The organism is Microbacterium sp. NPDC055502 (assembly GCF_053643635.1).
In genome coordinates this window covers 1897831-1953375 of the sequence record NZ_JBSHKJ010000001.1, presented here as the reverse complement: position 1 = coordinate 1953375, position 55545 = coordinate 1897831, and the positions used below count along the sequence as shown (strand labels likewise).

Here is a 55545-nt window from a genome sequence, read left to right as displayed (position 1 = left end):
CCCGTCGCCTCCACCCGCATCTCCCCCGCCGCCCGCGACGCCTACTTCGGCCGGATCGCCGAGGCCGCCGGCGCCCGCATCGGCGATGTGTTCCGCACCGCGGCCCCCGCCTGACCACGCCGCATCCCTAACGCGCGCGCCTCCTCCGCCGATAGGTGTGAGCGGGAGACCACGGACGGTCCCCCGTACAACACATCACGGAGGAAACCCTCATGGGTATGCAGATCAACACCAACGTGTCGGCGCTCAACGCCTACCGCAACCTGTCCAACACGCAGAACGACGTGTCGAAGTCGCTCGAGAAGCTCTCGAGCGGTTTCCGCATCAACCGCGCAGCGGACGACGCCGCCGGCCTCGCGATCTCCGAGGGCCTGCGCTCGCAGGTCAACGGCCTGAACGTCGCGGCCCGCAACGCCCAGGACGGCATCTCGGTCATCCAGACCGCAGAAGGCGCCCTGACCGAAGTGCACTCCATCCTGCAGCGCGTTCGCGACCTGACCAACCAGGGCGCGAACGACTCGAACAACGCGAAGTCGCGCAACGCCATCCAGACCGAGATCTCCGCCCTGGGCGACGAGCTCACCCGGATCGCGGCGAGCACCAACTTCAACGGCATCAAGCTGCTCTCGGGCGGCACGACGCTGACGTTCCAGGTGGGCGCGGGAGCGGTCGCCGCCGAGGACCAGATCTCGGTGAACCTGACCAACTTCGCCACGCTCGGTGCCGACATCAAGACGCTCGCGACGGGCATGACGGACGCGGCATCGTACGGCGCTGCTCTGGCGGGCATCGACACGCAGATCCAGGCGGTCTCGACCGCACGTGCCGGCTACGGTGCGCTGCAGAACCGCTTCGAGTCGACCATCAACAGCCTCAACGTGTCGGCCGAGAACCTCGCCGCCGCCGAGAGCCGCATCCGCGACACCGACATGGCGTCCGAGATGGTCAAGTTCACGTCGGCGAACATCCTGTCGCAGGCGGGAACGGCGATGCTCGCGCAGGCCAACCAGGCCAACCAGGGCGTGCTCCAGCTGCTGCGCTGATCCGCACCGCAGCACTGAATCGCACCGGGGGTCCGGGTGACGGCGCCGTCCGTCACCCGGACCCTCCCCCACACGGAAGGGATCGCGCATGTCGCTCTCGCTCGACGGCCTCGTGTCCGGCCTGAAGACCACCGACATCATCAAGGCGCTGATGGACGTGCACGCGATCCCGCGCACGCTGCTCAAGGCGAAGATCGACGACAAGAACGCCGTCATGACGCAGCTGCGCACCCTCAACACCGCCGTGCAGAACCTCGCGACCGCCGCCGAGAAGGCCGCAGCCCCCGGTGGTCTCGACCGCTTCACCGGCACCTCGTCGTCCGACACCGTGAAGGTCGCGCTGCGGGCCGGAGCCGTCCCGCTCACCACCGACATCGTCGTCGACCGCGTCGCCCAGACCCACACCGTCGTCACCGCCGCCTCGCGCGGCTGGCCCGTCGACCCGCCCGTGCTCACCCTGGAGAACGCCGCGGGCGAGCGCGTGCAGGTGCAGGCCGACTCCGCGTCGATCCAGGACATCGCGCAGGCGATCAACGACGCCGACACGGGGATCGTGGCCACCGCCGTGCCCGCCGGGCGCGACGCCGACGGCAACCCGCTGCACCGCCTGCAGCTGCGCGCCGAGGACTCCGGTGAGGCCGGGCGCTTCCGCGTGTACCGCGGCGATATCGCCGCCGTGCAGAACGGAACCGCGACCGACGTCGCCACCGAGACCGGCGCGGCCGTGATCGCCACCGGCACCGACGCGCAGGTGCGCCTGTGGGCAGGAACCGGCGCCGAGCAGGTGCTCACCTCGACCAGCAACACCTTCACCGACCTGTTCGAGGGCGTCGACGTCACCGTCTCCACCCCCTCCACCACCCCGGTCACCGTGACCGTCGCCGTCGACACGGCCGCCCGCACCAAGGCCTCCGGCGAGTTCATCGCCCTCGTGACCGACATCTTCACCCGTATCGACAACGGCTCGAAGGCGACCGTCCCCACCGGTCAGGGCGGCAAGACGACCCTCGGCGTGTTCACCGGCGACAGCACCATCCGCGGCATGCGCACCGCGCTCGCCGACGCCGTGCAGCACCCGGTCGACGGCGTCTCGCCCTCCACCATCGGCATCTCGACCGACATGTACGGCAAGCTCACGTTCGACGAGGACAAGTTCGCCGAGGAGCTCGCGAAGGACCCGGATGCGGTCGGCGCGCTCTTCTCCGCGGTCGCCGCGCGCATCGAGGAGACCGCGACGTCGTTCTCCGACAAGTACGACGGTCTGCTCACCACCCGCATCACCGGGCAGGAGAGCGAGGTCAAGAGCCTCGGCGAGCAGATGGAGCGCTGGGACGTGCGCCTCGCGCAGCGCAAGGCCACCCTCGAGCGCACCTACGCCCGGCTCGAGGTGATGCTGTCGCAGATGCAGTCGCAATCGTCGTACCTGGCGTCGCAGATCAACTCGCTGCCGAGCAGCCGCTCCGGATCGGACTCGTGAGCATGAACGCCGCCCTGCGCGCCCAGCAGCGCTACCGCGAGGACGCCATCCTCTCCGCGCCGCCGGAGCGACTGGTCACCATGCTCTACGACCGCCTGCTGCTCGACATCGAACGCGGCGAGACCGCCCAGCGCGCGGGCGACTGGGCCGAGGCGAACGCGCAGCTGCAGCACGCGCAGGCCATCGTCGCCGAACTGTCGTCGTCGCTCACCGACGAGTGGAACGGCAGCGCCGGCCTCCGCTCGCTCTACGTCTTCCTCAGTCAGACGCTCATCGGCGCGAACATCGGCCGCGACCCCGAACGCACCAGGGCCTGCCACGGCATCGTCGCCCCGCTGCGCGACGCCTGGCACGAGGCGTCCCGGTCGCTCGCGGAGAGCCGCGCGTGAGCGCCGACGCCTGGGAGGAGCTGCTGGACCGGCTGGAGCAGGAGGCCGAGCGCATCCTCGCCGCACCCGACGGAGCCGTCGAGACGCACGAGCTGCCGCCCTGGACGCCGCCGCCCGCGCCGCTGCCCGCGCACCTCGCCGACCGCGCCCGCCGCGTGATCGACCGCCAGCGCGCGGCCATGGACCGCGTACGCCACGAGATCGACGGCGTCCGCCAGCACCTCGGCGCCGTGGGGCGCGTACCGGCACCGCGCGAACCCGACGCACCGGCCTACCTCGACGTGGACGGCTGACGGCCGCCTAACGCACCCGGCCTGCCTGCCGACAGTGCACCGTGAGCACGGATGGCTCGCAAGACTCGGCCAGGGATCGGCCATTTCCACCACACACGGGGAGCCGGTTCGTGTTCGACTCTGTCACCATCACCGCACTCACGAGTGCGCTCGATGGGCTCTCGCTGCGCCAGCGGGCCATCGCCGACAACATCGCCAACATCAACACCCCCGACTACCACGCCAAGCGCGTGCGGTTCGAGGAGGCCCTCGCGGACTCGATCGCCCGCGGCGACGGACGCGTGTCGGCGACGGTCGGCACCTCGCTGGAGCCGACCAGGCTCAACGGGAACAACGTCAACCTCGACACCGAGACCCTCTCCAGCATCGACACCATGCTGCGCTACCAGTTCGCGACGCAGGCCGTGAACGGCTCGTTCTCCTCCATGCGCACCGCGATGAGGACCTCATGACCTTCGACGCGATCGGCATCGCCGGCACCGGGCTGACCGTGCACCGCAAGTGGCTCGACGCCATCAGCGACAACATCTCCAACATCAACACGGTGCGCTCGACCGACGGCGCCGCGTTCCGTGCGCGCTACGTGCTCGCGCAGACCAGCGCCCAGTCGCCGGGCGTCTACGTCGCCGGCACCGTGCAGGGCAGCGCCGAGGGCCGCCTCGTGCACCAGCCCGACCACCCCCTCGCCGACGCGAACGGCTACGTGCGCTACCCCGACATCGACCTCGGCGACCAGATGAGCCAGCTCATCCTCGCGCAGCGCGGCTACCAGGCCAGCGCGGCGATCGTCGACCGAGCCCGCACGACCTACGAGTCGGCCCTGCAGATCGGACGCAACGCATGAGCGCGGTCTCCGGAATCGAGGCCGTCGCCTCGTCCCTCGGTCTCACCACCTCCCCCGTCACCGGGGCGAAGACGACCGACGGCTCCGCCTTCGCGAACAGCGTCACGGGCGCGATCGACGAGCTGCGCTCGCTGCAGTCCGACTCCGACGCGCTCAAGGTCACCGCGGTCACGGGCGACCTCGACGACATCCACGCGGCCATGATCGCGTCGTCGCGCGCGGCCGTGACGCTCGAGCTCGTCGCCGCCGTGCGCAACAAGGGCGTCGACGCGTTCAACGAGATCATGCGGATGCAGGCCTGATGCCCCCGGCCGTCGCCGGTGCGTTCCGGCGCATCCGCCGTGTCATCGCGGGGTTCTCGCTCGCCCAGCGCACCATCGCCATCATCGGTGTCGCCGTGCTCGCCCTCGGCATCATCGCCCTGTCGAGCTGGCTCACCCGCCCCACCTACACCCCGCTGTTCTCCGGGCTGAGCGCGACCGACGCCAACGCCGTGGTCGAGCAGCTCCGCTCCGCGTCGGTGCCGTACGAGCTCGCCGACGGCGGCGCCACCGTCCTCGTGCCGGAGAAGGACGTGTACGACCAGCGCCTCGCCGCCGCATCCGCCGGACTGCCCAGCGCCAACAGCGCCGGCTACTCACTGCTCGACGACATGGGCGTCACCACCTCCGAGTTCCAGCAGTCGGTGACGTACAAGCGCGCCATCGAGGGCGAGCTCGCCGCCACGATCTCCGCGATCGACGGGGTCTCCGCCGCCTCCGTGCAGCTCGCGATCCCCGAGGAGAGCGTGTTCGTGTCGGAGACCGTCGACGCGACCGCCTCCGTGTTCGTGGAGACCGCGGGCAACAGCACCCTCGACCAGAAGCAGGTCGAGGCGATCGTGCACCTCACCTCCGCGGCGGTCAGCGGCATGAAGCCGGAGAACGTCGCCGTGGTCGACCAGACCGGGCGCACGCTGTCGGCCGTCGGCGTCGGCTCGACGGGCGGCCTCGACCAGCAGGCGGGCGACTACGAGGCGCGCGTCACGGCGAGCGTGCAGCAGATGCTCGACACGGTGGTCGGCCCCGGCAACGCGACCGTCACGGTGGTCGCCGAGATCGACCGGTCGGTGAACGAGCGCATCGAGGAGACCTACACCCCGGCCGAGGGCGCCCCGCCGTTGACCGAGGAGACCCGCAGCCAGACGCAGAACGGCGCGAGCTCGGAGGCCGGCGTGCTCGGCCCCGACAACATCGCCGTGCCCAGCGAGAACGGCGGCACGTCGTCGGCGACCGAGCAGAGCCGCACCAACGCGGTCAACAAGGCCACCGAGAGCACCTCGACCCCGGCCGGCACGCTGCTGCGGCAGTCGGTGTCGGTCGCCGTCGACGCCGGGGCGGGCGGCGACCTCAGCTCCGCACAGCTCAGCGACCTGGTGTCCACGGCCGCCGGCATCGACCGCGCCCGCGGTGACGACCTCACCGTCGAGCTGGTCGCGTTCAGCAAGACCGACGCCGAGTCCGCGCAGGCGGCGCTGCAGGCCGCGAAGGACGCCGAGAACGCGGAACGACAGGCCGCCCTGCTCAACACCGTCATCATCGCCGCGGCCATCGCGATCCCCCTGATCGCCGCGATCGCCGCGTTCATCATCCGCGCCCGCCGTCGGGCCGGACGCGTGGAGGAGTTCGACCAGCTGTTCGGCGACCGGCCGCCCGCCCTGTCGGCGCTGTCGGCCGACGCACCCACCGCCGTGCTGGAGGCCCCCACCACCCCGCTGGCGTTCCTGGAGCCGGCGCCCGACCTCGACCCGGAGCCCGAGCCCGACCCGGAGCCGGCCCAGGTCAGCCTCGAGCGCCGCCGCGCCGAGATCGGCGCCCTCACCCGGCAGGACCCGCAGCGCACGGCCGAGCTGCTGCGCACCCTCATCGACGATCGGTCGCACGCGTGACCGGGCTGACCGACCGGCAGACCGCCGCGGTCGTGCTCATGAACCTCGACCGCGCCCAGGCGGTGGAGGTGATGAAGCACCTGTCCGAGGCCGAGGCGGAGGCGGTGGCCGCGGAGATCATCGGGCTGCAGGACCTCGACGCCGCCACGACGGCGCAGGCACTCGGACAGTTCCACCGCATCGCCGCCGGGCACCTGCCGCCCGCACGCGGCGGACGCGACATCGCGGCCGGACTGCTGGAGGCGTCGTTCGGCGCCGAACGGGCGGCGGCCGTGCTGGGCCGCGTCGGCTCGACCTCGATGAGCGCCTCGTTCGAGTTCCTCGCCTCGGCCGACCCCGCGCAACTGGCCACCCTGCTGGACGGCGAGCTGCCGCAGACCGTCGCGCTCGTGCTCGCCCACCTCTCCGCGGATCAGGCCGCCGCGGTGCTCGCCGCGTTCCCCGACCCCGCCCGCACCGACGTCGCCCAGGCCATCGCGACCATGGGCACCGCGTCGCAGGAGGCCATCGCGATCGTCGCCGACGCCCTCAAGTCGCGCACCGGCAGCTTCGCGTCGCGCGACGCCCCGGAGGTGCTGGGCGGTGTCGAGCCGCTCGTGGAGATCATCGGCCGCTCCGGGGCGACGATCGAGAAGGCGCTGCTGGCGAGCATCGAAGACCGCGACAGCGCCCTCGCGGAGGACATCCGCTCGCGCATGTTCACGTTCGTCGACATCGTCAAGCTCGACGACCGGGACACGCAGCGCGTGCTGCGCGGCATGGACATCCGCTCGCTCGCGCTGGCCCTCAAGGGAGCCCCGCAGCCCATCGTCGACCTCATCCGCCGCAACGTCTCCGAGCGCAACAGGGAGAACCTCGACGAGGAGGCCCGCACGCTCGGCCCCGTCCGCATGTCGCAGGTCGAGGAGGCACGCGCCGAGATCGTCCGCACGATCCGAGCCCTGGAGGCGGCGGGCGACATCACGGTGCAGCGCGCCGACGAGGACGAATATGTCTACTGACGCCTTCGCCCCCGCGGCCTTCCCGCGGCTCGGCGGCCCCGACCACCGCGCCGAGCAGGAGCGTGCACGCCGTCGCGGCTACGCGGAGGGCCACGCGGAGGGCTACCGCGCGGGTGCCGCCCAGGCGGAGACCGAGGCCAGGGCGGCCGAGGAGCAGCGGGCGCAGCGTGAGGCCGCCAGGGCGCACGAGACCGCCGCCGCGGTGGCCGCCCTCCACGCGGCCACCGCATCGATCGCAGCGCGCGAGCAGGAGCTCGCCGCGGTCGCCCACGAGCAGGTGCTGCGTCATGCGATCGAGCTGGCCGAGCTGATCCTCGCCGCCGAGCTGAGCGAACCGGGGGCCTCCGCCGCCGCCGCACTGCGCCGCGTGCTCGCCGCCCCGGAGGCCGCGGCCGCCCGCACCGTCCGGGTGCACCCCGACGACCTGCGCGTGCTGGAGCGCGACCCCGAGACGGCCGGCCACGGCTTCACCCTCGTGGCCGACGCCACGCTCGACCGCGGAGACGCCGTCGCGGTGCCGGAGCACGGGGTGGTCGACGCCCGGGTCTCCGCCGCGCTCGACCGTGCCCGCCGCGCGCTCGACGGGAGCGCGACATGACGGCCTGGGGCGCGGTGCGCGACGCCGTACGACCCGAGCGCATCGGCGAGGTCACCCGAGTGCGCGGGCTCAGCGTGCACGTGCGCGGACTCGACGGCGCGGTGGGTGACGTCGTGACGCTCGACGGCATCGACGCGGAGGTCGCGGCCACGGGTGAGGACGGGCTGCGGTGCATGCCGCTCGCCCCGGTCGCCGGGCTCACCGTCGGCGCGCCCGTCCGCGGCAGCGGCGGTCCGGTGCGGGTGCCCACCGGACGAGCGCTCCTCGGGCGGATCCTCGACGGGCTCGGCCGCCCGATCGACGGCAAGGGCCCGCTCGGCGCCCCCACCGTGAGCCTCGACCACGCCACGCCCTCCCTCCTGGAGCGCGACCGCATCACCGCCCCGCTCCCCCTGGGCGTGCGCGCCCTGGACACGCTCGTGAGCGTCGGCCGCGGTCAGCGCGTCGGCCTGTTCGCGGGCTCCGGGGTGGGCAAGTCGTCGCTGCTGTCGATGATCGCGCGCGGCACGGAGGCCGAGGTCACCGTGATCGCGCTGGTCGGCGAGCGCGGACGCGAGGTGCGCGAGTTCATCGAGGACGACCTCGGACCTGCCGGCCTCGCCCGGTCGGTCGTGGTGGTGTCGACCTCGGACCAGCCGGCCATGGCCCGCATCCGGGCGGCGTTCACGGCCACGCGCATCGCCGAGGCGTTCCGCGACGACGGCGCCCACGCGATCCTCATGATGGACTCGCTCACGCGCGTGGCGATGGCCCAGCGCGAGATCGGGCTGTCGGCGGGCGAGCCCCCGGCCACGCGCGGCTACCCGCCGTCGACGTTCTCGATCCTCGCCGGGCTGCTGGAGCGCGCCGGCACCGACCGCACCGGGTCGATCACCGGCATCTACACCGTGCTCGTCGACGGCGACGACCACAACGAGCCGATCGCCGATGCCGTGCGCTCGATCCTCGACGGCCACGTCGTGCTCGACCGTGCCCTGGCGCTGTCCGGCCACCACCCCGCGATCGACGTGCTCGGCTCGGTGTCGCGCGTCGCGGGCAAGATCACCGGGGCCGAGCGCCGGGCGCACGCCGCGACGCTGCGGGCCGTGCTCGCCGCGCGCCGTCGCGCCACCGACCTGATCGACATCGGCGCGTATCACGCGGGAGCGGATCCGCGGATCGACGCCGCCATCGCGCACGAGCGGGAGATCTCCGCCTTCCTCACGCAGTCGCTCGACGAGACCTGCGACATCGAGGAGTCGTGGCGCCGGCTGGACGCCCTGGTCGGCGCCTTCGAGGGGGTCGCATGAGTCGTTCGTTCTCGCTGGCCGGTCTCCTGCGCGTGCGGGAGATCCAGGAGCGTGCCGCGGCGCAGCGGCTGTCGCGGGCCGTGATCGACGCGCAGCACACCGAGGCGCGCGACCGGGCCCTGCGCGCGCACCTGTCCGGCGCCGACACCGAGGCCGTCGACGTGCGCTCGCTCGCCGCGCTCGCCGCCGCCCGGGTGGCCGGCCGCGCGCTGCTCGCCGACCTGCGCACGCTGTCGGAACTGCAGCACGAGACCGTCGCCGAGGCGCGCGCGGAGCACGCGGACGCCCGCCGCACGCTGCGCGGCCTGGAGCGCCTGGCCGACGCCCACGCGGCCGAGCTCCGTGCCGCCGACCTGCACGCGGAGCAGGCGGAGCTCGACGAGATCGGCACGCGCACGCGGACGGAGGAGCCCCGGTGACCCCGATCGACCTCCTCGGCGCGCTCGGCGCGCGCGCACCCCGCCCCTCCGGCGGCCCGGCGGCCGCGCCGTCGGCGGGGGCCGCGGCGTTCGCCGACGCGGTGCGCGATGCCGAGCGCTCGGCCCAGCGCCGCAACGCCGCCGAGGATCGCGGTCGCAGCGCGACGGCATCCGCGGATGCCGCCGAGACCCCGGTTCCGTCCGCGGAGTCCGCCCCCGGGACGGCCGCCCCGACCGAGCCGCGCCCGGCGCCGGCCGACCCCGCCGGCGCCGGCGCCGGAGACCTCGACCCCGCCCCCGCCGCGGCGCCGCCCGCACCCCCCGCTGCGGCGACCCCCGCTGCCCCGGCCGACGGCACGCTCGCGGGTGGCACCGGCCCCGCGGCACCCGGGGTGCCCGAGGTCGCGACGCCCGCGGGTGACACCGCCTCCGGTGGGATGGCCCCGGGCGGCGACACGCCACGCGCACTCCGCGCCGACGCCGACGCCCTCCCCGTCCGCGCGGCGCCCGCACCCTCCGCGACCGCGGCGACAGCCCTCGCTCCGGCGACTGCTCCCGCGCCGCTCCCGGGTGCCGTCGGTTCCGCGCTCGGGGCGACCGCGGCGGACGGGGCGGACTCCCCGGTGGGGGCTACGACCGCCTCCCCCGCAGCCGCCTCCCCCGCAGCCGCCTCCCCCGCAGCCGCCTCCCCCGCAGCCGCTTCCCCCGCAGCTGCCTCCCCCGCAGCTGCCTCCCCCGCGCACGCGCCCGCCGCCGCGCCCTCCCCCGCGGCCGCAGCAGCCACCCCCGCGCCCGGCGCAGCTGCGACTCCCGTGCCCTCCACCACGTCGTCCGTCCCCGCGCCCGTCGCCGCGACGACCGAGACCGCACCGCCCCTGCGCCTCGTGCCGGGCGACACCGGCTCCGCCCCCGACGCCGCCACCGACTCCGCGACGACCCCCGCATCCGCACCCGCCACCGCCGCGACCGCGAGCCCCGCCGCCGGTCCGTCCCCCGCGTCGGAGGGCGCAGCCCCCGTGGCCGCGGTCGCCCCGAGCAGCCCCGCCTCCGCCGCCGCTCCACCCGCCGCCGCGCCCGCCGCCGCGGCACGGACCCCGCTCCTGCCGCAGCTGTCGGCGCCCGTGGTCTCGCTCGCCCGCGCGTCCGACGGCGACCACCGGATCACGCTCACGGTGTCGCCCGAGAACCTGGGACCGGTGACCGTGCGCGCCCACATCTCCGGCGCCGCGATCCGCATCGAGCTACAGGCGCCCGGTGAGCTCGGCCGCGAGGCGCTGCGGGCGATCCTCGCCGACCTCCGCCGCGACCTCGCCGTCGCCGCGCCCCAGGCCACCCTGAGTCTCGCCTCGTCGTCGGACGGCCCCGGCTCGTCCACCCCGCAGGGCCCCTCCGCCGGAGGCCAGGGCACCACCGGAGGCCAGGGCGCCGCCGGGGGCCAGGGCACCGACCGGCAGCCCGCGGCCGCGCGGCCCCTGCCGTCGACCTCGCCCGCACCACCGACGCCCGTCCCGACCGCCCCGCCGCACGGCGGCATCGACGTCTACGCCTGATCAGAGAGGACCCCATGACCACGGTCGACTCCATCCCCGGCACGATCCCCCCGGGCAGCACACCCGCGTCCGGCGTGCAGACGGGCAGCACCACCCCCGCATCCGAGCGCAAGAAGACCCTCGACTCCGAGGTGTTCCTGAAGCTGCTCGTGACACAGCTGACCAATCAGGACCCCAGCTCGCCCATGAACACCAACGAGATGATCTCGCAGACCACGCAGCTGGCCTCGATGGAGCAGCTCACCGCGCTGTCGACGACCACCACCGAGAACTTCGCGCTCAGCATGCGCCAGACCGCCGCCGCGCTGATCGGGCGCGAGGCGCAGTACGTCGACGCCGACGGCACCACCAAGAAGGGCATCGTCACCGCGGTGTCCTACAAGGGGGCGGTGCCGCTCGTCATGATCGGCGACGTCTCCATCCCCCTCGACGCCGTCTCCGGCGTCTCCCTCGCTCCCGGCTCCGCTGCCTGACCCCTCTCCCCAGAAAGGCATCACCATGCTCCGCTCGCTCTTCTCCGGAATCTCCGGCCTCCGCTCGCACCAGACCATGCTCGACGTGACGGGCAACAACATCGCCAACGTCAACACGACCGGCTTCAAGGCGTCGTCCGTGCAGTTCCAGGACTCGCTGTCGCAGCTGCTGCGCAACTCGATGCTGCCGCAGCAGGCCCAGGGCGGTCAGAACCCCGCCCAGGTGGGCCTCGGCGTGCAGGTCGCCGGCATCAGCACCAACTTCGCCGGCGGCGCCCCGCAGCCGACCGGTGTGCCCACCGACCTGATGATCTCGGGCGACGGCTTCTTCGTGGTGCGGTCGGGCGGCGAGACCCTGTACACCCGCAACGGCGGCTTCACGTTCGACGCGACCGGTCGCCTGGTCGGCGCGGGCGGCGCGCTCGTGCAGGGCTGGACGGCGCAGAACGGCGCGATCGTTCCCGGCCAGGGCATCGGCGACATCACCCTCCCGGTCGGAGCGCTGAGCCCCGCCGCGGCCACCACGACCGCCCGCGCCACCGGGAACCTGCCCTCGGGCGCCGCCGTGGGTGAGACCCTCGTCCGCGACATCAAGACCTACGACGCCGACGGCGCCGCCACCACGCTGCGCCTCACGTTCACCCGCACCGCGACCGGGTGGGACGTGGCCGACGGCGCCGGTGCCACGACCTCGCTCACCTTCACCGACGGGAAGCAGAACGGCGCGGGCAGCATCGTGTCGGGCGGCATCACGGTCGACCTGTCCGCCGTGACCGGCTTCGCCGACGTGAGCGACCTCGCCCTCAAGGAGCAGAACGGCAAGCCGGCCGGCACGCTCGCCTCCTACGCGCTGACCAACGACGGCAGCCTGGTCGGCACGTTCAGCAACGGCGACACCCAGGTGCTCGCCCGCATCGCGCTCGCCGGCTTCGTCAACCCCGGCGGACTCGAGAAGGTCGGCTCCTCGCAGTTCCGCCCGAGCGGCAACTCGGGTCAGCCCGAGCTCGGTCAGGCCGGGACCGCGGGCCTGGGCGGCATCATCAGCGGCGCGCTGGAGATGTCGAACGTCGACCTGTCGCAGGAGTTCACGAACCTCATCGTGGCCCAGCGCGGCTTCCAGGCGAACGCACGCATCATCACCACGAGCGACGAGGTGCTGCAGGAGCTGACCAACCTCAAGCGCTGATCCCGCGGGGTCGCACGGGAGGGTCCACCGCGCGTCGGGGGCCCTCCCGTCTCGTACGGCTTTGTGGAGCGGGCGGAGCGTCAGGCCGGGCGGAGCGCGTCGGCGGCGGCGCGGAGCACCTCGTCGTTCACCGCGAAGTACGCCCACCGCCCGCGCTGCTCACGCGTGACCAGTCCCGCCTCGGCGAGCAGCTTCATGTGGTGCGACACGGTCGCCTGCGACAGTCCGACGGGCTCGGTGAGGTCGCAGATGCACGCCTCCCCCTCCGGGCTGCCCGCGATGAGCGACAGCAGCAGGACCCGGGTCGGATCGCCCATCGCCTTGAACACGCGCGCCGCCCGCTCGGCGTCGTGCGGCGTGAGCGCGGAGGTCACCCGCGGCACGCCGCACGCGGTCTGGTCGATCACGGTGGGGAGACTCACCTGTCCAGTCTCTCACGTATTGACATTCTTCGATAGATCCGTGATGCTCCTCGTATTGATATTCATCGATACGAGGAGCATCGCATGTCCGCACTACCCGTCGTCGTCATCGGAGCCGGCCCGCAGGGCCTCGCCGCCGCCGCCCACCTGACCGAGCGCGGTCTCGACGCGATCGTCGTGGAGCGCGGCGACGCCGCCGGGGCCGCCGTGGCGGAATGGGGGCACGTGCGCCTGTTCTCCGCGTGGCCCGAGCTGACCGACGCGGCGGCGCGCCGCCTGCTCGAACCCACCGGCTGGGTCGCGCCGAGCCGCGGGTACCCCACCGGCGCCGAATGGGTCGAGGGCTACCTCGCGCCCCTCGCCGCGAGCCTGGGCGAGCGGGTGCGCTACGAGACCACCGTCACCGGGATCGCCCGACAGGGACGAGACCGGGTCGTGGACAGCGGCCGGGCGGCGCAGCCGTTCGTCGTCCACACGCGAGACCGCCAGGGCGTGGAAGGCCGCATCGTCGCCCGAGCGGTCATCGACGCGAGCGGCACCTGGGGCCTTCCCAACCCCGCGGGCGCCGACGGTTTCCCCGCCCTGGGCGAGACCGCAGCCGCCGACCGGGTCTCGTACCGGATCCCCGACGACGTGTCCGCGTTCGCCGGGCGGCACGTCGTGGTCGTGGGGGCCGGGCACTCTGCGACGCACACCGCGCTCCGCCTCGCCGACCTGGCCCGCCGCGAACCGGGCACCCGCGTCACCTGGCTCCTGCGGCGCGGCAGCACAGGGCACACCTTCGGCGGAGGTGACGCCGACGACCTCGCCGAGCGCGCCGCCCTCGGCCGCCGCGCGCGCGAGGTGGTCGACGCCGGGACGGTCGAGCTCGTCACCGGGTTCCGCGTCGCCGAGCTCGCCTCCCGCGGCGACACGCTCTCGGTGCACGCGGAGGACGGCCGCGAGATCGCCGGAGTCGCCCAGGTGTTCGCGCTCACCGGGTTCCGGCCCGACACGAGCTTCCTGCGCGAGGTGCGCATCGCCCTCGACCCCACCCTCGACGCCGTCGCCGGCATCGCCGCCGACATCGACCCCAACATCCACTCGTGCGGCTCCGTGCCCGCCACCGGTGCGCGACAGCTCGCCCAGCCCGAACAGGACCTGTTCGTCGTCGGCGCCAAGTCGTACGGCCGGGCGCCGACGTTCCTCGCACTGACCGGCTTCGAACAGGTCCGGAGCGTGGTCGCGCACCTCGCGGGCGACCACGAGGCCGCCGCGCGCGATGAGCTCGCGCTCCCCGCCACCGGGGTGTGCGGCGGTGCGGGCGGGTTCGACGCCGAGGCCGGAGGCGGCTGCTGCGGCGCGCCGACCGTGCTCCAGCTCGGCTCGCGCCCGGTCAGCGTGGGCTGACGCGGGGCGTTACTGGGTCACCCCCGCATTGCCCGCTGGATCCGACGATCCAGGTCGTCGAGCTCGGCCAGGAGCTCGGCGGCCACCCAGACGCGGTCTCGCTTGCGGCCGGTGATCTCCTGGATGAACCCCGCCTGCTCGAGCTGGGTGATGGCCTTGTACGTCTGCGTCTCGGAGGCACCCGCGCGCTGCTCGATCTCGCCGGCCGCCATGACCGGGTGATCATAGAACGCCGCGATCAGAACCGCGACGGCGGATCCCGCACGAGGGCGCAGCTCCGCCTCCCACTCCGCGGGAAGTGCGGTCATCCGCGCGATGGACTCCCGCGAGCAGACGGCCGCGGCACGGGCTGACCGCGCGAAGAGCACGATGAGCGGAGTGGGATCGCCCTTCCGGTAGGTCCCGAGGGCTTCGAAATAGGCGTCCCGTCGCGCCAGGAGTCCGCTGGCCAGGGGCACGACGGCGTAGCGGGTGACGCCCCGTCGACGGAACACCGCCGAGACCAGAGCACGACCGATCCGGCCGTTGCCGTCCGTGAAAGCGTGGATGGACTCGAACTGCGCGTGCCCGATCGCCGCCTGCACCATCACCGGGATGTCGTCGCGATTGAGGAAGCGGATGAGATCCTCCATCAACGCGGGGACCCGCTCGGGCGCGGGCGGTACATACAGCGCGTCACGCGGCGAGTGATCGCTCCCCCCGATCCAGTTCTGCATGTCGCGGAGCCGCCCGGCGAAGCTCGCTTCGAGCGGGTCGTCCTCCATCAGCGCCGTATGCGCGGTGAGGAGGTCGTCAAGGGAGAACGCCCCGCGTTCACCGACGACCTCCACCAGGGTGTGCAACGCGGTGCTCGCCGCGACCATGCTCGTGGCGGACGTGTTCGAGCGGTTGCCGACGAGCGCCTTGGCGTAGTCCGTCGCGCTTGCCGTGATCCGTTCGATCTTCGACGATGCAACCGACTCGGTACGGATCATGAATCGACTCATCGCCGCCGAGTGCCCCTCGGCGTCGGCATCGGCGAGGACCACAGCCAGCAGAGCGGCCTCGGATTCGACCGCCGTCGAAGTGGCCGTGCGGAATTCGAGCTCAGCGATCAGCGGCGGGATGGACGCCTCGACCGAGGTCAGCATCCGATCCGCTCGGGTGCCGCCGCGAACCTGCTGGCGCCACGTCAACGTCTCGCTGCCGTGCGGCGGCCACGCGGTGGGGGCGGAGGCAGATTCGCTCATAACCCTCATTATCGCACTCGTTACTGAGGTTTAGCATCCATAAACCTCAGTAACGCGGCCGCTGCTCCGCCTTCGTATCCGAGTGGCAGGCGGGCTGCGCAGAGGGCCCGCCACCGGGTGGATCGCCGCGCCTCCGCGGGGTCAGACGTAGACGCCGCGGTCCTCCATGAAGCGGACGGGGTTCGTGTACCCGCCGTTGATGTACACCTCGAAGTGCAGGTGGCAGCCGAACGAACGGCCGGTGTCTCCGGCGTACGCGATGACCTGGCCCGCGTTGACCCACTGGCCGCGGCGCACGATGATGCCGCCGTTCTTGATGTGCGCGTAGCCCGTGCTCACGCCGCCGCCGTGCTGGATGCGCACGTAGTTGCCGTAGTTGCCGTTCGATCCGGCGTAGTCCACGGTGCCGGAGTTCGCGGCGTAGATCGCGGCACCGCAGCCGTTCGCCAGGTCGGCGCCGTAGTGGAAGCTCGACGAGCAGCCCCGAGGGCCGCAGATCGACGTGCGGGGTCCGTAGCTGGAGCTGCGGGCCCCGCCGTGCGGCCGCACCCAGCCGCCCGAACCGGCCGAGCCTCCCCCGCCGCCGTTGCCGCCGCCCGCCGCGGCCGCCGCCGCGGCCTCACGCTCCCGTCGGGCTTTCTCCTCGGCCTCGCGCGCCGCGACACCCGCCTGGTACTGCGCGACCGTGGTGGCCGTGGTGTCCTTGAGGGCCGCGAGCTGCGCCTGCATGGTCGCCAGGTTCGCCGACTGCTCGTCGAGCGCGGCCTGCGCGGCCTCCGCGGCCTGCTGTGCCGCCTCCATCTTCTGCTCGGCGACCTGCTGCAGCCGGTCGCGCTCATCGCGGGCGACCGCGGCCTGGTCGCTCAGCGACTGGGCGGCGTTGCGCGCCGCGACGGCGTTGTCGTACACCGACTGGTTGTACTGCAGGAACTTGTCCATCGTCCCGAGCCGCGACAGCAGCTGGTCGGCGCTCGCACCGGAGCCGGCGAAGAACAGCTGCAGCGACGTGTCGTCTCCGCCGCTGCGGTACAGCTGCGCCGCGATCTGTCCGGCCTTCTTCGCGGAGGACTCGGCGAGCGCGGACTGCTCATCGGCCTCCGCCTGGAGGTTGTCCGCCTCGGTGATCGCCGCGAAGTAGGCCTGCTGGGCGGCGTAGAACTCGTCCGACGCGACCTGCGCCGCCGCCTGCGTCTCCGCGACCTTGCGGGTGAGCGACTGGATCAGCCCCTCGATGCGCGAGACCTCGGCCGCTTTGGCCGCCTCGTTGTTCTTGGCCCGCTGCACGTCGTCCCAGCTCGGATAGGTCGCGGCGTACGCGGCCGACACCCCGGTGCCCACGCCGAACGCGGCGAGCGCGACCACGCCGAGCGCCCCGAGCCCGAAGGCGCCGCGGCGGCTGACGTTCACCCGCCACAGCGACTCGCGCTCGGCGGGGGTCGGGGCGCACCCGCAGTCCTCCGCCGCCGTCTCGGCCGCCGTCTGCGGGGTTCGCTGCTTCACGGGGTGCGTCTCCTTCTCTTCCTGGCCGCCTCCGGCGCCGCGCGCACGTCGATGCGCTCTCGGTCGGGTCCGGTCCCGTCCATGCTGACCCCGGTCGACGCGCCCGGCCGCCTGCGACACGGCGCACGCGCCAGGTCGGGGCGTCGTCGGCGCGTCGCGCCCCCCGCGCCCTAACGCGTCGCGCCGCACGGCCGACAGTCCCTCCCGACAGCCCAGGACGGGCCGTCTGTTCTCCGTCTCCGGACGGAGAACAGCCTTCCAGGATGGAGCCCATGATCGTCCTCACGCGCCTGAACCGCACCCGGTTCGCGGTGAACCCCGACCTGATCGAACGTGTGCAGGCCACGCCCGACACGACACTGATCATGGTCGACGGCGCGACCTTCGTCGTCACGGAGACGATGGACGACGTGATCGCCCGCATCACGCGCTTCCGCGCGGGAGTGCTCGCCACCGCCGCCGCCCTCGTCGCCACGGACACCGTCGACACGGACACCGTCGACACGGCCACCGCCGGGGCGGAGGCCTGATGGATCCGTCGCTCATCCTCGGTCTGGTCCTCGCGTTCGGGGCCCTGATCGCCATGATCAACCTCGAGGGCGCGACCATCGGCTCGCTGCTCCTGCCCGCCCCGATGGTGCTCGTGTTCGGCGCGACCATCGCCGTGGGTCTCGCCAGCGGCACGCTGCGCGACGCCCTGCACGCGGTGAAGTCGCTCCCCCGGGCGTTCCGCGGCGAGCGCCGCACCGCGCAGAGCATGATCGACACGGTCGTCGGCTACGCCGAGAAGGCCAGGTCGGAGGGGCTGCTCGCCCTGGAGCAGGGCCTCGACGAGGAGAAGGACCCGTTCCTCCGGCAGGCACTGCAGAGCATCGCCGACGGCACGGACGCGGAAGACCTGCGGGTGCTGCTGGAGGACGAGCTGACCTCGACCGCCGCCCGCAACCGCACGGCCTCGCGCTTCTACATGACGCTGGGCGGCTTCGCCCCCACGGTCGGCATCATCGGCACGGTCGTGTCGCTGACGCACGTGCTGGAGAAGCTCGACAAGCCCGACACGCTCGGCCCGATGATCGCGGCCGCGTTCGTCGCGACGCTGTGGGGCCTGCTGTCGGCCAACTTCATCTGGCTCCCGATCGGCGGACGCCTGCAGCGCCTGGGCGAGCTGGAGCTGGAGCGCATGACCGTGCTGATGGAGGGCATGCTGGCGATCCAGGCGGGCGCCGCACCGCAGCTGGTGCGGGAGCGCCTCGGCGCGCTGGTGTCCGACCGGTCCGGCGGACGCTCGCGCCGCACCGAGCAGCCCGCACCCGCGGAGGACGCCGAGGACCTGTTCTCATGAGCGTGCGCGCACGCCGCCGCGTGACCGAGTCCGAGCACAGCGGACCGGACGAGCGCTGGATGGCGTCGTACCTCGACATGGTCACGGTGCTGATGTGCATGTTCATCGTGCTGTTCGCGATGTCGACCGTCGACCAGGAGAAGTTCGAGGCGCTGAGCGCGTCGCTCGCCACCGGCTTCGGGCAGGAGCCCTCCGAGGACATCGACGCGGTCACCGGTGTCGTGGTGCCGCCCGAGCTGGTGGACGAGAAGGGCCAGGACTTCGCCGACACCGAGGCCGCGGCGGCGCAGCAGGAGTTCGACGAGCTGTCGGCGCTGCGCGACCGGCTGCGGCAGGTGCTCGCCGAGCGCGGCCTCGAAGCCGACGTGACCTTCACGATCGACGAGCGCGGCCTCACGATCGGCCTGGTGAGCGCCGAGACGTTCTTCACCACCAATAGCACCGCGCTGAGCCCCGCCGCCACGCAGGTGCTCGACGCGCTGGGATCGGTGCTGGTCACGACGCCCAACGAGATCTCGGTCGAGGGCCACGCGGACGCCCGGGGCTCCGTCGCGCCGTTCCCGACGAACTGGGAGCTGTCGGCCGGGCGCTCGACCCAGGTGCTGCGCTACCTGGTGGAGTCGGCCGGCCTGCCGCCCGCGCACCTGAAGTCGGTGGGCTTCGGCGACACCCGTCCCGTGGTCGCCGGCAGCACCCCGGAGCAGCTGGCCGAGAACCGCCGCGTCGACATCGTGGTCCTCTCCGATGCGAGCGAGGAGGTGCGAGCGCTGCTCCCCGCCGCGGGCGCGGCGCAGACCTCCCCCTGACCCCTCCCTAACGCACGCCCTCCGCCGCCCGATAGTCGGGTACGTGGTGAGGGATGACGGTGCGCGCTCCGCGGTGCGCGCACGCACGGCGACAGCGACCGCCGAGGTCGAGGTGTACGACTTCGGCCGTGCGGCGACGCTGTCGCGCGAGCACGCGCGCACGCTCGAGCTCGCGTTCGAGACGTTCGCCAGGCAGTGGTCGGCGCAGCTGTCCGGCCGGATCCACGTGCGCGCGACCATCGCGGTCGAGCACGTCGGGATGCTCACCTACGGCGAGTACGCGCAGTCGCTGCCGACCACCACGACCATGATCGTGTGCGCCCTGCCCGACTCCGACGAGCGGATGATCCTGCAGGTGCCGACCTCCACCGCCACCTCATGGATCGTGCAGATGGTGGGAGGGCGCTCGACCGCGACGGTCGACGACCGCACCTTCACGCCGATCGAGCAGGCGCTGCTGCGCTCCCTCGTGACGGAGGCCACGGAGCACCTCGCGGCCGCGCTCGACGGCCTGCTGCCCACCGGGGTCACCGTCGCCGGGATCCAGTACAGCTCGCAGTTCGCGCAGGTCGCGGCCGCCGGGGAGCCGGTGATCGTGGCGCGACTGTCGATGCGGCATGGCGGGCGCACGGTGCCGGCGAGCATCATGCTGCCCGCGTCCGTGCTGTCCGGGTTCGCCGTGCGCGAGGCCCTCACCGACCGTGCGGAGACCCCGGGCCTCGTGCGCCGCCAGGTCGAGGCCGCGCCCGTCGAGGTCGCACTGCGCCTCGCCCCCCGCTCGGTCCTGCCGCGCGAGGTGCTCGACCTCGCGGTCGGCGACCTCCTCGCCCTCCCCCACTCCGCCGACCGGCCGCTGCTGCTCACGGTCGGCGATCAGACCGTCGCGACGGCCGCGGTCGGCAGCTCCGGCGCGCGCCTCGCGTGCGTCGTCACCACCACCGTCCCCGCATCCGCCCCCGCCGCTCAGGAGTCCGCGTGACCAGCACCACCGCTTACGAATCCGCCGTCGCCGCCGCTTTCGCCGCCCGGCTCCCCACGGCAGCGCCCGTCACCGCACGGGCGTCGCAGGCCTCCGGCGACACCGGCGACGCGGTCGTCGTGCAGTTCGTCGGCGAAGCCGGAGCCCAGCTCGCCGTGCAGCTGCTCGACCCCGACGCGCTGATCGACGGCCTGGCGGGACGGCCCGTCGCCGACCGGCTGCTCGACGCGCTGGAGGCGGCCGTGACCGCCCTGGGCCCCGGCGTGCTGGGCGAGGCCGCCACGGGCGATGCGTCGGCGCTGTTCGCCGACCCGCACGCGCAGCTGTTCGACCTGGTCGACGAGGGCGAGCGCACGATCGGCCGGCTCGCCGTGCGCATCACCCACCGCCCGGCACGACCCGCCGGCGGCGACGGCCGCCTGCACCGCATCGCCGGTGTGGAGATGGAGCTGACGGTCGAGATCGGCCGCACCCGCATGGCCGTGCGTGACGTGCTCGACCTGGAGCCCGGCCGCATCGTGGAGCTGGACCGTTCGGCCGGCGCCCCTGCGGACGTGAAGCTGAACGGCCGCACGATCGCCCACGGCGAGGTCGTGGTGGTCGACCAGGACTACGCGGTGCGGATCACGCGCATCCTCGAGAACGTCGAGGCCTGACCCTGGACGACCTGCTGCTCGCCCTGCGGGTCGGGCTCTCCCTGGCGGCGGTGCTCGGCCTGCTGTGGTTCCTGCAGCGCCGGGTCGCGAAGACCCAGTCGCGCAAGCGCGACGCCGAGCCGATCACGGTGCTGGGGCGTCAGGGCCTCGGGGCGAAGGCGCAGCTCGTGGTGGTGCAGACCGAGGACGCCCGCTACGTGCTGGGTGTCACGGAGCACGGCGTGAGCGTGGTCGACCGCCTTCCGCTGCGCCCGGAGCCCGCGGCCCCGCCCACCGGGCCGGCACCGCGCGACGCCGCCGCCGACGCCGCGGAGTTCGAGCGCATCCTCGCCGCAGCCGCGCTCACCGGCACCCCCGCGACCCCCGCGACCCCCGCGACCTCCGGCACGCCCGCGACCCCCGCACTCACCGGCACCCCCGCACGCCCCGCGACCCCGGGCGACGGCACCGAGCTGCGCCGTCGCGTGCGGCACCGCAACGACCCCCTGCGCGGCTCCATCCTCTCCCCCGACACCTGGCGGCAGACCGCCGAGGCCCTCCGGCGCGCACGATGACCGCAGCCCGGGCCGTCGAGCCTCGTCGCGCGCCGTGGCGGCTGCTCGCCGTCGCGGCCGCGGTGCTGCTCGTGGTCGCGGTGCTCGTGCTGTGCAGCGGCGGTCCCGCGCACGCCGAGGTGCTGCCCGACGACCAGGGCGAGGGCGTCTCGATCGACATCAACGGCGTCGACGGCAGCCCGTCCGGCTCCATCCTCACGCTGCTCGGCATCACGCTGCTGTCGGTCGCTCCGGCGCTGCTGCTGATGATGTCGTCGTTCACGAAGATCTTCGTGGTGCTGGCGATGACCCGCAACGCGCTGTCGCTGCCGACGATCCCGCCGAACCAGGTGCTGGCGGGCCTGTCGCTGTTCCTGTCGCTGTTCATCATGTGGCCCGTGCTCACCGAGATCAACACGCTCGCGGTGCAGCCCTACATCGACGGCGCCCTCACGTTCACGCAGGCGGTCGACATCGGCCAGGGCCCGCTGCGCGAGTGGATGCTGCACTACACGCGCGAGGAGGACCTCGCGCTCATGACCCGCATGGCCGGTCAGGACAACCCCGACGACGCGGCGAGCGTGCCGATGTACACGCTGATCCCCGCGTTCATGATCTCGGAGCTGCGGGCCGCGTTCATCATCGGCTTCGTGATCTTCGTGCCGTTCCTGGTGATCGACCTGGTCGTGGCGGCCGCGCTGATGTCGATGGGCATGATGATGCTCCCGCCGGTCATGATCTCGCTGCCGTTCAAGATCCTGCTGTTCATCCTCGTGGACGGCTGGGGGCTCATCATCAAGGCCCTCCTGGAGAGCTACGGAGGTGTGGGATGAGCCCGGAGGCCGTGCTCGACATCGGCGCGCAGGGGCTGCTCATCGCGGCCAAGCTCGCCGCGCCCATGCTGGTGACCGCGCTCGTGGTGGGCTTCGCGATCTCGCTGCTGCAGTCCATCACCCAGGTGCAGGAGGTGACGCTGTCGTTCGTGCCGAAGATCGTCGCGGTGGGCATCGCCCTGCTGATCGCCGGCAACTGGATGATCGCGGAGATCATCGCCTTCACGAACGAGATGTTCGCCCGGATCCCGGCACTGCTGAGCGGGTGAGCGCGTGTACATCCCGATCGACTTCGCGTGGCTGGAGGCCACGATGCTCGCGGCCGTGCGCATCACGGCGTTCATCATGATCGCCCCGCCGTTCTCCTACGGCGCGATCCCGGTGCGCGTGAAGGCCATGCTGTCGATCGGGCTGTCCCTCGCGGTGGGCGCGGCCGTCGCCCCCGGCTACGAGCCGCTGGACACCGGCGCGTTCCTCGGCGCGCTCGTGCTCCAGGTGCTCACCGGCGCGCTGCTGGGTTTCCTGGTGATGATGTGCTTCGCGGCGCTGCAGGCCGCCGGCAGCCTGATCGACGTGTTCGGCGGGTTCCAGCTCGCCCAGGCGTTCGACCCGGCGGCGATGGTCAACGGCGCCCAGTTCACCCGCCTGTTCCACCTGACGGCGCTGACGCTGCTGTTCGCCTCCGGCGGCTACCAGCTGGTCCTCGCCGGGCTCGCGCGCAGCTTCGACGCGGTGCCCGTCGACGGCATCTTCGCGGTCGCCGGGCCCGTCGAGCTGCTCGTGGACGGGGTGTCGCAGATGGTGCTCGCGGCCGTGCAGATCGCGGGCCCGCTCGTGCTCGTGCTGTTCCTGGCCGACGTGGGCCTCGGCCTGATCACCCGGGTCGCGCCCGCGCTGAACGCCTTCGCGATGGGCTTCCCGGTGAAGATCCTGCTGACCCTGCTGCTCGCCGGTGCCGTGTACGTGGCGTTCCCCGGCATCATCGACGCGCTCGCCTCCCAGGCCTTCCGGCTGATGCAGGGGGTGACGCCGTGAGCGACGCCGACAGCGGGGAGCGCAGCGAGAAGGCGACCGACAAGCACCTGCGCGAAGCCCGGCAGAAGGGCCGCCTCGCCCGCAGCCAGGACCTCACGGCGTGGCTCGGCATCGGCGCCGCGGCCGTCATGATGCCCGCCGCGATCGCTGCGGGCACCGCCGCGGGCACCGAGCAGCTCATCTCGCTCACCTCGCTGATGCGGGCGCCGTCGCCCGAGGCCGCGCTCGGCGCGCTGGGCCGCGGGCTCGCGTCGGTCCTGCCCACGCTCGGCGCGCTGCTGGCCGCCGTCGCGGTCGTCACCCTGCTCGGCGCGGTGGTGCAGGGCGGCGTGCACCTGCGCAAGCTCACCGGACGCTACGAGCAGTTCAACCTCGTCTCGGGCATGCGGCGGGTGTTCGGCCTGCAGGCGCTCTGGGAGGGCGCGAAGGCGCTGCTCAAGACGGCAGCGATCGCGCTCGCGCTGTGGTTCGTGATCGCCGGGCTCATGCCGGTGCTGACCGCGAGCGGCGCGCACTCGATCTCCCGTCTGCTGGGCACCGCGGCCGAGGGCACCGCCGCCCTCCTGCAGACCGCGATCGGCGTGGGCCTGGTCCTCGCCGCGATCGACCTGTTCGTGGTGATGCGCCGCAACCGCAAGCACACGCGCATGACCAAGAAGGAAGTGCGCGACGAGAACAAGAACTCCGAGGGCGACCCGCTGATCCGCCAGCAGCGCCGGTCGCGCCAGCTCGCCGTGAGCCGCAACCGGATGATCGCGGCGGTCGCGAACTCCGACGTCGTGGTAGTCAACCCCACCCACATCGCGATCGCACTGAGCTACGAGGCCGGCACCTCCGCGCCCCGCGTGGTCGCGAAGGGCGGCGGCGTGATCGCCGAGCGCATCCGCGAGAAGGCGCTCGAGGCCGGGGTGCCCCTCGTGCGCGACATCACCCTCGCGCGATCCCTGCACGCCGCGTGCGAGCTGGGCCACGAGATCCCCGAAGACCTGTACAACGCCGTGGCGCGCGTGCTCGTGTTCGTCGACGCCCTGCGGCGTCGCGGCGCCGCCCGCGGCATCCACTCGCTCCCCTACCGGAGGACCGCATGAAGAAGATGCTCACCACGCTGATGGTGCCGATCGGGGTGGTCGGCATCATCATGCTGCTCGTCGTCCCGGTGCCGCCGTTCCTGCTCGACGTGCTCATCATCCTCAACATCATGTTCGCGCTGGTGATCCTGCTCACGTCGATGTTCGTGAAGAAGCCGCTCGACTTCTCGGTGTTCCCCTCGCTGCTGCTGGTGGCGACGCTGTTCCGTCTCGGCCTGAACGTCGCGTCCACCCGGCTCGTGCTGGGCGAGGCGTACGCGGGGCAGGTCATCGAGGCGTTCGGGGCCATCGCGGTCGGCGGCTCGCTCATCATCGGCGCGGTCGTGTTCCTCATCCTCGTGGTCATCCAGTTCGTCGTCGTCACGAAGGGTGCCGAGCGCGTGGCCGAGGTCGGCGCCCGGTTCACGCTCGACGCGATGCCCGGCAAGCAGATGGCCATCGACGCCGATCTCAACGCGGGACTCATCACCGACACGGAGGCCAGGCAGCGCCGCGCCGAGGTGGCCGCGGAGGCCGACTTCTACGGCGCCATGGACGGTGCCTCGAAGTTCGTGAAGGGCGACGCGATCGCCGGGCTCGTCATCATCGTCATCAACATCGTCGGCGGCATCGCGATCGGGCTCGTGCAGCACGGCATGTCGATCGACCAGGCCATGAGCACGTACAGCCTCCTGACGATCGGCGACGGCCTGGTCACGCAGATCCCGGCCCTGCTCATGGCCGTGTCGACCGGCATGATCGTGACCCGTTCGACCGCCGAGACCGAGATGGGCACGGCCGCATCGGCCCAGCTCGGGCAGTCCCGCAACGCGCTGCTGATCGCCGGGTGCGCGGCCATCATCATGTCGCTCATCCCGCACATGCCGATGCTGCCGTTCGTCGCGATCGGGGCGCTGCTGCTCCTGGTCGCCCAGCGCATCACCGCCACCAGGAAGCGGGAGGCGGCCGAAGCCGCGAAGGCACCGGTGACGCCGCCTGCGGAGCAGCCGGAGGAGCTGATCGAGCGCATGCGCGTGCACCCGCTCGAGATCCTCCTCTCGCCCGACATCGTCGACCTGGTCACCGGCGGCCCGGACGACCTGCTCGCGCGCGTGAAGGCGCTGCGGCGGCGCATCGCGCTCGACCTCGGCCTGGTCACCCCGCCCGTCCGCACGCGCGACAGCATCGAGCTGCCGCAGGCCACGTACGTGATCCGCATCGCCGGGGTGGAGACCGGACGCGGCACCGCGCCGGGCGGATCGGTGCTCGCGCTCGGCTCGGGACTCGAGTCGCTGCCCGGCGCCGCAGCCCTCGACCCCGTGTTCGGGCTGGAGGGCAAGTGGATCCCGATGGAGATGCGGCACAGCGCCGAGTTCGCCGGAGCGACCGTGATCGACCGGGCCAGCGTGATCGTCACGCACCTGTCGAGCGTGATCCAGACGCACGCCGCGCGGCTGCTGTCGCGGGAGGACGTGCGCCAGCTCACCGACGCGCTCAAGCAGGTGTCGCCGTCGGCGGTGGAGGAGCTCACGCCCGCGCAGCTCTCGCTCGCCGAGGTCCAGCGCGTGCTGCAGGGGCTGCTCGCGGAGCGCGTGCCGATCAACGACCTCGGCCGCATCTACGAGGCGCTGGCCCTGCGCGCCAAGACCTCGACCGACCCGGAGGGGCTGATCGAAGCCGCCAGGGCCGCGCTCGGCCCGGCGATCGCCGCGCGCTTCGCGGAGAACGGCGTGCTGCGGGTGGTCATGATCAACCCGCTGCTGGAGCAGGCGATGCTGGAGAGCCTGCGGCCGGGCGACGACGGCACCCAGATCGTGTTCGAGCCGCAGCGCATGGAGGCCGTGATCGCCTCGGTCAAGCAGGCGGTCGCCGCGCAGGCGGACGGGCCGGAACCGGTGCTGGTGTGCGCGCCGTCGCTGCGGCCGGCCGTGCGACGGCTGGTGTCGGCGCAGACCGACGGCCTGCCCGTGCTGTCGTACAGCGAGGCCACCGCGGCGCCGCTGACGATCGAGACCATCGGCGTGGTGCGCGACGCCTCGACCGCGTCGCTGGGGCCCGCCCCCGTCGCACCAGTAGGCTGATCGAATGCTGGTGTTGACGAGGCGGATCGGTGAGAGCGTGCGCATCGACGGCGAGATCGAGGTCACGCTGCTCGACATCAAGGGCGACAGCGTGCGGATCGGCGTGAAGGCCCCGCGGGAGACGCGCATCCAGCGCACCGAGATCATCGAGGCCGTCGGCGCCGAGAACGTCTCCGCCGCCGCCGACACCGACGCCACCGCCGAGGGGGCCATCGCCGCCGCGCTCGCCCGCGGCCGCGAGCACCGCCGGTCCTAGCCGTTCACACCGGCGAGAGGTCGGCGGACACGGCGCGCTTCCACTGGTCGCCGCCGGCCGCACGTGCCCGGTCCGCGGCGGCGGCCGCCGCCGCCAGCAGCGCGTCGTAGTCGTAGCCGGCGACGCTCGAGGTGGCCCAGCCGATGCTGGCCGAGGAGCGGATGCCGCTCACCGGCGCATCCGTGTCGATGACCGAGATCCGGGACAGGATCGCGCGCAGGTGGAAGCGCACGGCCTCGTCGCTGCCGCGGATCAGCACGACGACCCGGTCGTCGCTCACCCGTTCCGCGTCGGCGGTCGTGGGCAGCGCCTCCTGGACGTCGGCGTGGAAGCGGTCGACGATCCGACGGAAGGCCCCGCTGCTCGACGCCTCGCGCAGGTCGGCGGGGTCGTCCAGCCGCACGTCCAGCACCGACCACGCCCCGTCGTTCTGCGCCTCGGCCTTGCGCAGGCGGGCCCTGGCACGGTCGGCCGCCCCGACGTCACCGCGCGCCGCGCTCTCCACCCGCACCAGCAGCACGAGGGTGAAGGCGGCGCAGGTGCTCACCACGATCGCGCCGACGGCGTTCATGCCCCGCAGGGCGCTCAACTGCGCCTCGGTGCTCACGCTCCCCGACACCAGTGCCGACGCCCCGCTGACCACGGAGACGACCGCGAAGCCGCACGCGGCGAGCGCGAGGGGCATCACGACGTCGCGCGCGGGAGGCTGCCCGCGCAGCAGCTCCCACGCGAGGAGCCCGGCGAACACGCCCATCGACAGGAAGACGAGGTGGAAGACCAGCAGGTACCAGGCCGTGCCCGCCGTGGACACCAGGGCGACCGGCACGCCGATCAGCGCCACGATCACCGGCAGCCAGGGGGCCGAGCGCCCGAAGTGGATCCGCACGCCGATCCAGACGAGGGGGATGAACACGACCGTCAGCGCCGACGAGGCGGCCCGCAGGACCGGGAGGCCGGTGTGATGCCCGGCCAGCCACAGGTACGCGCCCAGCATGCCGATCCCGAAGGCCACGCCCCACACGATCGTCGCCCTGGTCGGGCGCGCCAGGGTGGCGAGACCGATCACGATCGCGGTCAGCACGGTCACGACGGCGACCATGCTGGTGGTCACGTCGACGTTGACGGGCACGAGCGGTGTCATGCCGGATCCTTCCTCGGGGAACGGCGCGGGAAGCGCACGGTGACGGTGGTGCCGACGCCCACCTCGCTGTCGACGAGGATCTCCCCGTCGTGCGCGACGACGATGTCCCGCGCGATGCCCATGCCGAGCCCGGTGCCGGAGATCCCGCCCCGCACGGCGCTGTCGGTGCGGAAGTACGGCTCGAAGAGACGGGGCAGCTCGTCGGGGGCGATGCCCATGCCGGTGTCGACCACGCTCACCTCGGCCCTGGCATCGTCCGCGCCGACCCGCACCTGGATGCGGCCGCCGGACGGGGTGTACTTCACGGCGTTGCCGATCAGGTTGTCGAGCACCTGGCGCAGCCGGAACGCGTCGCCGGTGATGACCAGGCGGTCCGCGCCGTCGAGGCTCAGCTCCTGCCGGGCGGCGGTGATCAGCGGCGCGAAGGAGGCCGCGGACGCCTCCACCACCTCGCGCAGGTCCACCGGCTCGAACGGCTCCGGCGAGCTGCGGGTCTGCGCCTGCATGCTCGAGAGCAGGTCCTGCATCCGCTCCCCCGCGTTGGCGATCACCTCGACCTGCGCGGGCACGCGGCCCGGCAGGTCGTCGCGTTCGCGCAGCAGCTCCACGTGCCCGATGATCGCGGTGAGCGGGTTGCGCAGCTCGTGCGAGACGATCGCGGTGAGGGCCCTGCGCTCCTCCGCGGCCTCCAGGAGCGCGGTGACGTCGTCGATCACGACCAGCGCGATGTGCTCGCCCTCGCCGGCCCCGGCCATCGCCTGCGTGGTCACCTCCAGCGCCCGCCACTGTCCCGCGCCGTCGAACAGCCACACCCGTTCGGCGCGCAGCTCATCCCCCGCGGCCGCCCGCGCCAGGGTCGTGCGCGCGGGGCTCAGGGCGGTGCCGCGCCGCGCGTCGTACTCGACCGAGGCGGAGGGCAGGGCGGCCCCGTAGCGGTCGCGGCCGTACAGCGCGCGGTAGGCGTCGTTCATCTGCAGGATCCGCCCCTGGGCGGTGACCACGACCAGGGCGACACCGAGCGCGTCGATGATCTGCGTCACCCGCTGCTGGTTGGTCTCGGCCCGCTCCGCCGCCCTGTTCACCTGCTCGGAGCGCCGCTGCAGCAGCCGTCGCGCGGCACCCGACCGCTGCGAGCCGATCCGCACCGTGACCCCGAGGAAGCTGAGGGTCACCACGACCGTCAGCACCCGCAGCAGCACGTCGGCCGGCTCCCCCGACCGGTCGGCGAAGAACACCAGACAGCCACTGCTGAAGGCGACACCGGTGAACACCCACGGCATCGAGAAGTAGGTCGCCAGCCACACCACGGGGAACACCCACAGGAACCCGAGCCGCAGGTCGGGGGCGTTGGTGGTGAAGCCGACGGCCAGGATGTCCAGCAGCGGGAGCGCGGTCACGGCGGTGCGCGGAAGCCGGCGCCACGGCACGAGCAGGGCGACGAGCGTGGTGACCACCACGAGGACGATCCCGACCACGAACAGCGGGATCGTGAGCGTGTGCGGCTTGAAGCCCGCGACCATCACCACGATGGCGACGATGCTGCCCGCGAACACGAGTTGCCAACGCCAGATCGACACAGTGCGGATCATGAAGCCCCCGCCTCCTGGTCGATCCTCAGCTTTGTCGCAAGATTACTCAAAGATCGGGCCTACGCGCTCTTCAGGCGACATCGGCGTCCTACGATTCTGAGTGGGGGCCGACACTGCGACTGGGGATTTCGCAGACGCTGGGGCCGCGCGAGTGGGGATTCGCAGGCATCCGAGGCCGCGGTGGGGGAGCCGCGGCCTCGAACCCCTGTCAGCCGGGTTGATCGCCGGCTGGGGTGAGCCGATAGCCGACGCCGCGCACGGTCTCGATGTAGCGCGGCTCGGTGGGGCTGTCGCCGAGCTTGCGGCGCAGGTTGGCCATGTGGGTCTCGATGGCGCGCTTGTCCGGTTCGCTGACGGGGTCGGCGGAGCCGGACGGCGCGCCGCGCAGACCCCGTGCGAGCTCCGCCTTGCTGCACACGCGGCGCCGCGACTCCAGCAGCGCGGCGAGCAGGTCGAACTCCGTGGGGGTGAGCTCGACCGGACGCTGCGCCACGAGCACGAGCCGCGTGTCGAGGTCGAGACTGAGGTCGCGATGCACCCGACCACGCCACGTGGACACCGTCGTGTCGGTCGCGGCGGCCGGCGGCGCGGGCGCGACCGGACGCTGCGTCGCCGTGGCGACCGGGAGCCGCGGTCGCCGCAGGAGCGCCTCGATCCGCGCGCGCAGCTCGCGCGGACGGAACGGCTTGACCAGGTACTCGTCGGCGCCCGAGGTGAGACCGAGCACCACGTCGGACTCCTCCGCGAGCGCGGACAGCATGATGATGAACGTGTCGCTGACCCTGCGGATGCGCCGGGCCACCTCGAACCCGTCGATGCCGGGCAGGTTGATGTCGAGCGTGGTGATCACGGGCTGGTGCCGTTCGACCGCCGCGAGACCCTCCGGCCCCGACCCGGTGACGGCGACCTCGAAGCCCGCGGCGAGGAACACCTCCTCCAGCAGCGACTGCACGCCGGGGTCGTCCTCGATGATGACCGCGACCAGGTCGCCGACGCTGCGGGCGGTCATGCCCGCTGCTCCCGGACGATGGTGACCACGCGCGGGGCGTCCGCGTCGAGCTCGGACGGGTCGAGGTCGTCGTCGGCTCCGGCCGCGCCGACCGGGCGTTCCAGCTCGATGTCCCACCACGCGTCGGCGAGCTCCTCCGCCATGCCGCGCCCCCATTCGATCACGACCACCGAGCGCTGCAGGTCGAGGTCGAGGTCGTCGAGCTCGGCGGCCGAGCCGAGCCGGTAGGCGTCCACGTGCACGAGCGGCGCCCCGCCCACGAGCGACGGGTGGGTGCGCGCGATCACGAACGTGGGGCTCTGCACGGGTCCGCGCACGCCGAGCCCCTCCGCGAGCCCCCGCGTGAAGGTGGTCTTGCCCGCCCCGAGCGGCCCCGTGAGGATGAGCAGGTCGCCCGCCTCCAGCTGTTCGCCGATCCGCAGGCCGAGCTGTTCCATCTCGTCCGCGGTGGCGATCTCCCGGCGGCCGAGGAACGCCGGGTCGACGCTCACGACGCCCTCCGCGGCACCCGGTGTCCGATGCGGGTCACGATCTCGTAGTCGATCGTGCCCGCAGCGTCCGCCCACTCCCGCGCCGACGGCACGCCGAGGGTCGGATCGCCGAACAGCACCACCTCGTCGCCGATCGAGACGGGGGTGTCCCCCACGTCCACCACGAACTGGTCCATCGCGATGCGGCCGACGTTCACGAAGCGGCGCCCGCCGATCGACACGGGAAGGCGCCCGGAGGCGCTGCGGGGCACGCCGTCGGCGTAGCCCAGCGGCACCAGGACGAGCGTGGTGTCGCGGTCGGTGCGATGGTCGTAGCCGTACGAGACACCGGTGCCGGCCGGCACCCGGCGCACGGCCGCGACCGCGCCGCGCAGCGTCATGGCCGGGCGCAGGCCCAGTTCGGCCGAGGAGCGGTCGTCGAACGGCGACTGCCCGTACAGGCCGATGCCGATCCGCACCGCATCCAGCCGCGTCTCCGGCAGGTCGATCGCCGCGGCGGTCGCGGCGATGTGGCGGATCTCCGGGCGGATGCCGAACGACGCCGCTGCGGCCACCCCCTCCTCGAACTTCGCCAGCGCCGCCCTGTCGTCGGCGGGTGACGTGTTCGACAGGTGACTGAACAGGCCCACCACCCGCAGCCGCCCGATGCGTTCGAGCCGCGCGGCCTCGGCCAGCACCCGCCCCCAGTCGCCCGGGGCGATGCCGTTGCGCGACAGCCCCGTCTCGAACTTCAGGTGCACCGCGACCGGGCTGTCGACCGCCGCCGCGGCCGCCGCGGCCTCCAGCTGGTCGAACGAGGAGATCCCGAGCTCGATGTTCTCGGCCGCCGCCTGGGTGAAGCGCTCCCCCGGGGCGTGCAGCCAGGCGAGGATCGGCGCGTGCACGCCCTGCCGACGCAGCTCCAGCGCCTCCGGGATCTCGGCGACCCCGAGCCGGGTGGCACCGGCCGAGAGCGCGGCCACCGCGGTCGCCGCGGCACCGTGTCCGTACGCGTTGGCCTTCACCACCGCGAGCACCTCGACACCGGTGAGCCGACGGAAGTGCCGCACGTTGTCGGCGATCGCGTCGAGGTCGATCGCGGCCTCACGGAAGGGGACGGTCACAGCGGTGCTCCTTCGGCGACGACGAACGCGGCGGCCAGGCCCGCGTCGTGGGTGAGGGTGAGGTGGAGGGTCACGATGCCGCGCTCCTCGACGACCGCCGCCGTCGAGCCGGACAGCACGAAGTACGGCCGCCCCGAGGGCTCGGAGGCGATCTCGATCTCGGTCCAGTGCACGCCGTCCGACCCGCCCAGCGTCTTGATCAGCGCCTCCTTGGCGGCGTAGCGCGCGGCCAACGACGGCAGTCGGAGCGCCTGCTCCGAGGGGGCGAACAGCCGCTCGCGGAGCTTGGGTGTGCGGGTCATCGTGCGCTCGAACCGGGGGATGTCCACGAGGTCGATGCCGGTGCCGATGATCACCCGTTCAGCCTACTCGCGCGGAACGGCCCCGCCCCGGAGCGGGACGGGGCCGTTCGCGGACGACGGGCGGGGTCACTCCACCGTGACGGACTTGGCCAGGTTGCGCGGCTGGTCCACATCGAGCCCCTTGGCGGTGGCCAGCGCCATCGCGAAGATCTGCAGCGGCACCACGGCCAGCAGCGGCTCGAACATGGGGCCGGCGAGCGGGATGTGGATGACCTCGTCGGCGAAGGGCAGCACCGCGGCGTCGCCCTCCTCCGCCACCACGATGACCCGGGCGCCGCGCGCGCGGATCTCCTGGATGTTGGAGACGACCTTCGAGTGCACGAGCGCGGAGTGGCGCGGCGACGGCACCAGCACGAACACCGGCTGCCCCGGCTCGATCAGCGCGATCGGGCCGTGCTTGAGCTCGCCGGCGGCGAAACCCTCGGCGTGGATGTAGGAGATCTCCTTGAGCTTGAGCGCGCCCTCCAGCGCGATCGGGTAGCCCACGTGGCGACCGAGGAACAGCACGGAGCGGGTGTCGGCCATCCAGCCGGCGAGCTGCGTGACGTGCTCCTGCTCGCTCTCCAGCACCGCGGCGACCTTCTCGGGCAGGGCCAGCAGCTCGGCGACGTCGGTGGACGCGTCGGCGACCGTGCCGCGCACGCGACCCATGTGCAGGCCGAGCAGCAGCAGCGCCGTGATCTGTGCCGAGAACGCCTTGGTCGACGCGACCGCGACCTCCGGTCCGGCGTGCGTGTAGACGACCGCGTCGGACTCGCGCGGGATGGTGGCGCCCTGCGTGTTGCACACCGAGAGGGTGCGCGCGCCGCGCTCGCGGGCGTACTTGACGGCCATGAGCGTGTCCATGGTCTCGCCCGACTGGCTGATCGACACGACCAGGGTGTCGGCGCCGATCACGGGGTCGCGGTAGCGGAACTCGTGCGCGAGCTCGACGTCGACCGCGACGCGCGCCCACTGCTCGATGGCGTACTTGCCGACGAGGGCGGCGTACGACGCGGTGCCGCACGCGGTGATGATGACGCGGTTGATGCCGGTGAACAGCTCGTCGAGCCCGTCGAGCTCGGGGATCACGACCTGCCCGTCCTGGATGCGACCGCGAATCGTGTTGGCCACGGCCTCGGGCTGCTCGGCGACCTCCTTGGCCATGAAGCTCGACCAGCCGCCCTTCTCGGCGGCGGCGGCATCCCACGACACGTCGAAGGGCTCCGGGGTGACCGGGGTGCCGGCGAAGTCGATCACGGTCACGGCGTCGGGCGTGATCGACACGATCTGGTCCTGACCGATCGCGAGCGCCTGGCGGGTGTGCTCGACGAAGGCCGCGACGTCGGAGCCGAGGAAGTTCTCGCCCTCGCCCAGGCCGATCACGAGCGGGGAGTTGCGGCGGGCGCCGACGACGAGGCCGGGGTGGTCCTGGTGCATCGCGAGCAGGGTGAAGGCACCCTCGAGGCGGTTCACGACCGAGCGGAAGGCGAGCTCGAGGTCGCCGCCGTTGCCGGCGTACTCGCGGCCGAGCAGGGCCGCGGCCACCTCGGTGTCGGTCTCGCTGCGGAACACGACGCCGTCGGCGAGCAGCTCGTCGCGCAGCGCGGCGAAGTTCTCGATGATGCCGTTGTGGATCACGGCGAGCTTGTCGTCGTCGGCGAGGTGCGGGTGGGCGTTGCCGTCGGTGGGCCCGCCGTGGGTGGCCCAGCGCGTGTGGCCGATGCCGGTGGTGCCGTCGGGCAGCGGCGCGTCGCCGAGCGAGTCGCGCAGCACGGCCAGCTTGCCGGCCTTCTTGCGCATCCCCAGCTCGCCGTCGCCGTCGATCACGGCGATGCCCGCGGAGTCATAGCCGCGGTACTCGAGCCGGGCGAGACCGGCGAGAAGGATGTCCTGGCTGGGCCGCGGGCCCACGTATCCGACGATTCCACACATGAGATACAGGGTAAGACGCGATTTTTGCGAGTCGTCCGAACAATAGAGCGCCGACGGCGCGGCGTCACAGCTTGCGCAGCAGCACGCTCTCCACGTCGTGGTCCGGCCCCTTGCGCAGCACCAGGCGTGCGCGATGCCGGGTGGGCATCACGTTCTCGACCAGGTTGGGCATGTTGATCTCGTTCCAGTACCCGAGCGCCGTGGTGATCGCCTCCTCGTCGGTGAGGTGCGCGAACACGTTGAAGTAGGACGACGGATTGCTGAACGCGCCCTGCCGCAGCGCGAGGAAGCGGTCGACGTACCACTTCTCGATGTGCGACGTCTCGGCGTCGACGAAGATCGAGAAGTCGAACAGGTCGCTGACCGCGACGTCGTTGGGCGCGGGCGGCGGCTGCAGCACGTTCAGCCCCTCCACGATCACCACGTCGGGTCGCCGCACCACGACGTGCGCGTCAGGCACGATGTCGTAGCGCATGTGGGAGTAGAACGGCGCGCGCACCTCGGGGGCGCCGCTCTTGACCTCAGTCAGGAACTCGATCAGCGCGCGCCGGTCGTACGACTCGGGGAAGCCCTTGCGGTCCATGAGCCCGCGGCGCTCCAGCTCGGCGTTCGGATAGAGGAAGCCGTCGGTGGTCACCAGCTCGACGCGTGGCGTGCCCGGCCAGCGGCTCATGAGCTCGCGCAGCAGCCGGGCGATCGTGGACTTGCCCACCGCGACCGATCCGGCGACGCCGACCACGAACGGCGTCGTGCTGTCGTCCTCCTGCAGGAAGGTCGAGGTCGCCGCGCCGAGCTGCTTGGTCGCCGAGGCGTAGAGGCTCAGCAGGCGGCTCAGTGGCAGGTACACCTCGCGCACCTCGGTGAGGTCGAGCCGGTCGCCGATGCCGCGCAGCTCCACGACCTCGGTCTCGGTGAGGGGCTGGTCGAGGCCCGCGGCCAGACGCGCCCACTCGGCTCGGCCGATCTCCCGGTACGGCGACAACGGCAGCGTGGGGTCGGGGGTCACGTGCACCATCGTAACGGCGCGCGAGTAGTCTCTTCCCGTGCGCCTGGGAGTCCTCGACATCGGATCCAACACCGTCCACATGCTCGCGGCCGACGTGCGTCCCGGCGGCCGCCCGCTCGCGACGACCAGCGACCGGACGGTGCTGCGCCTCATGCGCTACCTCACCCCCGACGGCGCCATCTCGGAGGAGGGCGTCGCCGCGCTCGAGGCCGCCGTGGCCCAGGCCCGCCGCGTCGCCGAGGCGGAGCGGGTCGACGAGCTGCTCGCCACCGCGACGAGCGCCGTGCGCGACGCCCGCAACGGCGCCGAGGTCATCGCCCGCATCGAAGCCGCGCTCGGGCAGCCGCTGCAGGTGCTCGACGGCGAGACCGAGGCGGAGCTGACGTTCCTCGCGGTGCGGCGGTGGTTCGGGTGGTCGGCCGGACAGCTGCTGCTGCTCGACATCGGCGGCGGCTCGCTGGAGATCGCCGCGGGGGCGGAGGAGCTGCCCGACGCCGCCGCCTCCGTCCCGCTGGGCGCCGGCCGCATGACCGTGCAGTTCCTCCCCGACGACCCGCCCGGCGAAGCCGACGTCGAGCGGTTGCGCGCGCACGCCGAGACGACGCTCGCCGAGGTGCTGCCCCGGTTCCGCGCCCTGCCCCGCCCCGACCACGTCGTCGGATCGTCCAAGGCCATCCGCTCGCTCGCCCGTCTGGTGGGCTACCCGACGCCCGGGTGGTCGGGCAGCGACCGGATGCTGCTGCCCCGCGCGGCGCTCGGCTCCTGGATCCCGCGGCTCGCCCGCCTGCCCGCCTCGGCCAGACAGGAGCTGCCCGGCATCACCCCCGATCGCACGTTCCAGATCGTGGCGGCCGCGGTCGCTCTGCACACCGCGATGAGCGCCCTGCAGGTGGACGAGCTGGAGGTCTCCCCGTGGGCCCTGCGCGAGGGCGTGCTGCTGCGCTACATCGAGGAGCACAGCGGCGCGCGAACCTGAGAGGGGCGCACACCCCCCGCCGCTAGCATGACCGCATGACCTCCCCCGCCGTCGCCCCCTCGCGCGCGGGCACGGTGACGGCGCGTCTCGCCCTCGTCGGCTACCTGCTGTTCGTCGGCTTCACCGTCTGGCTCCCCGCCTCGGTCTCGGCCAAGGTCACAGGGCTGGTGGGCGTCATGGCCGCGTGGGTGTCCGATGCGGGCATCGCCTCGTACGAGCGCAGCGCCGTGGTGCTGGAGATCCTCGCCAACGTCGCCCTGTTCGTGCCGGTGGGGCTGCTGCTCGCGCTCGCCCTCCCGCGGCTGCGCCTGTGGCAGGTGGTGCTCTGCGGCGGTCTGATGAGCGTGGTCATCGAAGCGGTCCAGGGGCTCATGCCCTCGCGCGTCCCGGCCCTCAGCGACATCATCGCCAACACCTCGGGCACGCTGATCGGCGCGGTGCTCGCCCTGGTGCTGCTCCAGCTGGTGGCGGGTGATCGTCCGGCGGCGGCCCGCCGTAGGCTGGTGTCGTGACCACGCCCCACCCCGACGGCCCTCCGGCCGGCATGAGCCGCAGGGAATGGCGCGAGCTCCGGGCGACGACGCCCGCCGCGTCCTCCGCCTCCCCTTCCTCCTCCCCCGAACCCGGGAACGCGCACGCGGACGACCCGGCGCCCGGCCCGCTCGACGCGCTGCTGCGCCCGGACGCGGGCGGCGACCCCGGCCACCGCCTCACGATCCTCACCGTCTGCACGGGCAACATCTGCCGCTCGCCGCTGGCCGAGGTGATGCTCCGCCGCTCGCTCGAGCCGCTGGGCGTGCGCGTGCACAGCGCGGGGACGCACGCGCTGGTGGGCCACGGCATGCCGGAGCCGGCGCTCGAGCTCGCGGCCACGGCGGGCGTCGAGCCGTCGATCGCCGCCGCCCACCAGGCGCGCTACCTGGTCGAGCCGCTGCTCGCCGACACCGACCTCGTGCTGACCATGGCCAGGGAGCACCGCTCGCACGCGGTGAAGATGCTGCCGAGCATCCTGCGGCGCACGTTCACGGTGCGCGAGTTCGCCCGGCTCGCGTCCACGCTGACCAGTCCGGACGCGAGGGCGGCAGCCGATGCCGCCGGCGACGCCCCTGCCGACCGGTTCGCCGCCGTGCTGCGCGCGCTCAACGACCAGCGCGGGCTCACCCCCTCGCAGCCGGAGGACGACGACGTGATCGACCCGTACCGCCGCTCGCGCGAGACCTACGCGCTCTCGGCATCGCAGCTCACCCCGGCGCTGGCCGAGGTCGAGCGGGTCGTGCGCGACGCCATCGGCTGAGACGCACCCGTCCGCACGGACGATCACCGTATGCTCATGGTCATGCAGGCATCCCGTGCTCCCCGAGGGATGCGCGAGGGGCGGAAACCGTGGAACTGAGAGACTACGTGCGCATCGTGCGCGCGCACTGGATCGTGATCGTGGTGGCCACGCTGGTCGGTGCCGCCGCCGCGTTCGGATGGACCGCCCTGCAGCCGCGCGTGTACTCCGCCGACACCACCGGCATCGTCACGGCGGCCGGCGGCGACGGCTCGAGCGGCTCCGCCCTGGTGGGCAATCAGCTCGCGCAGAGCAGGGTGAAGTCGTACCTCAACATCGGCTCGTGGCGGGCGGTCGCCGAGCACGCGATCGACGAGCTCGGGCTGGACACGACCCCCGACGTGCTCGTGAACCGGGTGACCGTGACCAATCCGCTCGACACGACCGCCCTGCAGGTCACCGCGAAGGGACCGACGCCGCAGGAGGCTCAGGCGCTGGCGCAGGCCTGGCTCGACGGCATGGCGATCGAGATCGACAAGCTCGAGGGCGGCACCTCGTCGACCCCGGCCGCGATCTCCCTCGTGGTGGGCGACTCCGCGCGCCTGCCCACCGAACCCTCCTCCCCCAACACGCGCATCGCCGTCCTCATCGGCGCGCTCGCCGGACTCGCGCTGGGCCTGGTCTACGCGTTCGTGCGCCACACGGTCGACCGGCGGGTCCGCCACCCCCGCGACATCGAGCGCGAGACCGGCGTCTCCGTCATCGGGACGCTGCCGCTGGAGAAGTCGATGTCCGACGAGCGGCAGGTGATCGACTTCTCGCTCGAGTCGCAGCACGGCGTCTCCCACCACACGATCGAGTCGATGCGCGAGCTGCGCACGAACCTGCAGTTCATCGACGTCGATCACCCGCCGCGGGTGATCGTCGTGACCAGCTCGGTGCCGGGCGACGGCAAGTCGACCGTGTCGGTCAACCTCGCCTCGAGCCTCGCGGCCGCCGGGCAGTGGGCGATCCTGATCGACTGCGATCTGCGGCGCCCCGTCATCGCCGACATCTTCGGCATGTCCCGCGACGTCGGGCTGACCGACGTGCTCGCCGGGCGGGCGGAGCTGCAGGACGTGGCGCACCGCCCCTCGCGCGACGTGCCGCTGGCCGTGGTGGGGGCCGGGCGCATCCCGCCGAACCCCAGCGAGCTGCTGGGCTCGAAGCGCATGCGCGACTTCCTGGCCGAGATCAGCTCGTCCGCCATCGTGATCCTCGACTCCCCGCCCGTGCTGCCGGTGACCGATGCCGCGGTGCTCGCCGCCGGCGCTGACGGCGTGCTGATCGTCGTGTCGTCCGGCAAGACCACGTTCGACATGCTGCAGCGCGCGATCGCCAACATCACGCGCACCACCGGCCGCGTGCTCGGCGTCGTGCTGAACCGCGTGCCGCGCAAGGGCGCCGAGTCGGCGTACTACGGCCGCGAGTACTACGGCGCGTACGAGCGGTACGCGGAGCCGGACGACGCACCGGCCGACCCGCCTTCCGACGCCGGACAGACGCCGGGCGTGCGCCGCCGGGGCACCGCTCAGGTCTGAGGCGCCCGCCGCAGCAGTCCGTCCGTGCGCAGCGTCTCCGCGGCCGCCGCGACGAGGGCTCCGGCGTCCGCGCCTTCCGGCCGGCCGTGCACCCTCACGACCTCCGCCGTGATGTCGTCGAGCGGGCGCCCGTCGGCCGCGCGCCACACGGCCGGTCCGATGCCGTCGAGCACGTGCACGCTGCTGCCGTCGTCGGTGCGGCGCAGCAGGGCCAGGCGCCCGTCGCCGAGGTCGAGCGCATCCACGACCGCTGTGCGCACGAGCGCGCCGGGCGCGCCCCCGGCCACGGGTGCGGGCGCGGGTGCGGCGTCGTCCGCGCGGGACTCCGACCCCGTCGGCGCCTCCGCGAGCAGCGCGGCCACCACGGCGTCGAGCGTCTCGGCCTCGCGGTAGCGCACGCGCACGGCCCCGCCGACGCGGTCGAGCACGTCGCGGATCAGGTGCAGCGGGCGCGGGGCGTCGCTGAGGTAGCTGGTCTGCGGCGCGAGCAGCTCGAGCGCCTGGGCGAGGTCGAGGCGCTCGACCTCGGGTGAGTCCGGTCCGTCCGCGCGGCGGTCCAGCACCACGACGGCGGCGACGCGCGGTGCCCCGGACAGCGGCACCCCGGGGTGCAGCGACGAGGGCGCGACCTGCACCTTGTGCGGTGCGGCGGCCTCGATCACGGACAGCGGCTTCCGGTAGGCGACGACGGTGCCGTCCGCGGCGACCCCGACGGTCTCGTCGCTCACGTACGCGTACCGACGGGCCAGCCGGCGGGCGGCCGTGGTCTTGCCGGTGCCCGACGGCGCGCTGAGCACCGCGACCCGGCCGTCGGCGTCGGCGAGACCCGCGGCGTGCATCATCCACAGGGCGTCGCCGCGGCGCAGGGCCAGCGCTGCGAGGGTCACGTCACTCGACAGGAGCGCGAGGGCCGCGTCGTCGTCGCCGCCCTCCCGAACGCGGACGACGGAGTGCAGCGGGCCGTCGGCGTCGGTCAGCGCGTCGCTCCAGGCGGCGCGCACCCGATCCGCGAACACCGGACCCCTGGTCGACGCGTCGATGTCGATGACGGCGCCGATCGCGGCGACCCGGATGCGGTCGGACATGGCGCCAGCCTATCCGTGCACCGCGGCAGCTCCCCGGGGCGGCGGCCGAGCCCGCGGCGCTTTCGTCCACCCCGAGTCGAACGCACAATCCGCGCAGAAAGAACGCGCACAGCGCGCTTTTCCCCGGTGCGCCGCCCGCGCCCGTCCGCCCGCCCCTACCGTCTCTTCCACGGAGGGCTCCTGGGGGATGCAGACGGTTCGTGTCGCCGCTCCGCGACCGCACGTCACGCTTCTGCACCCACGGGAGAGAGCCCCATGATCGACGACGACCGTCCCCCGCCCCGACCGTCGCGACGAGCCGTCCTGCACGCCGCCGCCTGGAGCGTCCCGGTGATCGCGCTGGCCGCCGCCGCACCGCTCGCGGCCGCCAGCGCCACCACTTTCAGCCTGGCCTGGACGGGCGCCACCACTTCACTCGTGGCCCTTCCCCTGCTCGACGGCGGCGGCGTCCTCACCAGCCAGAACGTGGTCACGGTGCCCACCCGCTTCACGATCGTGAACGGGCCGAGCCCGATCACCGCCGCCCCGGCGACGATCACGATCGCGATCGGGCGTCCCACCGACCTCACGCTCCCGCTCGGCCGCGCGCGGGGCATCGGCGTCTGGTCCGTCGACGGTGTCAGGACGACGGCGGGCGAACGCACCGCGGTCTACGAGACCGCGCCGATCGTCGGGCAGTCCGGGTTCCCCGCCACCACGTGGACCGGCACGCGCACCGTCACGGTCGCCCCGGACGGCGCCGTCGACCTGTCGGTCGTCGTCGGGCTCGCCGGAGCGTCGACCGGCGTCACGGTGAGCGCGCTCGCGACCTTCCCCGTGACGCTCACGGTCACCATCGGCGGGACCGCCGCGACGGCGACCACCACCATCCCCGTGCCCGTCGGCGCGGGAATTCTCTGATCACCTCTGTACTTCCGCGCGCTCCACTGAATACTTGTTCAAATCGGGCAGTGTCGTCCACCGGCGGTACGCCCCGGACCCTCGAGCGATCGGGGCGGAGCGAACCTCCGCCCGGATCCCCCCGCGGAACGGAACCTCTGAGGAGGACCTCGTGAACACCAAGGCCGCCCACTCGATCGACGACCGCGAGCTCTCCCTGCACGGGATCCGTCGAGTCGGGGACCACCCCGGTCTCCGCTCGCGCGTGCGCAGCTCCGGAGGGGTGCTGCTGCTCGGAATGGGCGGCGCCACGTCCGAGCTCACCGTCGACACGGTCAGCGCCTACCCCGACCACTCGGTGTTCGCGTTCCTGGAGGCGCAGGCCCTGTGGTCGCGCGTCGACGGCGAGCCCTGGGTGGAGACCGAGAGCGGCCTCGTCATCGCACCGCACGGCATCACCCGGCGGCTCCGTGCGGCCGGGGTCTGGCGCTGCGTCGCGGCGCTGGTCCCCCGCTCGGCCATCGCGTCCTTCGTGCCCTCCCTCCCACCAGACGCGAGCGTGTACCCCGAACGGCGGCTGCTGGATGCGTCGCTGCAACGGTTCATCGCCGGCCTGCTCGACACCGATGCGCACGCGTCGGCCATCGAGCAGTACGCGATCGAGCAGCTGGTGATGGAGATGAGCGGCGCCCTGGTGCTCGACCGCGTGGGCGGTGTCACCGGGCAGGGCACGCCCCACGAGGTCCTGCGCGAGCGGGCGATCGCGGTGATCGCCCAGCAGTGCGGCGACCCGTCGCTGAACCCGGCCAGGGTGGCGCGCGAGGTGCAGTCGTCGCTGCGCCAGCTGCAGCTGGTGTTCTCCGAGGTGAGCAACAGCGTGGCGGGCGAGATCCGGCGACAGCGGGCCCGCCTGGCGCACTCCCTGCTGATGGACAGCCGCTACGACGTGCTGAGCATCGACCAGATCGCGCAGCGCGCCGGCTTCCAGTCGCCGATGAGCCTGCGCCGCGCCCTCGACGAGTCCTACTCCGCAACCCCGCGCGCGCTCCGCTCGGCCCGCCGCGCCTAGCCCGCGCGCCCCTCCCAGAGCACACTCCGCGCAGGTTCGGCGCACCCCGCGCGTCTTTCGCGGGAAGCCCCGGAACGCCCTTCCCCGCCGCCCTAGCTTGAGGTCCACGGAGGGGCTCCTGGGGGATGCAGACAACGTGTCGCCTCTTCACGACACCGCGGGAAACCGCATCTGCATCTACGAGGGAGGACACTCACGTGACCGAGGAAATCCAGAAGAACAAGGGCATCTCGCGCCGCACGGTCGTCAAGGGCGCGGCCTGGTCGGTCCCCGTCATCGCGGCCGCGGTGGCGACGCCGCTGGCCGCCGCATCGCTCACCGACAGCGACCTGGTCCCCGCCCTGAGCGGGCCGATCACGCTCAGCCTGGGCGTGGGCCCGCTGGCCGTCGCGAGCATCGCCACGGTCAACACGCTCACGATCACCAACAACGGCCCGGCCGCCTCCCCCGCCGGCGCCACGACCACCATCCAGTACACGCCGTCGCTGCTGACCCTGAACATCGGCCCGGTCGCCGGTGTCACCGTCGCCGGCTCCGACGGCAACTACACCCTCACGCTCCCGTCGATCCCGGCGGGCGGCAACGTGGTGATCAACCTGGGCACGACGCTCGACTCGCTGCTGAACCTGAGCATCGTGACCGGGCTGCTCGGCGGACCGCAGCAGACGATGACGGCCACCGTCGCGGGCGACGACGTGACCGGCAACAACACGACCACCTCGAACGTGGGCATCACGCTCCTCTGACGAGCCGGCCACGAGGGGTGCGGTGCCGACACCGCACCCCTCGTGCGTGCCGCGGGTCAGCGCGTGCGTCGCAGCGGCTTGCGGCGCCCGGTCACCCAGCCCATCGCCCACTCCACCGGGCCCGTGCCGACGAAGCGCCACCACAGCCAGCCGACCAGGATCATGCCGGGGACGATCACCAGCCATCCGAGCCAGGCGTTCTCCGCCGGCCGTCCGTACGCTCCGTTCCACAGCGCGATGAGACCCACATGCAGCAGGTAGAGCGACAGCGCCACCTGCCCGCACGCCACCAGCGGCGTGAACAGCGCGTTCCAGAACCGGGCGCCGCGGCGGGATGTGGCCGCGAGCACCACCAGCACGTACGTGGCCGACACCAGGCCGATGTCGCGCAGGGTGTCGAACAGGAGCCCGGAGTCCGTTCCGCCGAACTCCGTGAAGGCCGCGACGCCCCACGACAGGTAGGCCACGACCGCGACGCCCGCGAGCGCCCACAGCAGCGCGTCCCGGCGCAGCCCGTGCCGGATCAGCAGGGCACCCGCCAGGAAGAACGGCAGCAGGTTCAGCAGCCGGTACGACGGACTCAGCGCGACCCACTCCAGCAGCTCGTGCAGCGGGCTGGGCGCCGTGTACGCCCACAGCCACCCCCGGGTCAGACGCACCAGCGGGTCGCTGAGCAGCAGCAGGGTCGCGGCGATCGCGATGAGCCACGGCGTGCGGGCGAGCAGCAGCGGGGCGCCGACGATCAGGAGCACGCCCAGATGCCCGAGGATGATCGCCACCCACGACCCCCACGTCGACATCCACACCCCGAGCGCGATCAGGAACAGTCCCCGCACCACCTGCTGCAGCAGCGTGAGCGGCACCCGCGGGCCCCTGGTCCACAGCAGCTGCGCGGACATGCCCATCACGAGAGCGAACAGCGGAGAGGCCAGCTCGTTCAGCATCGAGCTCACGAACGTGACCGGCAGGGGCTTCACGGGCAGGAACACCGCGGCGTGCGCGACGAGCATCGCCACGATCGCGATCCCGCGCAGCACGTCGGGGATGCGCAGCCGATCGGTCGCGCGCACGCCGCTCGACACTCCGGTGGACACGACGTCGGCCTCGGTTCCCCCTCGCATTCCCTGACACTATTGGGTGCACCACCGACCGCGCGACCGGAGAGACCATGACGACGACCGAGCCGTCCCGCCCGCGACGCCGGCGGCGCGGGAGCGTGTGGGTGCACGTCGCGCTCGCCCTGGTGCTCGCGCTGCTGATCGTCGCGTTCGTGGGGCAGCCGTCGTCGAACTCGATGGCGCCGACGCTCGAGCCCGGCGACCGGCTCATCGTGAACCGCCTCGCGTACGTCGCCGCGGACCCGCAGCAGGGCGACATCGTGGTGTTCCGTCCCGGCGACGGGTGGGAGCGCCCCGCGCCGACCGGCAACCCGCTGCGCGACGCCCTCGACGCGGCGGGCGAGGCGACCGGGATCCGGCCGTACGTGCTGGTGAAGCGGGTGATCGCGGGGCCGGGGCAGACCGTCGAGTGCTGCGACGCCGAGGGCGCGGTCCTGGTCGACGGCGAACCGCTCGACGAGCCCTACGTCACGCGCGACCTGCCCTTCGTGGCGGGAGAGCTCGACTGTGACACGACCCCGGCCTCGACGCGCTGCTTCCCCGCGGTGACCGTGCCGGACGACTCGTACCTGGTGCTGGGCGACAACCGCGCGAACTCGGCGGACTCGGTCTACCCGTGCCGCGGCAGGCCCGACGCCGGCGACTGCGCCCGGTGGATGACGCGGGACGAGGTCGTGGGCAGGGCGGGGCCGATCCTGTGGCCGTTCGACCGGTGGGGCGGCCCGTGACCCCCGGCCGCGGGATCAGCCGCAGCCGGGCGTCTCGAGCGTGACCGGGGTCTGTCGCACCATGGGCGTGGTCCACACGTCGTAGGGCCCGTAGTCGGCCCCGGTGGTTCCCTCCGCCCCCGTCATGTCGACCGTGATGACCGCGGCGGTCTGCGGCGGTGTGACCACGTTGATGCGCACGGCCGTGCGTCCGAGGTGGGCGCCCTCCGACACCAGCGTGTAGCTCTCGGCGCCCTCCACGCCCCAGCCGCTGATCGTGGCACCGACGGGCGCGTAGACGACCACGTCGGTGGCGATGTAGCCGGGCTGGAAGTGCGGGCCGGTGATGAAGTAGGGCAGGGCGTCGGCCTGCTCCGGCGTGATGTTGTTGGCGAACGTGATGGTCTGCCGGAACGACGGCGCGCCGGTCGCGGTGCACTGGTCGCTCGACGAGACCACGCTCGCGTCGGCGTAGTAGTCGGTCTTCGCGCCGGTGGTGTCGTTGAAGTACACGCCGGCGACCGTCTGGTCGTCGTTGGAGGCGGGGAGCGTGCCGGCGACCTTGCTCCCGGTGAGCATCGCCTCGATGTCGGGGTTCGACGACCACAGCTTCATGCGGCCCTCGTCGGACGCCTGGCTCAGCGCGTCGAGGAACCCGAGCGGGCTCTGGATGCCGCTGGTGAGCGCGGAGAAGATCTGCGCAGCAGCCGCCGCGAAGAACTCGTCCTGGGCCGAGGCGTCGAGCACCTTGCCCGGCACGTACTCGCCGTAGGAGAAGTACACCTCGTTCAGCAGCATCGCCACCGCGTTGTCGCTCGTCAGGGTCTCGCCGGTCGCGAGCGGGATCGGGCCGGTGGCCTTGAGCATGTAGCTCAGCGCCACCGGGTCGGTCGAGATCACGTCGTCGAACGGCGGGAGCCCCTCGTCGGCCCACCACGCGCGCATGATCTCGACCGTGGTCGGGAAGTCCGGCGTCGCGGTCATGTTCGGGATCCAGCGGCCGATGATGTCGGAGTAGAGGTTCTGGGTCTCGGGGTCGAGCGGGGCGATGCTCTCCGGCCGCGCGTTGTCGAACTGCACGCTCGTGGCCTGGGTGGTGAGCTCGATGCGCCCGTCGGTCGCGGTGACGAGGGCCAGCGCCGCGGGGTTGCCGCCGGAGGCCCGCAGCTCGGAGTTGCCCTGGAACATGAGCAGGTACGTGCGCGGGGTGCCCTCGCCGAGCGCCGCGGGGAGCACCCGCAGGATCGGGGCGAGCGTGCCCAGCGTGTCGTCCACGCGCGAGACCGCGTCGTCGAGCGTGCCCAGCGCTCCGGTGACCTGCGGCAGCAGCACGGAGCGGTCCGTCTCGTCGATGCGCTGGTTCACCGACGAGAACACCGCCGCACCGCTCGACACGACCTTCTCGAGGCTGTGCACCGCGGCCAGGTCGACGGCGCCGTCGACCGGGCGGAACGCGGCGAGGTCGAGCGTCGGCACGGCCTCGACGGCGAAGTCGGCGAGGTCGTCCACCCCCTCCGCGGCGGTGCGGATCGCGGCGAGGTTCGGGCCGAGGAACGGGATCCATTCCGCGGCCGTCCAGACGCCGTCCTCGGTCTCGGCGACCGCGGCGGCCGCGGACTTCTGCAGCGCGGCGGCGTCGGTGGTCGCACCCTCCGTGTCTCCGGCGACGATCTTGGCCGGCAGACCGCTCGCGACCGGGATCGCCCGGGTGAGGGCGTCCCGCACGGTCAGCGCCTTGGACACCGCGATCCCCCCGACCACGGCGGCGACCGCGAGCACGAGGGCGAGGACGCCGAGGGCGATCCAGACGATGCGACGCCAGGGGGCGCGACGCGGGACATCGCGACGCGCGTCGGCACGCAGCTGGGCACGGGTGGGAGCGGAGGAGGACATCGCGTCCTATTCAAGCGCAGTTCCCCGGGAGAACGCCGGTGGCCGCCCGCGGGCGTGCGGCTCAGCGGCGGCGCAGGTACCCGCGCAGCGACCGGAAGCCCCTGGCCCATCGCCGGCGCTGGAAGGCCAGGGCCTCGCGGCGGCTCGGCCGACGGTGCGGGTCGTTGCGGGGGATGTCGTCGCGGGGCACCCACAGCGCGTGCAGCAGAACCCTGACCTTGTCGCGCAGCGGGGCGTCGGCGATCTCCCTGATCCACAGCGACGCGGCCTTCGCCGGCGCCGGCTGCTGGTTCCGGAGCCACAGCGCCTTCTCGTCCGCGGTGGCGTCGTCGGCGGTGAGCGGCAGCCCCGCCTCCGCGATCAGCTCGCGCAGCACCCACTGCGCGCGACCGCCGCGCACGATGTCGCAGAACTCGCGCACCTCCGCGGCCGTGAAGCGCGTCGCGACGGCCGTGCGCACCGACTCCGCGTCACGGCGGTTCTTGGACACGTGCGGGTCGCGGGCGGCGTGCAGCGCCACGACGGCGGCCATGCCGGCGCGGGACGGGGTGAGCACGGCGGCGCCGCCCGCGCGGTGCACCTCCCTGCCCTGCCACAGCAGCTCGAACACGACCTCGGGCGCGGCGAGGAAGCCGGGGAAGAAGCGGTGCAGGTCGATGTCGCACGGCCAGTCGTCGTGGATCAGCGTCACGGAATGCAGGTCGATGAACGTGGGCGGCATGCGGCCGGCGCGGGTGTGCCAGCCGCGCTGCTCCAGACGCTCGCGCAGCGCGGGCAGCGCCGCGGGGTCGACGAGCACATCGGCGTCGGCGGAGGGGCGGCGGTCGCGCAGCCCGTACTCGGCCGCGAACGGCCCCTTGAGCGACAGCGCCCGCACGCCGGCCTCGGCGGCCGTGTAGGCGACCAGGGCGTGCGCCAGGCGACCGGCGGCGTCGATCGGCAGCGCGCTCGACGCCGCCGCGGCGGGCGGTGCGTGCTGCTCCCCCGTCATCGCGCTCCCCTCCGCTCGCGGCACCCCGCGGCCGTCTCTGCGGCGCGCCTCACGGTCGCACGACCAGTCGTGCCCGCTCGAGCGATGCCAGCAGCGCATCCACGTCGTCCGCGACCACCGCGGGCTCCACCCCGTACTGTGCCGCGAGCTCGTCCAGCAGTCGCGTCCGCTGGACCGCACGCCGCTGCACCAGCACGTGCCACACCGACTGGGCGGAGTCGCGCAGGGCGAGGGGCGCAGCGGCCGGTGTCGACAGGTCGAGCGCCACGGTCGAGGCGCCGTGGTCGGCCCAGGTCGCGTGGTCCGCGATCCGCCAGCCGGGGTCGGCCGACAGCAGTCCGCGGTCGAGGAGCCGGGCCACAGCCGCCGGAACCTCGGCGCTCGCGACGGCGTCCGCGTCGCCGGTCCAGACGGCGGACTCCGCGGCGTCGAGCACCACGACCGTGCCGCCGTCGTGCGCGGTGAGGGCGACCACGCGCCCGCCCTCGGTCACGAGCGCATCGGTCACGCCCGCGCGGTGGAGCCGGGCCTCTCCGGACGCGGCGGTCAGCGGCTCGGCCACCGGGAGGGCCCGATGTCCGAGGCCGCGGGGACCGTGCGCCAGTGCGGCGAGGGCGGCGTGCGCGTCGTCGTCGTGCGGTGAACGCAGCTCGGCGACCCCCGTGTGCGCGACCAGCCGGGCGAGCGAGCGCAGCGGGTCGCGGGCACCGGGGAACGGCGGGGCCGCGGCGGCGAGGGCCGGGAGCACCCGTTCGAGCGCGACCGGCGTCGCATCCTCCGGCGGCACCGCGTCGTCGGCCAGGGTGGAAGGCAGCAGCACGCCCGCGAGGCGCAGCCGGGCCGGGGCCTCCGTCCGCGCATCGACCGCGGAGGGCGCGACGGGCCCGTCGGCCGTCGGGACGGGTGCCGCACACGGGCGGAGGGTGCCGAGCGGATCGACCGCCACGAGCGTGCGGCCCCGGCTCACGAAACCGCCGTGGTGCGCTCCGGGCGGGAACGCCGCCGCGGCACCGCCGAGGACCAGCACGGCGCGGTCGCCGCCGTCGGTGTCATCGACCAGCAGCGTCGCCTCGGGGGCCCAGACGTCGCGGTCGGCGAGCACCCGCCGTGCCGCAGTGAACACGGCGGCGCGCAGATCGGCGGCATCGGCTCCGGTGAGCTCGGCGAGGAACAGCGTGCGATCGACCGCCGCGCCCTCCGGGGCGACCGCGTCGGCCCAGCCGCGCAGGAGCGACGCCGCGCGGTCCTCGTCGCCGCGATCGACCTCGACCGCGATGAACGCACCGGCGACGTCGAGCACGCGACGCCGCGGCGACGCCGAACCTTCCCCCGCACTGTCCATCGGGTTCATTCAACCGCAGGAGCCGCGCCCCGGCGACGCGCGCGACGCCGTGTCCCCGACCGTCCGCGACCGTCCGCGACCGGCCGGAATGCCGCATGACAGACTATGTTCGTCTCGGCGTGCTCGCGTCGCCCCGTCCGAATGGAGTCTCCATGCTCGACCGTTCCCGCCCCGTCGTCGTCATCGGACAGGGGTACGTCGGGCTTCCGCTCGCGATGCGCGCCGTGGAGGTCGGCTACACGGTGGTGGGGCTCGACCTCGACCGGGTGCGCATCGACGCGCTCGGCGACGGCCGGTCGTTCGTGGAGGACATCTCCGACGCGACCGTGCGCGCCGCGCTCGACTCCGGCCGCTACCGCGCCAGCGCCGACTACGACACCGCGCGCGACTTCGGGGTCGCGGTCATCACCGTGCCGACGCCGCTCAAGGAGACGCTGCCCGACCTGTCGTTCATCGAGTCGGCCGCGGCGTCGCTCGCCCCGTTCGTCACCCCCGGCGCGACCGTGGTGCTCGAGTCCACCACGTACCCCGGCACCACGGAAGAGCTCATGGTGCCGCTGCTGGAGAAGGGCTCCGGGCTCACCGCCGGCACCGACTTCTTCGTGGGCTACAGCCCGGAGCGCATCGACCCGGGCAACCCGCGATGGAACTTCGTGAACACGCCCAAGGTCGTCTCGGGCATCGACGCCGATTCTCTCGCGCACGTCGACGCGTTCTACTCCTCGCTCGTGGAGCGCACGGTCCCGGTGTCCACGCCGAAGGAGGCCGAGCTCACCAAGCTGCTGGAGAACACGTTCCGCCACGTGAACATCGCCCTCGTCAACGAGCTCGCGGTGTTCGCCGACGAGCTCGACGTGAACGTGTGGGAGTCGATCGACGCCGCCGCGACCAAGCCGTTCGGCTTCATGAAGTTCACCCCGGGCCCGGGCGTCGGCGGGCACTGCCTGCCGGTCGACCCCAGCTACCTGTCCTGGCAGGTGCGGCGCACGCTCGGCAAGAGCTTCCGGTTCGTCGAGCTCGCGAACGACGTGAACGAGAACATGCCGGCGTATGTGGTGCAGCGCGTGATCGAGCTGCTCAACGCCGACCGCAAGGCGCTGAACGGCTCGACGGTGCTGCTCGCCGGGGTGGCGTACAAGAAGAACTCGGGCGACAGCCGCGAGTCCCCCGCGCTGCGGATCATCCAGCTGCTGGCCGACTTCGGCGCGACCGTCCTGGCCGCCGACCCGCACGTGGTGGAGGCGCAGTGGCCGCGGACGGCCGAGCGCCGCGAGCTCACCGCGGAGACCGTGGCCGAGGCCGACCTGGTGATCCTCGTGACCGACCACGACCGCTTCGACTTCGAGCTGCTCGAGCGCCAGGCGGAGGCGGGCGACGTGACGGTGTTCGACACCCGCAACCGTCTCGGCAACCCGAGCGTGCACCGCCTCTGACCGTCGCGGCGCCGGCCGGAGGTCAGGGCAGCTCGGCGGCGAGCGCCGACGTCCACACGTGCGGCGGTCGCGGTCGTGCGCGCCACCGCTCGTAGGTCTCCCCGGCCGCCCGGCGGGAGGCCAGCCGCTCCTGCGGGGTCGCCGCCGCCTGCGCCTGTAGGGCCTGCGTCCACGGCGCCACCGCCCGCTCGACCACCACGCCACCGCCCTCCGAGAGCACGTCGGTCCACGGCGTGTGCGGGGTGACGGCGACCGCGCACGACGCCGACAGGGCCTCCGCGATCACGTGGCCGAAGTTCTCGCCGGCCGTCGGCATGACCAGCAGCTCGTGCGACGCGAGCGTGGGAACGACGTCGTCGGGCGACACCGGGCCGTGGAACGTCACCGTGACGTGGTCGGGGAGGCCGCGCACGAGCTCCTCGCAGCGACGGAAGTAGGCGGCGTCCTCCCGAGAGCCGTACACGCCGAGGTGCACGGGAGCCGTCACCGACGCCAGGGCCTCCAGGGCGAGGTGCAGCCCCTTGTGCTCCACGATGCGACCGAGGAACACCGCGCGCAGCGGACCCTCGACCGGCCGCGGTGCAGTGGCGGTCGCGGGCAGCAGGGTGTCGTTCTCCCGCTCGACGATCACGACCCGGTCGCCCCAGAGGCGGCGGATGTCGGCGGTCTCGTGCGGCGCCGTGGAGTGCCACACCACACGCCGCGGCAGGCCCAGCAGCCGGAACAGCCCGAGGTAGGCGCGCTTCTTGAGGCCGCGCCGGGAGAGCGCGCCGTCGCCGAACTCGCCGCGCGGGGCCAGCAGCACCCGCGCACGCCCCCAGAACCCGAGCCGCCACAGCACGAGCGGCGCGATCGACAGGCGGGGGTTCATGACGCTGTTGAGGTGGATCAGCTCCGGCCGGCGACGGCGCACGGCGCGGAGACCGCGCACGAAGCCGCCCACCGAGCCGAGCGCGGCGTAGTACACCTCGGCGCCGTCACGGCGGGTCCACCGGTCGGCGGGCACCGGCAGCGGGACGGTCTCGCCGAGGTCGCGGTCGGCGGTGAGCACGAGCGGGGCGAACGAGTCGGGGGCGCTGTCGACCAGGGCGGCGATCGACCGCACGGGTCCCCCGCCGCGGAAGGCCGGGGGGTAGTACGGGGCGAGCACGGCGACCCGCCGGGCCGCGGTCACGACGGTTCCTCGCCGGACGCGGCCGCCTTCGCCTCGCGCCGGGCCGCGCGGCGCTTGACCGCCGTCTTCTCCAGCAGCAGGAACAGCATCACCGGCAGGAAGGACACGAAGAACTGCAGCACGCCGATCGTGCGGTCGGGGAAGGTCGAGAACCACCCGAGCGGACCGCTGAAGACCAGCCCCATCAGCACGATGCGCAGCACGCTGAGGTCGCGTCCGCCGCGGAGGATCACGGCACCGATCAGCGCCCAGAACGCGTACCAGAGCAGCAGGTACACCGGGCCGCCCAGCACGTAGGTGGTCGTGACGGGGAGGAAGGTGTAGGTGGAGGTGGCGCTTCCGCCAAGGTACATGTTGATCTTGATGCCGGTCGAGATCGGCGGCCGCTCGGGGTCGAGCACGCGCGGCACCAGGCCGTAGCGCAGCATCTCGATGGGTCCCGGCTGGCCGAGGTCGAGCGGCACCTCGGTCACCTCGGTGGCACGGGCGATCTGCTCGTCGAACCGCAGGCGGTCGAACGCGCCGACCTGGGTGCTCACGGCGACACCGGTCGACTGGCGCAGCTCGTTGCGGATGTCGAACGCGAGGGGCCACGCGACGAGCACCACCAGCAGCGCGATCACGGCGTACCGGATGCGGATCACGCCGAACAGCAGCAGCATCATCATCAGGCTCGTGGCGAACGCCATGAGCGAGGCGGTCAGCGCCGTCAGGTACGCCTCGATCCCCTGCCCGAGCACGACGACGCCGATCCAGATCCAGAAGGTGCGCACCGACAGCTGCCCCGCGAGCCGGGCCGCGATCAGCAGCGCGACGCCCACCGTGGGCCACCCGCCGACGAGCGCCGAGGCCATCGCGAGCGGCGCGGACACGGCCACGAGCCCGATCTGCGACTGGATGGACCCGACGCCCGCCGCGGCGGACAGCACACCGACCGCCACCCCGACCGCGGTCACCACGAAGGCCACCCGGCGGAGGGCCGGGCCGTACTCGTTGAGGCGCGCGAGGGTGGCGTCGGGCCGGAGCTCGCCCCGCTCCCGCTGCCGGTCGATCCGCGACGACCGGGCGATCGCGATCAGCAGCTCGACGAACAGCGTGGCGGCGAGCGCGATCGCGAACACGCCGACGATGAATCCGAGGTGCTCGTTGTCGTTCCACACCGCCTGCGGCAGGATCAGCACGACGTACGGCAGGGCCAGGGCGACCGAGATCGGGAACGACCGGAACAGCCGCTGGAACCGCGGCGGACGACCGGCGGGGGCGGTCGCGTCGTCGTCCTCGGACGAGGGTGCGTGCGCCTCCCGTGCACCGGAGAGTGTGTCCATCGAGAAGCCAGCTCGCCCTTCGTGCGGTTCGGATCCGGGGTGAGGGATCCGGCGAGGCCGACGACCGTCCGGCCGCGGGGCGGGCAGAACGGGCGAATCCCCCGACGCCCTAGGATAGTCACGATCCGGAACCGCCGGCAGACAAATCGCAGCTAGCACGCACAAAGGGCAGAGATGAAGAAGGCGCTCGTTACAGGTACGACCGGACAGGACGGCAGCTACCTCGTCGAACTCCTGCTCAGCAAGGGATACGAGGTCCACGGCACCAAGCGCCGCTCGTCCTCCTTCAACACCTCCCGGCTGGAGGAGGTGGCCAGGGCCGAGGGCCACCGGCCGTCCGACCTGATCCTGCACTACGCCGACCTGTCCGACTCCGGCTCGCTGACGAACCTCATCCGCGACGTGCAGCCCGACGAGATCTACAACCTCGGCGCCCAGAGCCACGTGGCGGTGTCGTTCGAGATCCCCGAGTACACGGCCGACGTGACCGGCGTCTCCACCATCCGCCTCCTCGAGGCCATCCGCGCGAGCGGCGTCGACTCGCGCTTCTACCAGGCGTCATCGTCGGAGATGTTCGGCTCGACCCCGCCGCCCCAGAACGAGGAGACCCCGTTCCACCCGCGCAGCCCGTACGGCGTGGCGAAGGTGTTCAGCTACTGGGCCACCGTGAACTACCGCGAGGCCTACGGACTGCACGCCTCGAACGGCATCCTGTTCAACCACGAGAGCCCCCGCCGCGGCGAGACCTTCGTCACGCGCAAGATCACCAGGGCGGTCGCGCGCATCGTCGAGGGCGTGCAGGACCGCCTGGTGCTCGGCAACCTCGACGCGGTCCGCGACTGGGGCTACGCGCCCGAGTACGTCGAGGCCATGTGGCTCATGCTGCAGCAGGACACGCCGGACGACTACGTGGTCGCCACGGGTGAGGCCCACACGGTGCGCGAGTTCGTGCAGGCGGCGTTCGAGCACGTGAACCTGAACTGGGAGGACTACGTCAGCACCGACCCGCGGTACGAGCGCCCCTCCGAGGTCGACGCGCTGATCGGCGACTACTCCAAGGCGGAGCGGCAGCTGGGCTGGAAGCCGACCACGACGTTCGCCGGTCTCGTGCAGCGCATGGTCGACGGCGATCTCGAGCAGGTGCGCGACGAGAAGGCCGGCAAGCACGTGCGGGTGGACATCTGAGCGTGCCCGACCTCACCCTCGACTTCACCTCGGTCAGCCCGAGCTCGGGCGGCGTCGGCGTGGTGGCGGCGGGGGTCGCGGAGGGCCTCGAGGCCGCCGACGTCCGCTTCCGCTGTCTGGTGAACGCCGAGGCCGCCGACGCCTGGGCCGAACGCCTCCCCTCGCTGACCTCGGCCATCGTCCCGGTGACGGTGGCGCTGAGCGCGACCAGCCGGTGGCAGCAGGCGCTGCGACGCCTGGTGCCGCGGTCGTCGAGGCTCGCGCAGCTGCTGATCGGGCGGGTGCGTGCCGTCCGGGCGCGCTCCACCTCCAGCGCCCTGGGCGACGGCGTGGTGTGGCAGCCGTTCCACCGCGTCCCCCTGGGCGGCGGACGCACCGTGGTGACGGTGCACGACCTGCGGGTGTTCGAGCCGGGGCTGGCCTCGCCCATGGACCAGGAGATCATCGCGCGCAACGTCGAGGGCGCCGCGGCCGTGATCTGCAGCTGGGCGCACCCGTACGGCAGCCTGATCGAGCGGTTCCCGGCCGCGGCGGACAAGACCTTCCTCATCCCGCTGCCCGTGCTCAACAGCGGGCCCTGGACCGATCGCACCCTGCCGGACGGCGGCGCCCTGCGGCTGCTACTGCCCGGCTTCGTCACGCCGCACAAGAACCACGAGGTGCTGGTGCGCGCGCTCCCGCAGCTCCCGGGCGCCGTCGCGGTGTTCACGGGCGCGGAGGACGGCACGCAGGGCGATCAGCTGCGCGCGCTGGCCACCGAGCTGGGCGTCGCCGACCGCATCGAGTGGCTCGGCTTCGTCGACGCCGAGCGCCTGGAGGCGGAGTACGCCGCCGCCGACCTGCTCGTGATGCCCACGCGGTGGGAGGCGGCGAGCGGCCCGGTGTTCGAGGCGATCGTGCGCGGGCTGCCGTTCGTGGCGAGCCGCATCCCCCCGATCACCGCCCAGCTCGCGACGCTCGGCCTTCCCGCCCCCACGTTCGATCCCGACGCCCCGGACGAGCTGGTCGCGGCGATCCGGGAGGCGACCGCGGACCACGCGGCGTTCGTCGACCGGCTCCGTCCGCTCAGCGCGGAGCTGCGCGCACGCACCTGGCGGCAGATGGCGCAGGAGTACGACCAGGTGTTCGCCTGGGCGGGCGGGCGCGGCGACAAGCCGCAGCACCTGACGAGAGGCGACCACGCATGATCCCCGTTTCGGAACCCGACCTCGGCGACCTCGAGCGCCGGTACCTGCTCGACGCGTTCGACAGCGGCTGGATCTCGTCCCGCGGCGCGTACGTCGAGCGCGCGGAGGAACTGCTGTCGCAGCTCACCGGCGCCCCGCACGCGGCCGTGTGCAACAACGGCACGACCGCGCTGCACCTCGCGCTGCTCGCCGCGGGCATCGGCGAGGGCGACGAGGTCGTCATCCCCGGGCTCACCTACGTGGCCACGCTCAACGCCGTCTACTACGTGCGGGCCACGCCGGTCGTGGTCGACGTGCGCGACGACACCTGGTGCATCGACCCGGAGGCCGTGGAGCGCGCGATCACCCCG

Annotated in this window: 59 protein-coding genes (2 of these 59 cut by a window edge); 41 read left to right on the top strand and 18 right to left on the bottom strand. The window is 73.0% G+C overall.

The window, feature by feature from the left end:
• The 16 genes from ACWH95_RS09585 to ACWH95_RS09510 form a co-directional block, all read left to right on the top strand.
• Positions 1-114 carry the 3' portion of a sigma-70 family RNA polymerase sigma factor gene (locus tag ACWH95_RS09585; protein ID WP_247638448.1) on the top strand. The gene continues 690 nt to the left of window position 1, outside the view, so only the last 114 of its 804 coding nucleotides appear in the window; the start codon falls outside the window, past its left edge; the stop codon is at positions 112-114.
• A gap of 98 nt (positions 115-212) precedes the next feature.
• Positions 213-1043 carry a flagellin N-terminal helical domain-containing protein gene (locus ACWH95_RS09580; RefSeq protein WP_136031054.1) on the top strand — a complete coding sequence of 277 codons (831 nt, stop codon included), beginning with the start codon at positions 213-215 and terminating at the stop codon, positions 1041-1043.
• Positions 1044-1131: 88 nt separating this feature from the next.
• Positions 1132-2520 carry a flagellar filament capping protein FliD gene (gene fliD, locus ACWH95_RS09575; RefSeq protein WP_136031057.1) on the top strand — a complete coding sequence of 463 codons (1389 nt, stop codon included), beginning with the start codon at positions 1132-1134 and terminating at the stop codon, positions 2518-2520.
• Positions 2521-2522: 2 nt separating this feature from the next.
• Positions 2523-2909, top strand: a complete 387-nt coding sequence (fliS, locus tag ACWH95_RS09570) for a flagellar export chaperone FliS (protein ID WP_136031073.1) — start codon at positions 2523-2525, stop codon at positions 2907-2909.
• Positions 2906-3202, top strand: coding sequence for a hypothetical protein (locus ACWH95_RS09565; protein WP_136031059.1), 297 nt, complete (start codon positions 2906-2908; stop codon positions 3200-3202). Before fliS ends, ACWH95_RS09565 begins: the two co-directional genes overlap by 4 nt.
• A 110-nt stretch (positions 3203-3312) precedes the next feature.
• Entirely contained in the window at positions 3313-3654 is a 342-nt protein-coding gene (locus ACWH95_RS09560; protein WP_136031061.1) for a flagellar basal body rod protein FlgB, read from the top strand.
• Entirely contained in the window at positions 3651-4046 is a 396-nt protein-coding gene (locus tag ACWH95_RS09555; RefSeq protein ID WP_136031062.1) for a flagellar basal body rod protein FlgC, read from the top strand. Before ACWH95_RS09560 ends, ACWH95_RS09555 begins: the two co-directional genes overlap by 4 nt.
• A complete protein-coding gene (gene fliE / locus ACWH95_RS09550; protein ID WP_247638447.1) occupies positions 4043-4348 on the top strand; it encodes a flagellar hook-basal body complex protein FliE in 306 nt (101 codons plus the stop codon). The genes ACWH95_RS09555 and fliE overlap by 4 nt, the downstream gene beginning before the upstream one ends.
• Positions 4348-5973 carry a flagellar basal-body MS-ring/collar protein FliF gene (gene fliF, locus ACWH95_RS09545; RefSeq protein WP_454120584.1) on the top strand — a complete coding sequence of 542 codons (1626 nt, stop codon included), beginning with the start codon at positions 4348-4350 and terminating at the stop codon, positions 5971-5973. Before fliE ends, fliF begins: the two co-directional genes overlap by 1 nt.
• Positions 5970-6974, top strand: coding sequence for a flagellar motor switch protein FliG (gene fliG, locus ACWH95_RS09540; RefSeq protein ID WP_247638446.1), 1005 nt, complete (start codon positions 5970-5972; stop codon positions 6972-6974). Before fliF ends, fliG begins: the two co-directional genes overlap by 4 nt.
• The gene (locus ACWH95_RS09535; RefSeq protein WP_378803457.1) at positions 6964-7572 is read left to right on the top strand and encodes a FliH/SctL family protein; all 609 of its coding nucleotides are present in this window, start codon (positions 6964-6966) and stop codon (positions 7570-7572) included. The genes fliG and ACWH95_RS09535 overlap by 11 nt, the downstream gene beginning before the upstream one ends.
• Positions 7569-8861 (top strand): FliI/YscN family ATPase, encoded by a 1293-nt coding sequence (locus ACWH95_RS09530; protein WP_454120583.1) that lies wholly within the window; start codon positions 7569-7571, stop codon positions 8859-8861. Before ACWH95_RS09535 ends, ACWH95_RS09530 begins: the two co-directional genes overlap by 4 nt.
• Positions 8858-9280 carry a hypothetical protein gene (locus ACWH95_RS09525; RefSeq protein ID WP_454120582.1) on the top strand — a complete coding sequence of 141 codons (423 nt, stop codon included), beginning with the start codon at positions 8858-8860 and terminating at the stop codon, positions 9278-9280. Before ACWH95_RS09530 ends, ACWH95_RS09525 begins: the two co-directional genes overlap by 4 nt.
• Complete coding sequence (locus ACWH95_RS09520; protein ID WP_454120581.1) at positions 9277-10830, top strand: flagellar hook-length control protein FliK; 1554 nt, start codon at positions 9277-9279, stop codon at positions 10828-10830. Before ACWH95_RS09525 ends, ACWH95_RS09520 begins: the two co-directional genes overlap by 4 nt.
• 14 nt (positions 10831-10844) lie before the next feature.
• Complete coding sequence (locus ACWH95_RS09515; RefSeq protein WP_136037090.1) at positions 10845-11303, top strand: flagellar hook capping FlgD N-terminal domain-containing protein; 459 nt, start codon at positions 10845-10847, stop codon at positions 11301-11303.
• 25 nt (positions 11304-11328) lie between these two features.
• Positions 11329-12489 (top strand): flagellar hook protein FlgE, encoded by a 1161-nt coding sequence (locus ACWH95_RS09510; RefSeq protein ID WP_136034174.1) that lies wholly within the window; start codon positions 11329-11331, stop codon positions 12487-12489.
• Between the two features lie 80 nt (positions 12490-12569).
• On the opposite strand, the gene ACWH95_RS09505 is transcribed toward ACWH95_RS09510, so the two are convergent.
• On the bottom strand, positions 12570-12911 hold the full coding sequence (locus tag ACWH95_RS09505) for an ArsR/SmtB family transcription factor (protein WP_454120580.1): 342 nt from the start codon (positions 12909-12911) through the stop codon (positions 12570-12572).
• Between the two features lie 84 nt (positions 12912-12995).
• On the opposite strand from ACWH95_RS09505, the gene ACWH95_RS09500 reads away from it, so the two are divergent.
• The gene (locus ACWH95_RS09500; protein ID WP_454120579.1) at positions 12996-14300 is read left to right on the top strand and encodes an FAD-dependent oxidoreductase; all 1305 of its coding nucleotides are present in this window, start codon (positions 12996-12998) and stop codon (positions 14298-14300) included.
• Between the two features lie 17 nt (positions 14301-14317).
• Here ACWH95_RS09500 and ACWH95_RS09495 read toward each other — a convergent pair whose 3' ends face one another.
• Positions 14318-15529, bottom strand: a complete 1212-nt coding sequence (locus ACWH95_RS09495) for a Fic family protein (RefSeq protein ID WP_454120578.1) — start codon at positions 15527-15529, stop codon at positions 14318-14320.
• Between the two features lie 141 nt (positions 15530-15670).
• Positions 15671-17029 (bottom strand): M23 family metallopeptidase, encoded by a 1359-nt coding sequence (locus tag ACWH95_RS09490; RefSeq protein ID WP_378803452.1) that lies wholly within the window; start codon positions 17027-17029, stop codon positions 15671-15673.
• Between the two features lie 272 nt (positions 17030-17301).
• On the opposite strand from ACWH95_RS09490, the gene ACWH95_RS09485 reads away from it, so the two are divergent.
• From ACWH95_RS09485 to csrA, 12 genes are read left to right on the top strand one after another with little or no spacing between them, the layout of a single operon-like run.
• Positions 17302-17559 carry a flagellar FlbD family protein gene (locus ACWH95_RS09485; RefSeq protein WP_454120577.1) on the top strand — a complete coding sequence of 86 codons (258 nt, stop codon included), beginning with the start codon at positions 17302-17304 and terminating at the stop codon, positions 17557-17559.
• Entirely contained in the window at positions 17559-18371 is an 813-nt protein-coding gene (locus tag ACWH95_RS09480) for a motility protein A (protein ID WP_136031174.1), read from the top strand. The genes ACWH95_RS09485 and ACWH95_RS09480 overlap by 1 nt, the downstream gene beginning before the upstream one ends.
• Entirely contained in the window at positions 18368-19177 is an 810-nt protein-coding gene (locus tag ACWH95_RS09475; protein ID WP_136031172.1) for an OmpA/MotB family protein, read from the top strand. Before ACWH95_RS09480 ends, ACWH95_RS09475 begins: the two co-directional genes overlap by 4 nt.
• Before the next feature lie 43 nt (positions 19178-19220).
• Entirely contained in the window at positions 19221-20156 is a 936-nt protein-coding gene (locus ACWH95_RS09470; protein WP_205814364.1) for a flagellar motor switch protein FliM, read from the top strand.
• Positions 20153-20812 carry a flagellar motor switch protein FliN gene (fliN, locus tag ACWH95_RS09465; protein WP_136031168.1) on the top strand — a complete coding sequence of 220 codons (660 nt, stop codon included), beginning with the start codon at positions 20153-20155 and terminating at the stop codon, positions 20810-20812. Before ACWH95_RS09470 ends, fliN begins: the two co-directional genes overlap by 4 nt.
• Positions 20813-20862: 50 nt before the next feature.
• Positions 20863-21366, top strand: a complete 504-nt coding sequence (locus tag ACWH95_RS09460; RefSeq protein WP_454120576.1) for a flagellar biosynthetic protein FliO — start codon at positions 20863-20865, stop codon at positions 21364-21366.
• Entirely contained in the window at positions 21363-22178 is an 816-nt protein-coding gene (gene fliP / locus ACWH95_RS09455) for a flagellar type III secretion system pore protein FliP (protein WP_206251678.1), read from the top strand. Before ACWH95_RS09460 ends, fliP begins: the two co-directional genes overlap by 4 nt.
• Entirely contained in the window at positions 22175-22447 is a 273-nt protein-coding gene (gene fliQ / locus ACWH95_RS09450; protein ID WP_136029649.1) for a flagellar biosynthesis protein FliQ, read from the top strand. Before fliP ends, fliQ begins: the two co-directional genes overlap by 4 nt.
• Positions 22448-22451: 4 nt before the next feature.
• Positions 22452-23213: a flagellar biosynthetic protein FliR gene (locus tag ACWH95_RS09445; protein WP_454120575.1), complete on the top strand. Its 762-nt coding sequence runs from the start codon at positions 22452-22454 to the stop codon at positions 23211-23213.
• A complete protein-coding gene (locus ACWH95_RS09440; protein ID WP_454120574.1) occupies positions 23210-24301 on the top strand; it encodes an EscU/YscU/HrcU family type III secretion system export apparatus switch protein in 1092 nt (363 codons plus the stop codon). Before ACWH95_RS09445 ends, ACWH95_RS09440 begins: the two co-directional genes overlap by 4 nt.
• Positions 24298-26361 carry a flagellar biosynthesis protein FlhA gene (locus tag ACWH95_RS09435; RefSeq protein ID WP_454120573.1) on the top strand — a complete coding sequence of 688 codons (2064 nt, stop codon included), beginning with the start codon at positions 24298-24300 and terminating at the stop codon, positions 26359-26361. Before ACWH95_RS09440 ends, ACWH95_RS09435 begins: the two co-directional genes overlap by 4 nt.
• 4 nt (positions 26362-26365) lie before the next feature.
• The gene (gene csrA / locus ACWH95_RS09430; protein ID WP_136029658.1) at positions 26366-26617 is read left to right on the top strand and encodes a carbon storage regulator CsrA; all 252 of its coding nucleotides are present in this window, start codon (positions 26366-26368) and stop codon (positions 26615-26617) included.
• A 4-nt stretch (positions 26618-26621) separates the two neighbouring features.
• Here csrA and ACWH95_RS09425 read toward each other — a convergent pair whose 3' ends face one another.
• The 8 genes from ACWH95_RS09425 to coaA all read right to left on the bottom strand — a co-directional run bounded on the left by ACWH95_RS09425 (position 26622) and on the right by coaA (position 35241).
• Positions 26622-27758, bottom strand: a complete 1137-nt coding sequence (locus ACWH95_RS09425) for a hypothetical protein (protein ID WP_136029660.1) — start codon at positions 27756-27758, stop codon at positions 26622-26624.
• The gene (locus tag ACWH95_RS09420) at positions 27755-29347 is read right to left on the bottom strand and encodes a sensor histidine kinase (protein WP_454120572.1); all 1593 of its coding nucleotides are present in this window, start codon (positions 29345-29347) and stop codon (positions 27755-27757) included. The genes ACWH95_RS09425 and ACWH95_RS09420 overlap by 4 nt, the downstream gene beginning before the upstream one ends.
• Positions 29348-29555: 208 nt before the next feature.
• On the bottom strand, positions 29556-30356 hold the full coding sequence (locus ACWH95_RS09415; protein ID WP_136029675.1) for a response regulator transcription factor: 801 nt from the start codon (positions 30354-30356) through the stop codon (positions 29556-29558).
• Entirely contained in the window at positions 30353-30847 is a 495-nt protein-coding gene (tsaE, locus tag ACWH95_RS09410) for a tRNA (adenosine(37)-N6)-threonylcarbamoyltransferase complex ATPase subunit type 1 TsaE (protein WP_372490575.1), read from the bottom strand. Before tsaE ends, ACWH95_RS09415 begins: the two co-directional genes overlap by 4 nt.
• On the bottom strand, positions 30844-31950 hold the full coding sequence (alr, locus tag ACWH95_RS09405) for an alanine racemase (RefSeq protein WP_136029677.1): 1107 nt from the start codon (positions 31948-31950) through the stop codon (positions 30844-30846). Before alr ends, tsaE begins: the two co-directional genes overlap by 4 nt.
• The gene (locus ACWH95_RS09400) at positions 31947-32306 is read right to left on the bottom strand and encodes a holo-ACP synthase (protein WP_136029679.1); all 360 of its coding nucleotides are present in this window, start codon (positions 32304-32306) and stop codon (positions 31947-31949) included. The genes alr and ACWH95_RS09400 overlap by 4 nt, the downstream gene beginning before the upstream one ends.
• A 72-nt stretch (positions 32307-32378) precedes the next feature.
• Positions 32379-34226, bottom strand: a complete 1848-nt coding sequence (gene glmS, locus ACWH95_RS09395; protein WP_136029681.1) for a glutamine--fructose-6-phosphate transaminase (isomerizing) — start codon at positions 34224-34226, stop codon at positions 32379-32381.
• 64 nt (positions 34227-34290) lie between these two features.
• Positions 34291-35241, bottom strand: a complete 951-nt coding sequence (coaA, locus tag ACWH95_RS09390; protein ID WP_136029683.1) for a type I pantothenate kinase — start codon at positions 35239-35241, stop codon at positions 34291-34293.
• A 28-nt stretch (positions 35242-35269) separates the two neighbouring features.
• Between coaA and ACWH95_RS09385 the strand changes: the two genes are divergently transcribed.
• The 4 genes from ACWH95_RS09385 (at position 35270) to ACWH95_RS09370 (ending at position 39061) form a co-directional block, all read left to right on the top strand.
• Positions 35270-36208, top strand: coding sequence for a Ppx/GppA phosphatase family protein (locus ACWH95_RS09385; protein WP_366627145.1), 939 nt, complete (start codon positions 35270-35272; stop codon positions 36206-36208).
• 35 nt (positions 36209-36243) lie between these two features.
• Entirely contained in the window at positions 36244-36720 is a 477-nt protein-coding gene (locus ACWH95_RS09380) for a VanZ family protein (RefSeq protein WP_136036910.1), read from the top strand.
• The gene (locus tag ACWH95_RS09375) at positions 36717-37502 is read left to right on the top strand and encodes an arsenate reductase/protein-tyrosine-phosphatase family protein (protein WP_454120571.1); all 786 of its coding nucleotides are present in this window, start codon (positions 36717-36719) and stop codon (positions 37500-37502) included. The genes ACWH95_RS09380 and ACWH95_RS09375 overlap by 4 nt, the downstream gene beginning before the upstream one ends.
• Before the next feature lie 89 nt (positions 37503-37591).
• Positions 37592-39061 (top strand): polysaccharide biosynthesis tyrosine autokinase, encoded by a 1470-nt coding sequence (locus ACWH95_RS09370; protein ID WP_168442791.1) that lies wholly within the window; start codon positions 37592-37594, stop codon positions 39059-39061.
• On the opposite strand, the gene ACWH95_RS09365 is transcribed toward ACWH95_RS09370, so the two are convergent.
• Complete coding sequence (locus ACWH95_RS09365; protein WP_454120570.1) at positions 39052-40146, bottom strand: hypothetical protein; 1095 nt, start codon at positions 40144-40146, stop codon at positions 39052-39054. The genes ACWH95_RS09370 and ACWH95_RS09365 overlap by 10 nt on opposite strands.
• A 255-nt stretch (positions 40147-40401) precedes the next feature.
• Here ACWH95_RS09365 and ACWH95_RS09360 point away from each other — a divergent pair, with 255 nt between their 5' ends.
• The 3 genes from ACWH95_RS09360 (at position 40402) to ACWH95_RS09350 (ending at position 42840) form a co-directional block, all read left to right on the top strand.
• On the top strand, positions 40402-41046 hold the full coding sequence (locus tag ACWH95_RS09360; protein WP_454120569.1) for a hypothetical protein: 645 nt from the start codon (positions 40402-40404) through the stop codon (positions 41044-41046).
• Positions 41047-41197: 151 nt separating this feature from the next.
• The gene (locus ACWH95_RS09355; protein WP_136028737.1) at positions 41198-42094 is read left to right on the top strand and encodes a helix-turn-helix domain-containing protein; all 897 of its coding nucleotides are present in this window, start codon (positions 41198-41200) and stop codon (positions 42092-42094) included.
• A gap of 197 nt (positions 42095-42291) precedes the next feature.
• A complete protein-coding gene (locus ACWH95_RS09350) occupies positions 42292-42840 on the top strand; it encodes a hypothetical protein (protein WP_378803442.1) in 549 nt (182 codons plus the stop codon).
• Between the two features lie 56 nt (positions 42841-42896).
• Here the strand turns inward: ACWH95_RS09350 and ACWH95_RS09345 are convergent, their stop codons facing one another.
• Complete coding sequence (locus tag ACWH95_RS09345; protein ID WP_378803441.1) at positions 42897-43961, bottom strand: acyltransferase family protein; 1065 nt, start codon at positions 43959-43961, stop codon at positions 42897-42899.
• Between the two features lie 47 nt (positions 43962-44008).
• Here ACWH95_RS09345 and lepB point away from each other — a divergent pair, with 47 nt between their 5' ends.
• A complete protein-coding gene (lepB, locus tag ACWH95_RS09340) occupies positions 44009-44686 on the top strand; it encodes a signal peptidase I (protein WP_454120568.1) in 678 nt (225 codons plus the stop codon).
• A 15-nt stretch (positions 44687-44701) separates the two neighbouring features.
• Here lepB and ACWH95_RS09335 read toward each other — a convergent pair whose 3' ends face one another.
• The 3 genes from ACWH95_RS09335 to ACWH95_RS09325 all read right to left on the bottom strand — a co-directional run bounded on the left by ACWH95_RS09335 (position 44702) and on the right by ACWH95_RS09325 (position 48891).
• Positions 44702-46558 carry a DUF4012 domain-containing protein gene (locus ACWH95_RS09335; RefSeq protein WP_454120567.1) on the bottom strand — a complete coding sequence of 619 codons (1857 nt, stop codon included), beginning with the start codon at positions 46556-46558 and terminating at the stop codon, positions 44702-44704.
• Positions 46559-46619: 61 nt separating this feature from the next.
• Positions 46620-47549, bottom strand: a complete 930-nt coding sequence (locus tag ACWH95_RS09330) for a nucleotidyltransferase family protein (RefSeq protein WP_168442767.1) — start codon at positions 47547-47549, stop codon at positions 46620-46622.
• 49 nt (positions 47550-47598) lie between these two features.
• Positions 47599-48891, bottom strand: a complete 1293-nt coding sequence (locus ACWH95_RS09325) for a PqqD family protein (RefSeq protein ID WP_454120566.1) — start codon at positions 48889-48891, stop codon at positions 47599-47601.
• Between the two features lie 152 nt (positions 48892-49043).
• Here ACWH95_RS09325 and ACWH95_RS09320 point away from each other — a divergent pair, with 152 nt between their 5' ends.
• Entirely contained in the window at positions 49044-50324 is a 1281-nt protein-coding gene (locus ACWH95_RS09320; protein ID WP_136028744.1) for a nucleotide sugar dehydrogenase, read from the top strand.
• Positions 50325-50346: 22 nt separating this feature from the next.
• Here ACWH95_RS09320 and ACWH95_RS09315 read toward each other — a convergent pair whose 3' ends face one another.
• Positions 50347-51498, bottom strand: coding sequence for a glycosyltransferase family 4 protein (locus ACWH95_RS09315; RefSeq protein WP_454120565.1), 1152 nt, complete (start codon positions 51496-51498; stop codon positions 50347-50349).
• The gene (locus ACWH95_RS09310; protein ID WP_206251691.1) at positions 51495-52823 is read right to left on the bottom strand and encodes a hypothetical protein; all 1329 of its coding nucleotides are present in this window, start codon (positions 52821-52823) and stop codon (positions 51495-51497) included. Before ACWH95_RS09310 ends, ACWH95_RS09315 begins: the two co-directional genes overlap by 4 nt.
• Positions 52824-52997: 174 nt before the next feature.
• On the opposite strand from ACWH95_RS09310, the gene gmd reads away from it, so the two are divergent.
• The 3 genes in view from gmd to ACWH95_RS09295 are tightly spaced (at most 2 nt apart) and all read left to right on the top strand, a layout consistent with a single transcriptional unit that may run on beyond the window.
• The gene (gene gmd / locus ACWH95_RS09305) at positions 52998-54008 is read left to right on the top strand and encodes a GDP-mannose 4,6-dehydratase (RefSeq protein WP_136028747.1); all 1011 of its coding nucleotides are present in this window, start codon (positions 52998-53000) and stop codon (positions 54006-54008) included.
• Between the two features lie 2 nt (positions 54009-54010).
• Positions 54011-55195: a glycosyltransferase gene (locus ACWH95_RS09300; RefSeq protein ID WP_454120564.1), complete on the top strand. Its 1185-nt coding sequence runs from the start codon at positions 54011-54013 to the stop codon at positions 55193-55195.
• A protein-coding gene (locus tag ACWH95_RS09295) for a DegT/DnrJ/EryC1/StrS family aminotransferase (RefSeq protein WP_454120563.1) crosses the window boundary here: on the top strand, positions 55192-55545 show its 5' end (the start). It continues 762 nt past the right edge of the window; 354 of the gene's 1116 nt are visible here — the first part of the coding sequence; its start codon is at positions 55192-55194; its stop codon lies off the right edge, out of view. Before ACWH95_RS09300 ends, ACWH95_RS09295 begins: the two co-directional genes overlap by 4 nt.

Coding starts and splice junctions, on each gene's coding strand:
- ACWH95_RS09580 (WP_136031054.1), top strand. CDS start 213: ATGGGTATGCAGATCAACACCAACGTGTCGGCGCTCAACGCCTACCGC.
- fliD (WP_136031057.1), top strand. CDS start 1,132: ATGTCGCTCTCGCTCGACGGCCTCGTGTCCGGCCTGAAGACCACCGAC.
- fliS (WP_136031073.1), top strand. CDS start 2,523: ATGAACGCCGCCCTGCGCGCCCAGCAGCGCTACCGCGAGGACGCCATC.
- ACWH95_RS09555 (WP_136031062.1), top strand. CDS start 3,651: ATGACCTTCGACGCGATCGGCATCGCCGGCACCGGGCTGACCGTGCAC.
- fliE (WP_247638447.1), top strand. CDS start 4,043: ATGAGCGCGGTCTCCGGAATCGAGGCCGTCGCCTCGTCCCTCGGTCTC.
- fliF (WP_454120584.1), top strand. CDS start 4,348: ATGCCCCCGGCCGTCGCCGGTGCGTTCCGGCGCATCCGCCGTGTCATC.
- ACWH95_RS09535 (WP_378803457.1), top strand. CDS start 6,964: ATGTCTACTGACGCCTTCGCCCCCGCGGCCTTCCCGCGGCTCGGCGGC.
- ACWH95_RS09530 (WP_454120583.1), top strand. CDS start 7,569: ATGACGGCCTGGGGCGCGGTGCGCGACGCCGTACGACCCGAGCGCATC.
- ACWH95_RS09525 (WP_454120582.1), top strand. CDS start 8,858: ATGAGTCGTTCGTTCTCGCTGGCCGGTCTCCTGCGCGTGCGGGAGATC.
- ACWH95_RS09515 (WP_136037090.1), top strand. CDS start 10,845: ATGACCACGGTCGACTCCATCCCCGGCACGATCCCCCCGGGCAGCACA.
- ACWH95_RS09510 (WP_136034174.1), top strand. CDS start 11,329: ATGCTCCGCTCGCTCTTCTCCGGAATCTCCGGCCTCCGCTCGCACCAG.
- ACWH95_RS09500 (WP_454120579.1), top strand. CDS start 12,996: ATGTCCGCACTACCCGTCGTCGTCATCGGAGCCGGCCCGCAGGGCCTC.
- ACWH95_RS09495 (WP_454120578.1), bottom strand. CDS start 15,529: ATGAGCGAATCTGCCTCCGCCCCCACCGCGTGGCCGCCGCACGGCAGC.
- ACWH95_RS09485 (WP_454120577.1), top strand. CDS start 17,302: ATGATCGTCCTCACGCGCCTGAACCGCACCCGGTTCGCGGTGAACCCC.
- ACWH95_RS09480 (WP_136031174.1), top strand. CDS start 17,559: ATGGATCCGTCGCTCATCCTCGGTCTGGTCCTCGCGTTCGGGGCCCTG.
- ACWH95_RS09475 (WP_136031172.1), top strand. CDS start 18,368: ATGAGCGTGCGCGCACGCCGCCGCGTGACCGAGTCCGAGCACAGCGGA.
- fliP (WP_206251678.1), top strand. CDS start 21,363: ATGACCGCAGCCCGGGCCGTCGAGCCTCGTCGCGCGCCGTGGCGGCTG.
- fliQ (WP_136029649.1), top strand. CDS start 22,175: ATGAGCCCGGAGGCCGTGCTCGACATCGGCGCGCAGGGGCTGCTCATC.
- ACWH95_RS09435 (WP_454120573.1), top strand. CDS start 24,298: ATGAAGAAGATGCTCACCACGCTGATGGTGCCGATCGGGGTGGTCGGC.
- csrA (WP_136029658.1), top strand. CDS start 26,366: ATGCTGGTGTTGACGAGGCGGATCGGTGAGAGCGTGCGCATCGACGGC.
- ACWH95_RS09425 (WP_136029660.1), bottom strand. CDS start 27,758: ATGACACCGCTCGTGCCCGTCAACGTCGACGTGACCACCAGCATGGTC.
- ACWH95_RS09420 (WP_454120572.1), bottom strand. CDS start 29,347: ATGATCCGCACTGTGTCGATCTGGCGTTGGCAACTCGTGTTCGCGGGC.
- ACWH95_RS09415 (WP_136029675.1), bottom strand. CDS start 30,356: ATGACCGCCCGCAGCGTCGGCGACCTGGTCGCGGTCATCATCGAGGAC.
- glmS (WP_136029681.1), bottom strand. CDS start 34,226: ATGTGTGGAATCGTCGGATACGTGGGCCCGCGGCCCAGCCAGGACATC.
- coaA (WP_136029683.1), bottom strand. CDS start 35,241: ATGGTGCACGTGACCCCCGACCCCACGCTGCCGTTGTCGCCGTACCGG.
- ACWH95_RS09380 (WP_136036910.1), top strand. CDS start 36,244: ATGACCTCCCCCGCCGTCGCCCCCTCGCGCGCGGGCACGGTGACGGCG.
- ACWH95_RS09365 (WP_454120570.1), bottom strand. CDS start 40,146: ATGTCCGACCGCATCCGGGTCGCCGCGATCGGCGCCGTCATCGACATC.
- ACWH95_RS09360 (WP_454120569.1), top strand. CDS start 40,402: ATGATCGACGACGACCGTCCCCCGCCCCGACCGTCGCGACGAGCCGTC.
- ACWH95_RS09345 (WP_378803441.1), bottom strand. CDS start 43,961: ATGCGAGGGGGAACCGAGGCCGACGTCGTGTCCACCGGAGTGTCGAGC.
- lepB (WP_454120568.1), top strand. CDS start 44,009: ATGACGACGACCGAGCCGTCCCGCCCGCGACGCCGGCGGCGCGGGAGC.
- ACWH95_RS09335 (WP_454120567.1), bottom strand. CDS start 46,558: ATGTCCTCCTCCGCTCCCACCCGTGCCCAGCTGCGTGCCGACGCGCGT.
- ACWH95_RS09330 (WP_168442767.1), bottom strand. CDS start 47,549: ATGACGGGGGAGCAGCACGCACCGCCCGCCGCGGCGGCGTCGAGCGCG.
- ACWH95_RS09325 (WP_454120566.1), bottom strand. CDS start 48,891: ATGGACAGTGCGGGGGAAGGTTCGGCGTCGCCGCGGCGTCGCGTGCTC.
- ACWH95_RS09320 (WP_136028744.1), top strand. CDS start 49,044: ATGCTCGACCGTTCCCGCCCCGTCGTCGTCATCGGACAGGGGTACGTC.
- ACWH95_RS09310 (WP_206251691.1), bottom strand. CDS start 52,823: ATGGACACACTCTCCGGTGCACGGGAGGCGCACGCACCCTCGTCCGAG.
- gmd (WP_136028747.1), top strand. CDS start 52,998: ATGAAGAAGGCGCTCGTTACAGGTACGACCGGACAGGACGGCAGCTAC.